The organism is Pseudomonas sp. CCC4.1 (assembly GCF_035019225.1).
In the GTDB taxonomy this organism is placed as follows: domain Bacteria; phylum Pseudomonadota; class Gammaproteobacteria; order Pseudomonadales; family Pseudomonadaceae; genus Aquipseudomonas; species Aquipseudomonas bubulae.
In genome coordinates this window covers 1-57,671 of the sequence record NZ_JASJWL010000017.1, presented here as the reverse complement: position 1 = coordinate 57,671, position 57,671 = coordinate 1, and the positions used below count along the sequence as shown (strand labels likewise).

The window sequence follows — 57,671 nt, the reverse complement described above, 5'->3', positions numbered from 1 at the left end:
CAGCGCGATGCTGGCCGAAATCGCCAGCGGGAACTCCTGAGCATAACGGCTGCCTAGGTATCCGGTCAGAATCATCACGCCCTTGGAGTGGATCGGCTGCCCCAGGTTAACTTCGCGCTCGATATCGACAATACCGCTGCCGCCCGGATACACCGTGGCGGAAATCCGCGCAGGCACACCAAAGGCCGAGTCGCCGACTTCCAGCACCGTCAGGCCGTTGCACTTGCCCACGGCCGCGCCATCGGTATCGATCAGGATGATCCCCGCCAGCATGTCATCCAGGATACGCGCCGAGACTCGCCCAGTACGGGTGGCCTTGGCCTTGAGCGCACGCTCGATATGGCCCGCGTCAGTCATTTCATCGCCCGCCAGGTGACGGATGAAATCCGCTTCGCTGACCAGTTGGAACAGATCGCCAATACGCGCCGACAGACGCCCCTGATGTTCGGCCAGACGCGCGCTGTAGGTCGCCAGCCGCGCCACCGCACCGGCGCTCAGCGGCGCCATGCCTTCTTCCGAAGTGCGTGTAGTGAGCAACTGGGCAAACTGCTCAAGGCTCTCATCAACCATCGGGATATCTTCGTCGAAGTCCACCAGAACCCGGAACATTTCCTGGAAGTCCGGATCCAGGTCCTGCAGCGTGTAATACAGCTGGCGGGCGCCGATGATGATGACCTTGACCTGCAGGGGGATGACCTGCGGGTTGAGCGTCACGGTGGCCAGGCGCCCCATTTCGCCCAGCGGCGACTCCATCTTCAGCTTGCGCGATTGCAGGGCACGCTTGAGCGCATCCCAGACAAAAGGCTCGCTGAGCATTTTCTCGGCTTCAAGAATCAAAAATCCGCCATTGGCACGGTGCAAGGCGCCCGGGCGCAACTGACGATAAGTGGTGTAGAGCGCGCCCTGGTCGGTGCTGTATTCGATACGGCCAAACAGGTTGTCGTAGGTCGGGTGCGGCTCGAACACTACCGGCGCACCGCCGCTTAGCGGCTGCCCTACCACCAGGCTCGGCAGGTACTGCTCTTCGAGCAGCTTGCGCGCCTGGGCGTCGGTCTTGCTGTCGTCGACCAGTTGCTCGACCACGGTTTTCAGCAAGTAAACCTGCATCGCCTGCAGATAACCGCAAACCGCGGCATTTTCGGCGTATTTTTGCGACAACGGCGACAGCAACGGCTGCAGGGCCAGGGTGATGGTTTCTTCGTTCAGTTGGCGCAGCTGATTGTTCGACTCACGCTTCCACTGCGGCAGGCTGGCAAGCTCTTCGTTCAGTCGCTCCTCCAACTCGGAAATATCTTCATGGAAGCGTTCGCGATCAGCCTCAGGCAATTGCGAAAACTCGGCCTCATCCAGCGCCTTGCCATCACTCATCGGCGTAAATGCCACATTGCTGCTGTCGCGATAAAGCGCCACGCCTTTTTCCAGGGCCAGACGCTCGATCACATCCAGCGCACGGTCGTAACGCTGATTGAAGCCGCGGTCGATCGCGCTTTTGCGTTGTTGATACGTCGGGTGTTCAAACACTGCCGGGAAGGTCGCCAGCAGGTTATCGATCAAGTGATTGATATCGCCAATAAAGGCACCAGCGCTACTGGACGGCAGCTCCAGGGCTCGCGGCTCACGGGGCTCATCGAAGTTGTTGACGTAGACCCAGTCGCTCGGCGACTTCAGGCGCTTGCCCTCGGCCTTGAGGTAGCGTTTGACGAACGAGAAACGACCGGTTCCCGGCTCGCCCATGACAAAAACGTTGTAACCCGGACGTGGCATGGCCACGCCGAACTGCAAGGCCTCGACCGCACGTTCCTGGCCGAGAATGCCGCGAAAAGGCTCCAGATCATTGGTGTTCGAGAAGCTGAACTGTTCAGCAGAAAAAGGACGGGTTAGCGCATCAGGCGCTAGACGCAAGCTGGTGGCAACAGAATCAGGCATCGGGCTTCCTTACATCGGGCGGGGCAGATGGCAGCATTCTGGCGCTGGCTGTACATCACTGGCAAGGCGAACAACACGGGAAAGCACGCCCCCCAATGTTTAGGGGCCAAAAATGTGCAGCAACAGCGATTGTTTTACAAAAAGCCACGGAACCCCCCGATCGTGCCTAGACTCCAAGCTGTTACGCGGCTGGACGGTATAACCGGCCCGTACTGGCGCTTCAGGGCCAGAAACCCTTGTCCATTGGTTGCATACCTATAGAGAACAAAGCTTATGAAACGGATTCTTCTTGGTACTCTCTTTACAGTTGTTTCCCTCAACGCCATGGCCCAGGCACCGGGCGGCCCTAACTGCGGTTGGGGCAACATGCTGTTTGAAGGCCAGCGCGGCACTCCTGCCCACTTCCTGGCATCGACCACAAACGGCACGTCCGGCAACGCCACCTTCGGCATGACCTCCGGCACCAACGGCTGTACCACCAAGGACGCCCTGACTTACGGCGGCAAATCGTGGATTGCCATGAATGGCATGATGAACGAGCTGTCCGAAGACATGGCCAAAGGCAATGGCGAAGCACTGACCACCTACGCGGTGGTACTGGGCGTTGCCCCTGAAGACCGCGAGCATTTCGCCGCCGTCACCCACGAGCACTTCCAGCAAATCTTCAGCAAAGCCGATGTCACGGCTGAAGACGTACACAGCAATACTCTGGCCATCCTCAAGGGCGATGCACGCCTGGCCAAATACGCCACCGCTGCGTAAGTAAATGAGACCCGCCCGCTCCTCTCGGAGCGGGTATTCTCCTGCTTCACTTCTCTTCGTCTGACAACAGTTGCCGAACATGCTCAAACGCCTTGCCTATCTGGCGCTCTGTGCCTGCGCCCCGCTGTATGCCGCACCCCATATCGACGATCAACGTGTGCAACAGTTGGCCAACGACCCTTTCTGGATTTCGCTGGGGCACTACGAAGCCGGCAAGCTGAGCGGCTGGCGAAGCTATGTCAGCGACGACAAATTCTTTCTCGCCGCCGAGGGTGCCCATCACCCTGACGCCGAACTGCGTGCCACGGTTGAGGCGTTGTATGCGCCCTTGAGCCTGGGCGACAAACACCCGCAGTGCGTGTACCCGGCCCGTACCCGCTGGCTCAAGGCCCAACTGAATCTGACCGACCTGCCCAAGGCCGAATGCGCAGAGTTCAGCCAATGGTTCAAGGACGTGGCACCCCACAGCACGGTGATGATTTTCCCGGCGGCCTACCTCAACAGCCCGTCCTCCATGTTCGGCCATACCCTGTTACGCATCGACCAGGCCGATGTGCAGGACAACAAGACCGCCCTGCTCAGCTACGCGATCAACTTCGGCGCCTATATCGAGGGTTCCGACAACAGCATCCTGTACGCCTGGAAGGGCCTGGCCGGTGGCTATCCGGGGCTGTTCGCCCTGGTGCCCTATCAGGAGAAACTCTCGGAGTACCGGAGCCTTGAAAACCGCGACCTGTGGGAATACCGCCTTAATCTGACACCCGAAGAAACCCAACGCATGGTTGAACATGTGTGGGAACTCAAACAGATCCAGTTCGACTATTTCTTCTTCGACGAAAACTGCTCCTACCGCCTGCTGGAGCTGCTGCAAGTGGCCCGCCCGGGCCTGCAACTGACCACCCAGTTTCCGCTGACCGCGATCCCCACCGACACCGTGAAAGCGGTCAAGGAAGCCGGACTGGTTGAAAGTATCGAGTACCGCCCGTCCCGCGAACGGGAGCTGCTGGACCGGGCCAAGGCCCTCGATCCAGAAGAGCAGCAATGGGTATTGCAGGTCAGCGCCGATCAGGCCCAATTGCAAACCCCGGCCTTCAAGGCGCTGCCCAAAGCGCGCCAGGCGTTGATTATCGACGCGGCTTACCGGCTTGAACGGTACCGGGCCAATGGCCTTGAGCGCGATCCTGCACGCTCGCAGCGCAGTTTCGAACTGCTACGGGCGATCAATCAGAACCCCGCGCCAGAACTGCAAGTCGACAAACCCGAACTGCCTGAAAACGGCCACGAGTCGCGCACCTGGCAGTTGGGCGCCGGTAGCCGTGACGACAAGGCCTTTGCCGAATATGGCCTGCGCATGGCTTACCACGACCTCAACGACAACGCACCGGGCTTTCCCCTGGGCGCGCAGATTGAAATTCTGCAACTGAAACTGCGCCAGTACGAAGGCAACAAGTGGCAAGTGCAGCAACTGGACCTGGCCAATATCCGCTCCCTGACCCCGCGCAATGACCTGCTGCAACCCTGGTCATGGCAAGTGGGCGGCGGGCTGGAACGGGTACTCGGCAAGCATGGCGACGAAAACCTGGTCAGTCATGTCAATGGCGGTGCAGGCGGCACCTGGCAATTGGCGGACAATATGCTCGGTTTCGCTCTCGGTACGGTACGCATCGAGCACAACAACGACTTCGCGGCGTTTGTGGCACCGGCAGCGGGCTTCAATACCGGGCTTCTTTGGCGTAACCCGGTGGGCAACCTGAGCCTGGAAGCCAAGGGCGACTACTTCACCAACGGTGAAGTCCGTCGTAGCCTGAGCCTTAATCAGCAATGGGAAGTTTCGCGAAATCTTGGTCTGCGCCTGAGCGCACAGCGTGAGTTCAGCAAACTGACCAGCCCTATCAACGAAGTGATGCTGGAGCTGAAGTGGTATCACTACTAAGGAGTTTTCAAGACATGGTTGTTAATTGTGATTCCCTCGAGCAGGTGCGCGAGAAAATCGACGGGCTGGATCGCCAGATTGTCGGCCTGATCGCCGAGCGCGGGGCTTACGTATCGCAGGCGGCGCGGTTTAAAAAAGACAGCGATGCGGTCAGGGCGCCACAGCGGGTTGAGCAGGTGATTGGCAAGGTGCGGACGTTGGCCGATGAGCTGGGCGCCAACCCGGACGTCACTGAAAGCGTCTACCGCGCCATGATCGCGGCCTTTATCGAACAGGAACTGGCTGAACACAAGACGCTTGCAAAATAGACAGCCCCAATGTGGGAGCGGGCTTGCCCGCTCCCACAGGATGGGGTTACACCACGCCTTGGGCCAGCATTGCGTCGGCAACTTTGACGAAACCGGCAATGTTCGCGCCTTTTACGTAGTTGATCCGCCCGTTTTCCTCGCCGTAGTGCACGCAAGCGTGGTGGATCGACTGCATGATGTTGTGCAACTTGCTGTCCACTTCGCCGGCCGTCCACAGCAGACGCATGGCGTTTTGCGACATTTCCAGCCCGCTCACCGCCACGCCACCGGCGTTGGATGCCTTGCCCGGTGCAAACAAAATACCGGCGTCGATAAACAGATCGACCGCTTCCAGGGTGGTCGGCATGTTCGCGCCTTCAGCCACGCACACGCAGCCATTGGCCAGCAACGTACGGGCCGCTTCAGCGTCCAGTTCATTCTGGGTAGCACATGGCAGCGCGATATCACACGCCAGGCTCCACGGGTGCTGCCCTGCCAGGAATTCAACCCCGAACTGCCCCGCCAACTCGCTGATACGGCCGCGCTTGACGTTTTTCAGTTCCATGAGCGCTTCCCACTGCTCTTCGCTCAAACCGGCTTCGCAATACAGCGTGCCTTCGGAATCCGACAGCGAAATAACCTTGCCGCCCAGGTCCATGACCTTGCGCGCGGCGTATTGCGCCACGTTACCCGAGCCCGAAATCGCCACGCGCTTGCCGTCGATGCGCTGGCCGCTGCGCTTGAGCATTTCCTGGGCGAAGTACACACAACCAAAGCCGGTAGCTTCAGGACGGATCAGGCTGCCACCGTAGCTCATGCCTTTGCCGGTCAACACGGAGGTGAACTGGTTGCTCAGGCGCTTGTACTGACCAAACATAAAGCCGATTTCGCGGGCGCCGACACCGATGTCGCCTGCTGGCACATCAACATCCGAACCGATATGGCGATACAGCTCGCTCATAAAGGCCTGGCAGAAACGCATGACTTCGGCGTCGCTCTTGCCCTTGGGATTGAAGTCCGAACCGCCCTTGCCGCCGCCCATGGGCAACGAGGTCAGGGAGTTCTTGAAGGTTTGCTCAAAGGCCAGAAACTTGAGGACGCCCAGATTCACCGACGGATGAAAACGCAGACCGCCCTTGTACGGACCAATGGCGCTGTTCATCTGGATACGGAAGCCGCGGTTGACCCGCACTTTGCCTTCGTCATCTACCCACGAAACGCGGAACACGATCGCACGCTCTGGTTCGCAAATGCGCTCAAGAATCCCTGAAGTCAGATAATGCGGATTGGCTTCAAGAAACGGCCACAGACTGCGAAGGACCTCTTCCACTGCCTGGTGGAATTCTGGTTGGTCCGGGTCACGTTTTTTCAGGCGGGCAAGGAACTGGTCGACGGATTCGATCATGGTAAGTCTCGGCAAATTTATTGTCGTTAAACGGAGATTGACCGGAACTTTATCAATTCATGTGGCACCGCGACAGCGCAAAATGTCGCAGTTATGAATTTAAATGGTGCATTTATATAAATAGCACCGATTTATCGGGCTTTTGCGCACCAAAAAAATACTTCTTGTACCCAGTTTCGCACCAACTTATAAACGCCAAAATCCCATTGTGGGAGGGGGAAAAGGTTTGTGATGCGCAAAAAAAACGGCGCCCGAAGGCGCCGTTCTGTTATGCAAACTGCCCTTACTGGGCCAGTTTTTTGTGACGCACACGGTGCGGCAGGGTAGCCGCTTCGCCGAGGCGCTTTTTACGGTCAGCTTCGTACTCGGTGTAGTTACCTTCGAAGAAGATCGCCTGCGAGTCGTCTTCGTAGGCCAGGATGTGAGTCGCGACGCGGTCAAGGAACCACCGATCGTGAGAGATCACAATGGCGGCGCCAGGGAAGTCCAGCAGTGCTTCTTCAAGCGAACGCAATGTCTCAACGTCAAGGTCGTTGGACGGTTCGTCGAGCAGCAGCACGTTGGCGCCCTCTTTCAAGGTCAGGGCCAGGTGCAGACGACCACGCTCACCACCGGACAGATCCTTGACGAACTTCTGCTGATCGCCACCTTTGAAGTTGAAACGACCTACATAGGTACGCGACGGGATTTCATAGTTACCAATACGGATCACATCGGAACCGTCAGAAATCGCCTGGAACACCGTCTTGCTGCCATCCAGGTCGTCACGGCTCTGGTCAACGCACGCCAGTTGCACGGTTTCACCGATTTCGATGCTGCCCGAATCCGGCTGCTCCTTGCCCATCAGCATGCGGAACAGGGTCGATTTACCGGCACCGTTACCACCGATCACGCCAACAATGGCGCCTTTGGGCATGGCGAACGACAGGTTGTCGATCAGCACGCGATCGCCGTAACCCTTGGAGACGTTTTTGAACTCGATAACCTTGTCACCCAGGCGCGGACCGGCCGGGATGTAGATTTCGTTGGTTTCGCTGCGCTTCTGGAATTCCTGCGACTGCAGTTCTTCGAAACGTTGCAGACGGGCCTTGGACTTGGACTGACGCGCCTTGGCACCTTTGCGAACCCATTCCAGCTCGTCTTTCATGGCCTTTTCATGGGCCGACTGCTGCTTGGATTCCTGGGCCAGACGATCGGACTTGGCTTCCAGCCAGCCCGAATAGTTGCCCTCGTAAGGAATGCCCGCACCGCGGTCAAGCTCCAGAATCCAGCCCGCTACGTTATCCAGGAAGTAACGGTCGTGCGTAATCGCAACCACGGTACCCGGGAAGTCGTGCAGGAAGTGCTCCAGCCAGGCGACCGAATCGGCATCCAGGTGGTTGGTCGGTTCATCGAGCAGCAGCATGTCCGGGGCCGACAGCAGCAGGCGACAAAGGGCAACACGGCGCTTCTCACCACCCGACAGGTGCTCTACCTTGGCATCCCAGGCCGGCAGGCGCAGCGCATCGGCTGCAACTTCCAGCTGGCGCTCAAGGTTGTGCCCGTCGCTTGCTTGCAGGATCGCTTCGAGCTTGGCCTGTTCTGCGGCCAGCTTGTCGAAGTCGGCATCAGGGTCGGCATATTCGGCATACACTTGATCAAGACGCGCCTGAGCGTCCTTGATCACGCTAACGGCTTCTTCAACCACTTCGCGTACGGTTTTGCTCGGATCCAGCTGCGGTTCCTGCGGCAGGTAACCGATGTTCAGGTCCGGCATCGGACGGGCTTCGCCGTCGAACTCGGTGTCAACGCCTGCCATGATTTTCAACAGGGTGGATTTACCCGAACCGTTCAAGCCGAGTACGCCGATTTTGGCCCCCGGGAAAAACGACAGGGAGATGTTTTTCAGGATTTCCCGCTTCGGCGGAACAACTTTGCTCAGCCGATGCATGGTGAAAACGTATTGAGCCATGGATAACCTAGGGTCAGTGACGGGTGAATAAGGCGCGAGCAATGCCCGGATCAGGCCATAGCAGAAAGTCAGGGACTGATCGAGATCAATGCCTGCTCGCAGAAAAAGCACAAATGTAGACCCCAGAATCTACCTGAATGCGTGATGCAGGGCAAACCAGCGCAGACCAGAGGACTGGCACTTTGCCACAACCCAAGGCATGCTTGGCGCCTTTAGGGGGCCTCGCGCCATTGCCGCCAAATCGCAGGATCACAAGTTGCCCAATGTCACCCCGCCCACTCGTGTCAAAGCGTCCAGCCAATTACTCGGGACACCTGTGCGCGGAACGTTGAAAAGTGCATTGGCGACCCTGGTTTTACTGCTGCTGGCGATGCTGTTCTGGCTGTTGGTCGAGCAGTTTCAGGAAACCCTGCAGCAAGAGCGCCAGACCAGCATCAACTACAGCGCCGACCTGGCCGACCATATCGGCCTGAGCATGGCCTTGCGGGCCGAAACCGCGCTCAATCTGCTGCCCGTAGACAAGTCGCCAAGAAACCAGCGCCAGCAACAGGCGCTGGTCAAGCAACTGGGCCAGTCCTTGCCATCCCTGCAAAGCCTGGCCCTGCTCAGTCCAGCCGGCGAAGTGTTGCTCGACAGTACCGGGACCAGCCCCGACGCTGCGTATCTGGCCGACTGGGTCAAACGCAGCCCGTCGCGCAACCGCACTGAAGGTTACTACTTCAGCAACAACAGTGATGCCAGCATCATCTACCTGTTGCTGCGCCAGCCCAGCGGCGCCATCGACGGCTACTGGCTGCTGCGCATGAGCCCGGACCTGCTGCAAAACCTCACGCATCAGAACGCCAACAGCAGCAACCGGCCGCAGTGGCTGGTGGAAAACAGCCAGACCCGCAAGGTACTCAGCCGCGCGGATAAAAACGTCTCGCCCCCCTCGGCCCTGAGCCAGCGCGATGAAGACGACACCGTACTGCTGGCAGCTATCAGCCACAGCGACTGGCAACTGCGCGGGCTGTTCAATGACCGCCAGGCAATCGAGCAGCTACTGCCCGGACTGATCGGCAAATGCCTGCTCGGCTTGGTGTTTTCGTTGCTGCCCATTATGGCGCTGTTGAACATGCGCCGCCGCCAGCGCCAGTTGCATGAAGGCCGCCGGCGTTACCACGATATTTTTGAAGGCACCGGGGTCGCCCTCTGCGTGCTCGACCTGTCCAGCCTGCCAGGGTTTCTTGAGCGCGAAAAACTCCATGACACTGATGCCCTCAAGCATTGGCTCAGCGATCATCCGGAACATCGTCGCCAGTTATTCGAGCAACTGCGCATCACCGAAGTCAACCAGGTAGCCATGCAGCTACTGGAGGTCGATTCAGGAGAAGGTGCCTGGCACAAGCTGATCAACGGCTGCCCGCTGAGCAGTTCAGCCATTGGCTATCAGGTCGTCGAGGCCGTGCTCGACCAGCAGCAACAGCTTGAGCTGGAAATAAAACTGACCGATGCCAGCGGTCGCGACCAGCACTTATGGCTGGTGCTGCGTCTGCCTGTGGATCAGCAGGACTACCATGCCGTCATTTTGAGCATCAGCGATATCACCAGCCGCAAGTTGATCGAACTGTCCCTGCAAGAGCGCGAAAGCTTCTGGTCCGATGTGGTGCGAACCGTTCCCGACCATCTATATGTACAAAATGTAATCAGCCAGCGGATCATTTTCAGCAACCATCACCTTGGCCAGACCCTGGGCTATAGCGCTGTTGAACTGCAGGAAATGGGCGCTTACTTCTGGGAGTTGCTGTTGCACCCTGAAGACGCCGAGCGCTATCACCAGTTGCGCAAAGAGCAGCAGGAAAACGGCTACAAGCAACTGATGCAATGCCAACTGCGGTTTCGCCATCAGCAGGGTACTTGGCGGCGCTTTGACATCCGTGAGCAAGCCTTTGCCCGTCATACCGGTGATCAAGTCTCGCGAATTGTAGGGGTGGCCAAGGACATCACCGACCAGATCGAAGCCAGCGAGTCATTGCGCGACAGCGAGCAACGCTACCGGATGCTGGCCGAAAGCATCAGCGACGTGATTTTCTCCACTGACAGCTCGCTGCGCATGAACTACCTCAGCCCCTCCATACAGACTGTACTGGGCTATGACGCACAATGGGTATTCGACAATGGCTGGCAGTCTATTATTGCCACGCCGCAACAGCTGGAGGGTATCTACAACCTGATCGAGCGTATCCGTGGCGCACTGCACAAGCCCCAGCAACTGTCGGCTTTGCGTGCCCAGGTACAAACCCAGCTGTTTCTGTTCGACTGCCTGCGCGCTGACGGGCACAAGGTGCCCATCGAACTGCGTCTGGTGCTGGTATGGGATGAAGACGACGGTTTTGAAGGCATTCTGGGTGTTGGTCGCGACATGAGCCAGCAACGCCGTGCCGAAAAAGACCTGCGCATGGCCGCCACGGTTTTTGAACACTCCACCTCGGCCATCCTTATTACCGACCCTGCAGGCTATATCGTGCAAGCCAACGAGGCTTTCAGCCGGGTCAGCGGTTACGCCGTCGCACAAGTCCTCGACCAGCTACCAAGCATGCTCACTGTCGATGACCAACAACGCGCACACCTCGCCTATGTGCTCAAGCAACTGCATTTGCACGGCACATGGGAGGGTGAAGTCTGGCTCAAGCGCCTGAACGGCGAACACTACCCGGCCTGGGTCGGCATCACGGCAGTGCTCGATGATGAAGGCGATCTGGCCAGCTATGTGTGCTTCTTCAGTGATATCAGCGAGCGCAAGGCCAGCGAACAGCGAATCCACCGCCTGGCCTACTACGACGCCCTGACTCACCTGCCCAATCGCACCCTGTTCCAGGACCGTCTGCACACCGCGCTGCAACAGGCCGAGCGCAACAAGTCGTGGGTGGTGCTGATGTTTCTTGACCTCGACCGCTTCAAACCGATCAACGACTCCCTGGGCCACGCAGCCGGCGACCGCATGCTCAAGGACATGGCCATCCGCCTGCTTGCCTGTGTGGGTGACGACGATACTGTGGCGCGCATGGGCGGTGACGAGTTCACCCTGCTTCTGCAGCCTCGCACCACCCGTCAGAAGGCCTTGAACCGCGCTATCAATGTGGCCGAACAGATCCTCGCCAGTCTGGTAAAGCCCTTTGTACTCGAAAGCCGCGAGTTCTTTGTAACCGCCAGTATTGGTATTGCCTTGAGCCCGCAAGACGGCAACGAACTCAGCCAGTTGATGAAAAACGCCGATACCGCGATGTATCACGCCAAGGAGCGCGGCAAAAACAACTTCCAGTTCTACCAGGCAGACATGAACGCCAGCGCCCTTGAGCGCCTTGAACTGGAAAGCGACCTGCGTCATGCCCTGGAGCAGCAGGAATTCATTCTTTATTACCAGCCGCAGTTCAGCGGCGACGGCAAACGTCTGACCGGCGTTGAGGCACTGTTGCGCTGGAATCACTCAAGGCGCGGGCTGGTGCCACCCGGCGACTTTATCCCGGTACTCGAAGAACTGGGGCTGGTGGTCGAAGTCGGCGACTGGGTGCTGGCCGAGGCCTGTCGCCAGCTCAAGCTCTGGCATCAGGCCAAGGTTCGCGTGCCCAAAGTCTCGGTCAACATATCGGCGCGCCAGTTCTCCGACGGCCAGTTGGGTACGCGCATTGCCAATATCCTCAAGGAAACCGGCCTGTCCCCGGCCTGCCTGGAGCTTGAGCTGACCGAAAGCATCCTCATGCGCGAGGTCAGCGAAGCGCTGCATATCCTGGCCAGCCTGAAAAACCTCGGCCTGAGCATTGCCGTGGACGACTTTGGCACCGGTTATTCGTCGCTCAACTACCTCAAGCAATTCCCCATCGACGTACTGAAAATCGACCGCACCTTTGTCGACGGCCTGCCCTCCGGCGAGCAGGACGCGCAAATCGCCAGGGCCATTATCGCCATGGCCCACAGCCTGAACCTTGCGGTAATCGCCGAAGGTGTAGAGACCCACGAGCAGCTGGATTTCTTGCGTGAACACGGTTGCGACGAAGTGCAAGGCTATCTGTTCGGGCGACCGATGCCGGCGGGCCAATTGGTGGAGCAACTGCAAGCGGCAAGCGCGGATCTACAAGCTTGAAGCTCATAGTTGCTCACCGTGAATCGCATTCATATGCCAGATAAAACCCATTGAGTTAGAATGCCCTCCTTTTCTGCCCCCGATCCTTGAGGACCGCCATGTTCAGCCGTGATTTGACACTTGCCAAGTTCGACGCCGACCTTTTTGCCGCCATGGAGCAAGAAGCTCAGCGCCAGGAAGAACATATTGAGCTGATCGCTTCGGAAAACTACACCAGCCCAGCGGTGATGGAAGCTCAAGGCTCGGTTCTGACCAACAAATACGCCGAAGGCTACCCTGGCAAGCGCTACTACGGCGGCTGCGAATACGTAGACGTGGTAGAGCAACTGGCTATCGACCGTGCAAAAGAACTGTTCGGCGCCGATTACGCCAACGTTCAACCGCACGCCGGTTCCCAGGCCAACAGCGCCGTTTACCTGGCCCTGCTGTCGGCTGGCGACACCATCCTGGGCATGAGCCTGGCTCACGGCGGTCACCTGACCCACGGTGCCAGCGTTTCGTCTTCGGGCAAGCTGTACAACGCCATCCAGTACGGCATCGACGCCAATGGCCTGATCGACTACGACGAAGTTGAGCGTCTGGCCGTTGAGCACAAGCCAAAAATGATCGTGGCTGGCTTCTCTGCCTACTCGCAGGTTCTGGACTTCCCACGTTTCCGCGCTATCGCGGACAAGGTTGGCGCCTACCTGTTCGTGGACATGGCACACGTAGCCGGTCTGGTGGCTGCTGGCGTTTACCCGAACCCGGTTCCATTCGCTGACGTAGTGACCACCACTACCCACAAGACCCTGCGCGGTCCACGTGGTGGCCTGATCCTGGCCAAGGCCAACGCCGACATCGAGAAAAAGCTGAACTCGGCTGTTTTCCCGGGTTCGCAAGGCGGCCCGCTGGAGCACGTTATCGCGGCCAAGGCCGTGTGCTTCAAAGAAGCTCTGCAACCAGAGTTCAAGGCTTACCAGCAACAAGTGGTAAAAAACGCTCAGGCCATGGCTTCGGTATTTATCGAACGCGGTTTTGACGTGGTTTCGGGCGGTACTGAAAACCACCTGTTCCTGCTGTCGCTGATCAAGCAGGAAATCTCCGGTAAAGACGCCGACGCGGCTCTGGGCAAAGCCTTTATCACCGTAAACAAAAACTCCGTACCAAACGATCCACGCTCCCCGTTCGTCACTTCGGGTCTGCGTTTCGGTACTCCAGCTGTCACCACTCGCGGCTTCAAAGTTGAAGAGTGCCGTGAGCTGGCTGGCTGGATCTGCGACATCCTGGCAGATATCAACAACGAAGCCGTTATCGACGCCGTTCGCGAGAAAGTCAAAGCCATCTGCGCCAAGCTGCCGGTATACGGCAACTGATCGCAAATAGCTGAATAAAAAGCCCGGCTTTCAAGCCGGGCTTTTTATTGCATCTGTTATTTTGAAACACTTGGCCGCTCCCCCCGAACAATAACAGCCTAGTCTGAATTTATGCATTCTTACCAACTGCAGAGTTCAGACAATGACTAACGATTCGCAACACTCCTTTATCGCCACCTTGCATATACCGAACCATAACCTTCATCTTTTAGGGGCTCTTCATGGCCAGTCGGTCATAGTAACTGACTTGCTGGGCAGTGGCGGTGTCTTCTCCGGCAAACCACAGTTGAGGGACGACTCCGCAGCCTTGGGCATTCAAGCCCACGCCACAGGCGGGATCAAGGCTACGCTCAAGCTTTATTTCCGGCATACCGCCAAGGGCTATGAAATACATATCAAACACCCTGGCCAGTATGACCGGCACCGGCTGGCCATGAACCATATGGATATACTCTATGCGAGAAGTCCGACACTAAAGCATCCACTTGCCTTCACACTACTCGATCAAAACAACCGAACAGTGACAGAGAGGAACTTGAGTGAACCCCATACCCTCATCACACTTAAAACCCATAACAACAAGTATATCGGCGTAAGAAAAGCCAAGGGCTCACCTCATTACTATCTTGGCGAAACAGCCGAACATAAAAAAATGGTATTTCTTTTAAATATTATTGAAAGAAATGTGTCCTATTGATTTTACAACCGTGAAGTTGTGCGAAATAGCTGTTATTGCAGTAAGACAAAAAAATCAAAAGCCCCTGACCCTCTCCCGGAGGGAGAGGGTCAGCTATCACTCAAACCCCAAGCCGGGCAAAACCCTCGCGAATCTTGGCCTCTGGCAAATCATCGGCAATAAACACCATCACACTTTCACGGGCTTCACCTTCGGCCCACTCGGTGTCCCAATCAAAGCCATACAACTTGAGCACCCCCTGAAACACCAGTCTGCGATCTTCACCGGCAATGCTCAGCACGCCTTTGTAGCGCAGCAATTGCTTGCCGTGCTCTTCCAGCAGCTCGTTCATGAAGGCGCTAAGGCTGTCGATATCCAGCGGCTTATCGGTGCGTAGCACCAGACTGGAGATACGGTCGATAGAGGCCGCAGGCTGTACCGGGCGCAAGCTCAGGCCACCCCCCAAGTCTGCGTTGAGGTTAAACCCGCGCACATCCAGTAATTCGGCCAGATCGATCTTGCCGTGCTCAACCACGCGGATCGGCGCCCGGCGGTTGATACGGGTCAAACGCTCGCTCAAGGCATCAAAGGTGGCGTCATCCACCAGATCGCGCTTGCTCACCAGTAAGCGGTCAGCAAAACCGATCTGCGCCTGGGCAATGGTCTGACTCAAATGCACATCGGCGTGGGCTGCATCCACCAGGGTAATAATGCCGTCCAGCAGATAACGCTCGCGCAGCTCTTCATCGATAAAAAAGGTTTGCGCCACCGGTGCCGGGTCGGCCAGGCCGGTGCACTCGATCACCAGGCGGTCGAAGGCAATTTCGCCATTGTCCAGACGCTCAAGCAGCAGGTACAGCGCCTTGGTCAGGTCGGTGTGGATGGTGCAGCACACACAGCCATTGGCCAGGGTCATGACTTGCACCGGCTCGTCCCCCAACAGTTGGGTGTCGATCCCGGCATCGCTGAATTCGTTTTCGATCACTGCGATTTTCAGGCCGTGTTCTGCCTTGAGCAAATAACGCAACAAGGTGGTTTTACCGGCCCCCAAGAAGCCGCTGAGAATGGTGACGGGGATTGGAGAGGTCATGCAGTGCCTCCTTAAACATAACGCAAAAACAAATGTGGGAGCGGCCTTGCTCGCGATTCAGGCGACACGGTGTCACTGACACACCGCGCCGCTCTTATCGCGAGCAAGCCCGCTCCCACAGTCAGATACAGCTCAGCCCTGACGGGTTAACAACACTTGGGCCCGCCCTTGCCGCCGTAACGCGCTTCCTGGCGTTCACGAAAGAACGCCTCGTAGCTCATCACCGGCTTGTCCGGGTGCTTGGTTTGCATATGCTCGACGTAGTTGTCGTAGTCGGGCATGCCGACCATCAGGCGTGCGGCCTGACCGAGGTATTTACCGAGGCGACTCAGGTCATTGAACATGGTTGCAACCCTCTATCAAGCATCTGGCATGGCTTGGTACGGCGACTCTTTATCCGTACGTTCTTTGCTGCCCCATGCAGCGACACCCACTTTGATCGCAAAGAACAGAATGCTGAACACCACGAACAGAAACAGCACGGTCAGACCGGCGTTGGTGTAGGCGTTGATGATCACATGTTGCATCTGGTCGATGTTTTTCGCCGGGGCAATCACTTGGCCGGCTTCCAGCGCAGTGCTGTATTTGTTGGCCAGGGACAGGAAGCCCACTGCCGGGTTGGCGTCGAACAGCTTGATAAAGCCTGCCACGGTGGTGCAGATCAGCAGCCAGACGGCTGGCAGCATGGTCACCCAAATGTAGCGCTGGCGCTTCATTTTGATCAGCACAACGGTTGCCAGCATCAGCGCGATACCCGCCAGCATCTGGTTGGAGATACCGAACAGCGGCCACAGGGTGTTGATGCCGCCCAGTGGATCGATCACGCCCTGATACAGCAGGTAGCCCCACATCGCCACACACAGGCCGGTGGCCAGCAAGTTGGCGCCCCAGGACTCGGTACGTTTGAGTGCAGGCACAAAGCTGCCCAGCAAGTCTTGCAGCATAAAGCGACCGGCACGGGTACCGGCGTCAACTGCGGTCAGGATAAACAGGGCTTCGAACAAAATGGCGAAGTGATACCAGAACGCCATAGTGTTTTCACCCGGCAACACGTTGTGCAGGATCTGCGCGATCCCCACCGCCAGGGTCGGTGCACCGCCGGCACGGGCCAGGACGGTGGTTTCACCGATGTCCTTGGCCAGCGCGGTCAACGCATCCGGGGTAATGGCAAAGCCCCAGTTGGTGATGTTTTGCGCAACGGTAACCACGTCACCGCCGACAATCGCTGCCGGGCTGTTCATGGCGAAGTACACACCCGGCTCGATCACCGAAGCAGCAACCATCGCCATAATGGCCACGAAGGACTCCATCAGCATGCCGCCGTAACCGATATAACGGGCGTTGCTTTCGTTATCCAGCAGTTTTGGCGTAGTACCCGAAGAAATCAGCGCATGGAAGCCCGATACCGCACCGCAGGCAATGGTGATGAACAGGAACGGGAACAGGCCGCCTTTCCAGACCGGGCCGGTGCCGTCGGTGAACTGGGTCAGCGCGGGCATTTTCAGCTCGGGCATGGTGACCAGGATGCCGATGGCCAGCGCAACGATAGTGCCGATCTTGAGGAAGGTCGACAGATAGTCACGAGGTGCCAGTACCAGCCATACCGGCAGGACCGCCGCAACAAAGCCGTAGCCGATGAGCATCCAGGTGATTTGCGTACCGGTAAAGGTGAACACCGGCGCCCACTCGGGGCTCGCCGCAATCTGGCCCCCCAGCCAGATGGAGCCAAGTAGCAGCAGCACACCGACGATGGAGATTTCACCGATGCGGCCCGGGCGGATGTAGCGCATGTAAATGCCCATGAACATCGCGATCGGGATGGTCGCCATCACCGTGAACATGCCCCACGGGCTCTCGGCCAGGGCCTTGACCACGATCAGCGCCAGCACCGCGAGGATGATGATCATGATCAGGAAGCAGCCAAACAGCGCGATGGTGCCCGGGATCTTGCCCATTTCCTCGCGCACCATGTCGCCCAGGGAGCGACCGTTGCGGCGGGTGGACATGAACAGGACCATGAAGTCCTGCACCGCACCGGCCAGTACCACGCCGGCGATCAGCCAGAGTGTGCCCGGCAGGTAACCCATTTGCGCGGCCAATACCGGCCCGACCAGAGGGCCAGCTCCAGCAATGGCGGCAAAGTGGTGACCAAAGAGAATGTGCTTGTTGGTCGGCACATAGTCCAGACCGTCGTTGTTGAGCACCGCAGGTGTTGCGCGGCTGGAGTCCAGTTGCATCACCTTGGTGGCGATAAACAGGCTGTAATAACGGTAAGCAACCAGATAAATGGCAACAGCTGCCACAACAATCCACAAGGCGTTGATCGCCTCGCCCCGGCGCAATGCCACTACGCCAAGGGCGCAGGCTCCTACAATTGCCAGCACCAGCCACGGGATGTGGCGGAGCAGGCTATTTTTATTATTCATTTTTTTAATTCCGGCCAGTTGGACAAGAAAGACTGCACCCGGAGTTTAGCGCTACTGGCTTTAAAGACCAGCCCCCAACATTGGTCTAGAGCCTTCTTTTGCGGTTTTTTGGCAGGCGGTGCTGCACATTTTTTCCGTGCAACGCCGCTGTCTGTCCCAGGCTGTCAGCCCGATACCGCGCCCAACCCTTGCAGATTTTTTACACCTTTGAACGCTTATTCGAACAACGCATCCAACGCCTGTTCCAGACGGGTAACGCCAATGACTTTCAGCCCCGGCGGCGACTCCTTGGGCGCATTGCCCTTGGGCACGATGGCGCGCTTGAAACCGTGCTTGGCCGCTTCCTTGAGCCGCTCCTGGCCGCTTGGCACAGGGCGCACCTCACCCGACAGGCCGACTTCACCGAACACCAGCAGATCATGGGGCAACGGACGATTACGCAGGCTGGACATCACGGCGGCCATCAGCGCCAGGTCCGATGCGGTTTCCAGCACCTTGACCCCGCCCACCACGTTCAGGAAAACATCCTGATCGTGGGTTGGAATACCGCCGTGTCGGTGCAATACGGCCAATAACATGGCCAGACGATTCTGGTCCAGGCCCAGGGTCACCCGCCGCGGGTTAGACATATGGCTGTCGTCCACCAGCGCCTGCACCTCCACCAGCATCGGGCGAGTCCCTTCCCAGGTGGCCATCACCACACTGCCAGGGACTTCTTCCTGGGCGCGGGTAAGGAAAATTGCGGAAGGGTTGGAAACTTCCTTCAGGCCTTTGTCGGTCATACCGAATACGCCCAGCTCGTTGACCGCGCCAAAACGGTTTTTCACTGCCCGCAGCAAGCGCAGCCGCCCGTCGGATTCACCCTCGAAATACAGTACGGTATCCACCATATGCTCCAGCACCCGCGGCCCGGCCAATGCGCCTTCTTTGGTCACATGGCCCACCAGGAAAATCGCCGTGCCGCTGGACTTGGCATAACGCACCAGCAAGGCCGCACTTTCACGCACTTGCGACACGCCGCCGGGGGCCGATTGCAGTTGCTCGGTAAAGATGGTCTGAATCGAGTCGATGACCATGACCTTGGGCTTTTCCAGCTTGGCAGTGGCGATGATGCTTTCAATGCAGGTTTCGGTCATCACCTTGAGCTGATCCTGCGGCAGCCCCAGGCGCCGGGCGCGCATGGCCACTTGCTGCTGGGACTCCTCGCCGGTGACGTACAACGCAGGCATGCGTGTAGCCATCTGACACAAGGTTTGCAGCAGAATGGTGGATTTGCCGATCCCCGGATCGCCACCAATCAACACCACCGAGCCATCCACCAGACCGCCGCCAAGCACCCGATCCAGCTCGCCAGAAGCGGTGGAGAAGCGCGGCAGTTCCTCGATGCTGACTTCAGCCAGGGTCTTGAGCTGGGCCTGTTGTCCGGTCCAGCCGGTACGGCCGCTGGGCGGCGCCGCAGCCCCGCTTTCAACGATGGTTTCCACCAGGGTGTTCCAGACGCCGCACTCGCCGCACTGCCCGGCCCACTTGGGGAAAGTTGCGCCGCACTCGGTGCAGCCGTAAATGCGCTTGGGCTTGGCCATCTGAACTCCACGGAAAAACCGCGATGATAGCCCACTAGGCTTTGGTCAGCGCGCTACGGGCATGCGGATTTCGCCATTGGCCAGCCGAGCGGCACTGTTGCCCGATGCATCTACGGCATTCAGGTCAGCCCCTTTGCGGGATAAATCCTTGAGCAACTCGACCCGCTGAAACAGGCCTGCATACATGGCCGCCGTCTGCCCTGCACCATTGCGCTGATCAGGGTTGCAGTCGGCTGCCATCAGGCGGTGGGCAATCTTGAGTTCACCCTTGAAAATCGCCCCCATCAGGGCCGTGTTACCGCGTTTGTCCTGCACGCAGGCATTGGCGCCTGCCTTGAGCAAATGCTCCACCGCCTTGGGCTGGCCGTTATAGGCAGCCAGAATCAGCGCGGTATAGCCTTTGCTGTCTTGAATATCGAGGGTGTAGCCGGATTCGATAAAGGTCTCGAGCATTGGCACATCGCCACGACGGGCGGCATCAAAAAAGTAATCCTGAAGCTGGCCCCGGGTGTCGGCCCCATCGGCCAGGCTCAGGCCGCTGAAAAACAGCAAGGCCAGGGAAATAAACGTTCGCATGCTTCTCTCCTGAATCAAAAGCCCTCACCCAGCCCCTTCCAAAGGGAGAGGGTCGGGGTGAGGGCTGCAGGTTAATCCGCCAGCTTGGCAGCCAGCGCCTTGACCCGACTCAGATCGCCCTTGGCCACTTTGGCTACGCCAGTGCCGTACTCAGGGTCGGCCTTGTAAAGGAACGACAGGATGATGTGCTTGCTTTCATCGTCTGTAGTCGCCAGCGAACCACCGAAGCTTTCAATCAAATCCTGACGCTCTTTCTGGCTGAATGAGCGGTAAAGGTCACCGGCCTGCTTGAAGTTCTGCTCACGCTGAATCTTCGCTTGCTGGGTAGTACCCGCCAATGGCATTTCGCTGTAGCGCGCAGCTTGCGGCTCTTCACGCGGCATCAAGCGGCTTGGCTGGTAGTTCACCCCCGACGTGGTGTGGCCCAGGTTCATCGCGCCGTCCTGGTTGCCATTGTTTACCGCGACCCGGGGGGCGTTGATCGGCAATTGCATGGCATTGGCACCCAGGCGGTACATCTGCGTATCGGCATAAGAAAACACCCGGCCCTGCAACAGACGGTCTTCGGAAGGCTCGATACCTGGCACCAGGTTGGCCGGGGCCATGGCGACCTGCTCGGTTTCCTGGAAGACATTGGCCGGGTTGCGGTTCAGGACCATTTGCCCGACTTTTCGCTCAGCCACGTTAGGCCAGATCTTGGTGGCATCCAGCGGGTCGAAATCAAAGGTTTTCAAGTCTTCAGGCTTGAGGACCTGCACATACAAGTCCCACTTGGGGAAGTCCCCCTTATTGATATGCGTAACCAGATCGTTGGTCATGTGGCTGTAGTCCTGGCCCTGAACCTGCGTCACTTGTTTCGGATCAAGGTTTTTCAACCCCTGCAGGCTCTTCCAGTGAAACTTCACATAGCGCACGTCTCCCTTGGCATTGACCAGTTTGTAGGCGTGTACACCGTTACCATCCATTTCCCGGTAACTGGCGGGGGTACCCGCGTTGGAGTACAGCTCGGTCAGGGTGCGTGTGGCTTCCGGTACGTGAGAGAAGAAGTCGAAACGGCGCGAGTCGTCATCCAGGTTGGTACGCGGGTCAGGCTTGAAGGCGTGAACCATGTCCGGGAACTTGATCGCATCACGGATAAAGAAGGTGGGGAAGTTGTTACCCACCAGGTCCCAGTTGCCGTCCGCGGTGTAGAACTTGGTGGCAAAACCCCGTGGGTCACGCAGGGTTTCTGGTGAGTGGGCGCTGTGTACCACGGCCGAGAAACGCACAAACACCGGGGTGGTTTCGCCTTTGGCAAATACTTTGGCCTTGGTCAGGTCGCTCAAGTCATTGGTCACTGTAAACGTGCCGTGGGCGCCTGTGCCACGAGCGTGAACAACTCGCTCCGGGATACGCTCGCGATCAAAACGCTGCAGCTTTTGCAGCAGCTGCACGTCTTGCAGCAGAACCGGACCATTGGCCCCTGCTGTCTGGGAGTTCTGGTTGTCACCGACAGCGGCACCGTTGTCACGGGTCAGTGTGGCGGCCTGGGCTGTAACCGACAGCAGGCTGGCGCTTAATACACACAGCAGGCGGCGCTGTGAAAGCGCGCCGAAGCCTAGGGGGGTGGTCATGCGTAAGTCCTCTGGTTATTGGTTGCGCAATGGAGCGCTGACCAAAGGCTAGAGGCATGCAACGCAAACTCTAAATAGAAAGGTCTCAAGCCGGCCATTGAGAAAAAGGTCTGGTATTGCGCCATTCAATCGCGTAGTGAAAGCCAATAGAAAACTTCTCACGGCCAAACGGGTCGATTGCTTACCCGCAAACAGCTGTACGGGCAAGATCAGCCATGCTGATTTACACTGCACCCACCAACCTCATCTGTAACAAGGAATAACCTATGGGCGTGATAAGTGAGTTCAAGGCCTTCGCGGTCAAAGGGAACGTGGTCGATATGGCCGTCGGTATCATTATCGGCGCGGCATTCGGCAAAATCGTTTCGTCCTTTGTGGGGGACGTGGTCATGCCACCACTGGGGTTGCTGATTGGCGGAGTCGACTTCAGTGACCTGGCCATTACGCTGAAAGCCGCCGTTGGCGATGCGCCAGCAGTGGTTGTGGCCTACGGCAAATTCATCCAGAGCGTGATCGACTTTATCATCGTCGCGTTCGCTATCTTTATGGGTGTAAAGGCAATCAACCGCCTGAAACGCGAAGAGGCGGTCGCTCCGAGCGTACCACCGCTGCCCTCTAAAGAAGAGGAACTACTGGGCGAAATTCGCGACTTGCTCAAAGTTCAAAATAACCGGCCATAAGTGCTCAATAAAAACAACGGCGCCCTCAGGGGCGCCTTTGTTTTTTCATGTCACACACAATACAAAACAACTACCAATAGTTCTCAACAGCAACTTGACCTGGCCGGCGGCTCAGACTCAACTGCATGTCCCGTGCCTTGAGCAACTTGCGCGTGTCATCGATCATTTGCGGGTTACCGCACAACATGGCCCGTGAGTGCTCACTGCTCAATTCAATACCTGCGGCGTGTTCAAGTTCGCCATTTTCGATCAATGCAGTAATGCGCCCGTTCAATGCACCGGGTACCTGCTCCCGGGTAACCACCGGTATGTAGATAAATTTGTGCGCATAGTCGGCCAGGTATTCACGGCTGCATAACCCGGCGATCAGTTCCTGATAGGCCATTTCGCAGGCATGGCGGGCGCTGTAAACCAGCACGATGCGCTCGAACTTTTCCCACACCTCAAAATCCTGCAGGATCGAGAGGAAAGGCGCGATGCCAGTGCCGGTTGCCAACAGCCACAGGTCACGACCGTCGACAAAGCGGTCCAGAGTCAGGAAGCCGTAGGCCTGACGCTCCACCAACAAGGTGTCACCCACTTCCAGGCGACTGAGCTCACTGGTAAATTCCCCGCCTGGCACCACGATCGAAAAGAACTCCAGAAACTCGTCATGGGGGGAAGAGACCATTGAATAGGCGCGCCACACCGTGCTGCCATCGGCCTTGGTCACCCCCAGCCTGGCGAATTGCCCTGCGCGAAAGCGAAAACCCGGATCACGTGTGGTACGCAACGTGAACAGGCTGGGCGTCAGCGGTGTGACGTCGAGAAGCGTCTGTTGGGTGAATTTTTCTGCAGTGGCAGTCATGGGGCACTCCAATGGCGAATGCCCTAGTGTCGCGCAAAGAGGGCCTGAGAAAAACCGATGGTTTGTGATGGCTTTACGGCATCCAGCCGCAACGCAAACACCGCCCGGACTGCAGCCGGAAAGATAGCTTTGCATTGAGCTTTTGGATCCGGTGCCGTTGAACCCACGCAACTGCTATATAGAAACACCCGAAAACGTATAAATAGATACTGTTATTACATGAGCACCCACATCTACAACTAACAAAGTTTTCACATACCAACCCCTACTTTCGAATAATTAGCATTATTCGAAACAGCACCTAAAATCTTCTTAACGGGCTATCTCACAACACCGCTTACTTACTGCCGGGCCGCAGGAGCGCCTTATGACCGCACATCATTCAATCAGTAAAAACCATTACCTTTCTTGCATAAGCGAGGCTGAACTTTGTTCAAACACACTCAAACGAATAGAAGAATACGGCTTTGACTTTTTCTTCTTTCGAATGATTCCTCGCCTTGGAAACATCACAACGAATAGCAAAGTAATTACAAACTATCCAAATGATTATGTCGATAGATATGAAAAAGGTCACCTCTCGCAAAAAAACCCTCTGCTGACCCACTGCCAGTTATCGATCCTGCCCATTATCTGGAGTTCTGATGTCTTTCGTGAGACGCCTGACCAGTGGAGAGCCACGCAAAACTGCGGGCTGACCTATGGCTGGTCGCAATCGGTACACGACCCCAATGGCGCTGTGAGCATGTTGAGCCTCGCCAGAAAAAGCACGCCAGTCACCGAGGACGAGTTTTCAGATAAGGCTGCCAATGTGTTGTGGCTCTGCAACCAACTGCACAGTGCCATGCTCGAGCGCTGCCACCTTCATCACCGGCTGGAGATTCATATCATCCGCCTGTCTTGTCGCGAGCTGGAGATATTGAAATGGACTGCCGAAGGTAAAATCGCTTCCGACATCGGCATGATTCTGGGCCTGAGCACCCGTACCGTGAACTTTCACATCAGCAGCGCCATGAAAAAACTGGGGGCCAACAACAAAACCTCCGCGGTGGTCATGGCGGCCAAGTCAGGCCTGTTGTAGGCCTGCCCTGCGCAGCAGCAATAAACCCATCAGGTAATCTTCGGTAAAAAAAAGTAAAATCACCGCCACCTGTAAAACCCACGGACGCTTCTGCTTGCCAGACGCCCTCAGGGGCAGGCCATGCAACAGTTGATTCCTCAGAGTTTGTATAAATGCCCGTGCTAGAAAGCCCTTTCGCCCAACTTCGCCTGATCCGCCAACCCGAGCAGCAGAACGAGCCCTTGCAGGCCTTTGATGCGGCGGATGAGTATTTGCTTAATCACTTGGCCGAACAGGCGCTGCCCGCAAACAGCCGGGTGCTGGTGCTCAATGACAGCTTTGGGGCCCTGGCGATCAGCCTGGTGGGCACAATGCAGGTCACCAGCAGCAGTGACTCCTTCCTGGCCATGCAAGCGCTGGAAAAAAACCTGGTGCGCAACGGCCATGCCTACGATGCGGTCTCGATCATTCCGGCCAGTGAACCACTGGCAGGGCCATTCGACTGCGTGCTGGTACGCGTGCCGAAGACCCTGGCCTTGCTTGAAGAACAACTGATCCGCCTGCAAGGTCAGCTGGCACCGGGTGCCCAAGTGATCGCGGGCGCGATGGTCAAGCACCTGCCGCGGGCTGCTGGCGATTTGCTGGAGCGTTATATCGGCCCGATGCATGCCTCGCTGGCGGTCAAGAAGGCCCGGCTGCTGATCGCCACAGCACAGGGCCTGGGACCATTTACCTCGCCCTACCCTACCCGCTATCGACTGGACAAGCCGGCCATCGAGCTGCTCAACCATGCCAACGTGTTCTGCCGCGAAGACCTGGATATCGGTACCCGGGCGTTTCTGCCCCACCTGCCGAAAAACCTGGGCTCGGCCCGGGTTGCCGACCTGGGCTGCGGTAACGGCGTGCTCGCCATTGCCAGCGCACTGGCCAACCCGCAGGCGCAGTACACGCTGGTCGACGAGTCGTTTATGGCCGTGCAGTCCGCCCGGGAAAACTGGCAAGCGGCCCTGGGTGATCGCGAAGTGACAGTGCGGGCCGATGACGGGCTGGCGAGCCAGGCACCGGACTCACTGGACGTGGTGCTGTGCAACCCGCCGTTTCACCAGCAACAGGTGGTGGGGGATTTTCTGGCCTGGCGCATGTTCCAGCAGGCGCGTGAAGCGCTGGTGGTGGGCGGAGCGCTGTATATCGTCGGCAATCGCCACCTGGGCTATCACAGCAAGCTGGCCAAGCTGTTCCGTGGCGTCGAGCAAGTGGCCGCCACGCCCAAGTTCGTGATCCTCAAGGCGCGCAAGTAAACCTGATCCTTGCAAGCCCCTTGTGGGATCGGGCGTGCCCGCGAAAGCGCCGACTCGATTGAACCGACAAGCGCGCAGCGCCTGTATCGCGAGCAGGCTCGCTCCCACAGAAGACAGTACAAAAAAAAACCCGCCGAAGCGGGTCATAAAACCGTAGCCGCAAGGCAACGGGATGGGAAGTCAGTGGCTTTTCATGCCTGCCGCCGTCATGAACATGCGGATCAGCCAGGCAAATACTGCCAGGGTGGCCACACTGCCGGTCCAGATCACCAGCAGCCAGCCTATGCGTTGCCATAAAGGCTTCTTTTCGCATTCTTGCACGTCGTGTAGATAATCCTTGCCAGCCATGTGGGGCCTCCTCTTGGGGAAAAGGCTGTGGCCCTCAGGCCACAGCGGCACTTGCTACTAGTGATAACCGTCTTCGTGAGTCACCTTGCCGCGGAACACGTAGTAGCTCCAGAAGGTGTAGCCCAGAATGAACGGGATGATAAACAGGGTGCCCACCAGCATGAAGCCCTGGCTTTGCGGCGGTGCCGCCGCGTCCCAGATCGAGATCGAAGGCGGAATGATATTCGGCCACAGGCTGATGCCCAGGCCGCTGTAACCCAGGAATATCAGCACCAGGGTCAGCAGGAACGGCGTGTAGTGGGCCTTGCGCGCGATTGCTTTGAGCAGACCGTACATGGTCACCAGCACCAGGATCGGCACCGGCAGGAACCAGAACAGGTTAGGCAGGGTAAACCAGCGGGCCGCGATGTCTGTGTGGGCCAGCGGCGTCCACAGGCTGACAATGCCCATCAGCACCAGTACGGCCAGTGCCAGCGGGCGACCCAGTTTGTGCATGCGCTCTTGCAGTTCGCCTTCGGTCTTCATGATCAGCCAGGTGCAACCCAGCAGGGCGTACGCCACGATCAGGGCAATACCGCAGAACACCGTGAACGGTGACAGCCAGTCCAGCCCGCCACCGGCGTACTGGCGGTTGACTACCGGCAGGCCATCAATAAAGGCCCCCAATGCCACGCCCTGAAAGAACGTCGCCACCAGCGAACCGCCAATAAAGGACTTGTCCCAGATATGGCGTTTTTCCGGGCGTGCCTTGAAGCGGAACTCAAAGGCCACGCCGCGGAAGATCAGGCCCATCAGCATCAGGATCAGTGGCAGGTACAACGCCGACAGCACGACCGAGTAGGCCAGCGGGAAGGCACCGAACAGCGCCGCGCCGCCCAGTACCAGCCAGGTTTCGTTACCGTCCCAGACAGGGGCGACCGTGTTCATCATCACATCGCGATCTTTCTCGCCCTTGATAAAGGGAAAGAGGATGCCGATCCCCAGATCGAAACCATCCATGACCACATACATCATGATCCCGAAGATGATGATGATTGCCCAGATAAGTGGCAGATCAATACCCATGACTCAATTCCCCTTCGTCAGGCTGTCGCTGTGGCCTTCATCTGTACCCTCATGGGCTGCAGACAGAGGACGGGCAGGCGTGCGTTGCTGGCCTGGGCCACCGTGGGTTTCGTCATCGCCTTCGTGGGTGATCGGGCCCTTGCGTACCAGACGCATCATGTAGCCCAGACCTACACCGAACAGCGAGAAATACACCACGACAAACATGACCAGCGTGATGCTCATTTGCGTGACGCTGTGGTTGGACGAAGCATCAGCCGTGCGCATCAGCCCGTAGACCACCCACGGTTGACGACCAATCTCGGTAGTAAACCAGCCCGCGAGGATCGCGATCAGGCCCGATGGCCCCATCCACAGCACCAGGCGCAAGAACCAGCGGTTCTCGTAGAGGGTGCCGCGTTTCCGCAGCCACACGCTCCACAGGCCGATAAAGATCATCAACATGCCCAACGCAACCATGATGCGGAAGGTGAAGAACACGATGGTCGAGTTCGGACGATCCGCTGCCGGATAGTCCTTCATGGCCGGGATCTGCTTGTCCAGACTATGGGTCAGGATCAGGCTGCCCAAGTATGGCACCTCGATCTTGTAGTCCGTGGTCTCGGTTTTCATGTTGGGAATGCCGAACAGAATCAGCGGCGTCGGTTCACCCGGCTTGTTTTCCCAGTGACCTTCGATCGCGGCGATTTTCACCGGCTGATACTCAAGGGTATTCAGGCCGTGGGCGTCACCAATAAAGGCCTGCACCGGCGCAACCACCAGGGCCATCCACATCGCCATCGAGAACATGCGACGAATGGCCGGTGTATTGCGACCGCGCAACAGGTGCCAGGCGGCCGAGGCACCGACGAAAAATGCCGTGGCAACAAAGGCGGCCGTGGCCATGTGCGCCAGACGGTAAGGGAACGACGGGTTGAAAATCACCGCCAGCCAGTCCACCGGAATGACTCGGCCATCGATGATTTCAAAACCTTGCGGGGTCTGCATCCAGCTGTTGGAGGCCAGGATCCAGAAGGTCGAGATCAGTGTGCCGATGGCCACCATGACGGTCGAGAAAAAGTGCATCCCGCGACCGACGCGGTTCCAGCCAAACAGCATGACCCCCAGAAAACCTGCTTCAAGGAAGAATGCGGTGAGTACTTCATAGGTCAGTAGCGGCCCGGTAACAGCACCGGCGAAGTCCGAGAACCTCGACCAGTTGGTACCGAACTGATAGGCCATGACCAGGCCCGACACCACGCCCATCCCAAAGTTGACGGCGAATATCTTCGACCAAAAGTGGTACAGGTCGCGGTAGGTGTCGTCACGGGTTTTCAGCCACATGCCTTCGAGCACCATGAGATAACTGGCGAGACCGATGGTAATGGCGGGAAAAAGAATGTGGAACGACACGGTAAACGCGAACTGAATTCGGGCGAGATCGAGAGCCTCCAAACCGAACATAAGTCTTCCTCTATCAGGTATCAGGTCGTTGAGGACCCGAGCGTCGCGCCCGGATCCAACTTCCCCGCAAGCCATGGCCGCTGCGAATCGCTGCTCGCTTTTTAACCACAACAAAAAGGGATCTGGCCGACTGGCCACTCAGACAAAACCGGAGAGGTTTTGATCTGGATCAAGCATGGTGGAAAGAGTAGTCCATTCCTGACACACGGCTAATGTGGTTTGTTGTCGCGTGACACGATGCCTCAGCCCTTGATATAGACCGTTGCAAGAAGTGCAGGGAATCGCAGAAATCCCTTATCAGGCTCCCGGAGATCATGATGTTTTGAGTCATTATTTGTTACAAAACAGTGATAATCTCGGCCTCCCCCACCCCTTCAGCACGATCCTCCCACATGACCAGCCAGCCCCTTCTGCTACGCCATCACCGACCCTTTGTGGCCTTCTGGTTTGCCCGCATCTTCACCGCCAGTGCATTTCAGATGCTGACAGTGGCCATCGGCTGGAACCTCTATCAGCTCACCGGCAACGTGATGGACCTGGGTTGGGTGGGCTTGATCGAGTTCGCTCCACGCCTGCTGTTCATGCTGCACACCGGGCATGTGGCCGACCGCTATGACCGCCGCAGGGTGGCCGCCGTGTGCCAGTCACTGCAGGCGATGATTGCCCTGACACTGGCCATTAGCAGTGCCAGCGACCATATCACCCGGGAAATGATCTTTATCCTCGCGTTTTTGCTCGGCGCGGCCCGCTCCTTCGAAATGCCTGCCACCCAGGCGCTGCTGCCTTCCATCGTGCCAGTTGAGCTGTTTCCCCGGGCCGTGGCGGCGGCACAAGCGGCACAACAATCGGCAACCATCGTCGCACCGGCGTTTGGCGGCCTGTTGTATGCCTTTGGCAGCGTGTGGGTGTATGGCCCGAGCGTGGCGCTGTACCTGATTGCGGCACTGCTGATGAGCAACCTGCCAGCCCGTCAGTTGCCGTTGAACAAGGCCAAGGCCACGCTGGACTCATTGCTGGCGGGCATTCGTTTTATTCGCAGTCGCCCGGACGTGCTGGGCGCTATCTCCCTGGACCTGTTTGCCGTGCTGCTGGGCGGGGCCACGGCGCTGCTGCCGGTGTTTGCCAAGGATATTCTGCTGACCGGCCCCTGGGGTCTGGGCATGTTGCGTTCGGCACCGGCGATCGGCGCCTTGCTGATGTCACTGTGGTTGGCCAGATTCCCGGTGGAGCGCAAGGTGGGGCGCGTGATGTTCACCGCTGTGGGGGTCTTCGGCGTTGCCACCATCGCCTTCGGCCTGTCGACCTCGTTCTGGTTTTCATTGGCGGTACTGGTGGTACTCGGCGCGGCGGACATGATCAGCATGGTGATTCGCGCTTCGTTTGTGCAACTGGAGACTCCGGACGAGATGCGTGGCCGGGTGAGCGCGGTTAACGGTCTGTTTATCGGCGCGTCCAACCAGTTGGGGGAGTTTGAATCCGGGGCCACGGCTCACTGGCTGGGCACAGTGCCTGCTGTCGTGCTGGGCGGCGTCGGTACGCTGGTTGTTACCGGGCTGTGGATAAAACTGTTCCCGGGGCTGGCCAATCGGGACCGGATGGTGGAAGAGCGCAATACCCTCTAGATATTCTGTTCCCGATCAAGCCCTTCCGTGGGAGCGAGCCTGCTCGCGAAAAGCGTTCGCGAGCAGACTCGCTCCCACGGCGGAGGTTTTCTGTAGCCGCTGCTACCTTATATATAGCTTCACACCCAGCCGATTGTGCGGCGGTACCAGCGAACTGTTACTGAACTCGAACCAGCCACCGTTCTTGTTACCCAGATCAAAGGTGTACAAGTGCCCCACGGTGGTGCCTGAACCGTTACAGGCCACCAGCCCCTCGCCCTGATTGCATACCGGCGCCCGTACGCCATCCACTTCCTGGCCGTCCAGAGTCACATTGGGCTGGCCGCCATAACCGCGTTCCAGCACATAGACCTTGATATGGGGGCCGTTATGGTCGCAGCGGGTCTGCTCGCGACCATCGGACACATCCTCCACCGCACAGGAAACAGACGCTACCTTGAGGATCTCGACAGTGCTCAAAGGCATGGCAGGCGCAGCGCTGACAGCGGCACTTATAAAGAGGCCAAAACAGGCTGAAACAGGTTTGATGAAGTGCTTCATGGGTCCCTCCGAAAACTGGCACGCAGTATGCCTGCCACATCAAGGTTATAAAACATGGCCTCGCAAGGTAACCAAAGCAGCCATATCCACGAGCTGCTGGTATGATGCGCGGCTTTTTCCGACAGACAGAAAATCTTCAGGCGGTCCGCGTCTGTGCTTTGCTGTTGAAAACGATTTAATCACGGCGCATTTGGCGCCACGGGGACTGGCATGCTGGAAAGGCTGTTTCAACTCAAAGCACACAACACCAATGTGCGTACCGAGATACTTGCGGGTATCACCACCTTCCTGGCGATGGCCTATATCCTGTTCGTAAACCCGAGCATCCTCGGTGAAACGGGCATGGACAAGGGCGCCGTGTTTGTTGCCACCTGTCTGGCGGCCGCCATCGGTTCAGCCACCATGGGCATTATCGCCAACTACCCGATTGCACTGGCACCGGGCATGGGCCTGAACGCCTTTTTCACCTACACCGTGGTGCTGCACCTTGGCCATACCTGGCAGGTCGCGCTGGGCGCAGTGTTTATCTCGGCAGTGCTGTTCTTCCTGCTGTCGATCTTTCGCATCCGCGAATGGATCATCAACAGCATCCCGCTACCGCTGCGCTCGGCCATTGCCGCCGGTATCGGCCTGTTCCTGGCGCTGATCGCCCTGGGCAACGCCGGTATCGTGGTTGCCAACAAGGCTACCCTGGTAGGTATGGGCGATCTGGCTCAGCCAAAAGTGATCCTCGCCTCCCTGGGCTTTGCCCTGATCGTGGCCCTTGAAGCGATGAAAGTGCGCGGGGCGGTGCTGATTGGCATCCTGGCCGTGACCATTGCCTCGATTGCCATGGGCGTGACCGATTTCGGTGGTGTCGTGTCGATGCCGCCCTCCCTGGCTCCGACCTTCCTGCAGCTGGATATCAAAGGCGCGCTGGATATCGGCCTGATCAGCGTGATCTTTGCCTTCCTGTTTGTTGACCTGTTCGACAACTCCGGCACCCTGATCGGCGTTGCCAAGCGCGCCGGGCTGATGGGCAAGGACGGCCACATGCCGAAAATGGGCCGCGCCCTGATCGCCGACAGCACCGCGGCCATGGCCGGTTCGCTGCTGGGCACTTCGACCACCACCAGCTACATCGAGTCGGCAGCGGGCGTGAGCGCCGGTGGCCGTACCGGCCTGACCGCCATTGTGGTTGGCATCATGTTCCTGCTGGCGCTGTTCTTCTCGCCATTGGCGGCCAGCGTTCCAGCTTTCGCCACCGCGCCTGCGCTGATGTTCGTGGCCGTACTGATGATGAGCGGCCTGGCAGAAATCGAATGGGACGACGTAACTGTCGCCGCCCCGGTGGTAATCACCGCCCTGGCCATGCCGTTCACCTACTCCATCGCCAACGGCATCGCCTTCGGCTTTATTTCCTGGACCGTGATCAAGCTGCTGTCGGGCCGCGCCCGCGAGTTGAATGCACCGCTGATCATTTTGTCGGTTCTGTTTGTGGTCAAGCTGGGTTGGTTTAACGCATGAGTGCCTTGCCGTTTGATTCTGCTACCTACGCCGTTGAGCTTGAAGCCAAGGCCAACCGTCTGCGTGAGCTGCTGGCGCCCTTCGATGCGCCTGAGCCGCAGGTGTTCGACTCGCCGCTCAAGCACTTTCGCCTGCGGGCCGAGTTCCGTCTGTGGCGCGAGGGTGGTGAGCGTCACTACGCCATGTTTGCCCAGGACGACAAGCGCACACCGATCCTGATCGAAGACTTCCCGATCGCCAGCCTGCGCATCAACCAACTGATGCCCCAGCTCAAGGCTGCCTGGCAAGCCAGTTCGGCCCTGAGCCACAAGTTGTTCCAGGTGGAGTTCCAGACCACCCTGGCAGGCGATGCAATGGTCACCTTGTGCTATCACCGCCCGCTGGACGAGCACTGGCAAACCGCCGCCGAGCAGTTGGCCAAAGACCTGGATATCAGCGTGATCGGTCGCTCCAAGGGCAAACGTGTTGTGATTGGCCGCGATCATGTAGTCGAGAAGCTGGAAGTGGCAGGCCGCACCTTCACGTATCAACAGCCTGAAGGCGCGTTCACCCAGCCAAACGGTACGGTCAACCAGAAGATGCTCAATTGGGCATACGACGCACTGGGCGAGCGTTCGGATGATCTGCTGGAGCTGTATTGCGGCAACGGCAACTTCACCCTGCCGCTGGCTACCCGTGTGCGTAAGGTACTTGCCACCGAAATCAGCAAGACGTCGGTATACGCCGCGCTGAACAACCTGCGCGACAACGCTGTGGATAACGTCACGCTGGTACGCTTGTCGGCCGAAGAGCTGACCGAAGCCCTGAACGAAGTACGTCCGTTCCGTCGCTTGCAGGGCATCGACCTGAAAAGCTACGAGTTCGGCAGCGTCTTCGTCGACCCGCCTCGCGCGGGCATGGACCCGGACACCTGTGAGCTGACCCGCCGTTTCGACAACATCCTGTATATCTCGTGCAACCCGGCGACATTGGCCGAGAATATCGCCCAACTGCACGATACTCACCGTATCCAGCGCTGCGCGGTATTTGACCAGTTTCCGTGGACGCACCATATGGAATCGGGTGTGTTGCTGGTTCGTCGGTAAACACAGGTTCTGATACACCGTGTCGACCGAATCGCGAGCAAGCCCGCTCCCACAGGATCAGCGCAATACCTGTGGGGGCGGGCTTGCCCGCGATGGTAAGGCCGCAATATGGCCATGTTTAATGGGCCCGAAAATACCCCGCCACCTGCCGCAAATCCCCCTCGTTTAATACCCCCGCGTAATACCTGAGCTGTACCCGTGCCAATAAATACGCATAGCGTGCCTCGGCCAGATCCCGCTTGGCACTGAACAACTGCTGCTCGGCATCCAGCACATCCAGATTGACCCGCTCGCCGCCACTCACGCTTTTCTGCGTCGCCTGCACCAGGGCACCGGCGGACTCCACCGCCATTTCATAGGCCCGCACCTTGGCCGCAGCACTGCTATTGAGGTTGTACTGCTTGCGCAGGTCCACCAGCGTGCTGGCTGTTTGCGCGTCCAGTTCATACTGGGCCTGGGACAATTGCCGCGCGGCCTGGCGGGTCGATGCCGACACCGATCCCCCCGCAAACAACGGCACGGTGAGCTGAATGCCGACACTGTTGGTGTCGTATTTCTGGTTATAGGTACTTTCGGAGTCAGAACTGGTCTGACGGCTGCTGGCATACAAGCTGAGTTTGGGCAGATGCCCGGCGCGCTTGCGCTCCACCTCGTACTCGGCCGAGGTCAGCGCATGCTGCTGCGAGGCCAGTTCCGGGTTATTGGCCAGGGCCAGCTCGCGCCAGCTTTCAAAGCGCTGCGGCTCCAGCGGCGCAATCGCAAAGTGCGCCGCCAGCGGGGCCAGTTGCCCGATCTGCAACGGCTCGCCAAGCATCGCCTCCAGCTCCCGCAGGGCTGCGTCCTGATTGTCTTGCGCCTCGATTTCTTCGGCCACCGCCATGCTCAGGCGCGCCTGGGTTTCCAGCACATCTGTGCGGGTGCCCTCGCCGCCCTTGAGCAATCGCTGGTTAAGCTGCAAACGCTCGGCAAAAGCACGCTTTTGCGCACGGCTCAGTTCAATGCGCTCCTGTGCCAGCAAGGCCTGGCTATAGGCATTAAGCAGCCGCACCGCCAGATACTGGCTTTTGCTGCGAAAGCGTTCATCAGAAAACAACGCCTGCGCCGCGCCCTGGCGGAATCGTGCGTAGGCTTCGTAGTCCAGCAGTGGTTGCTGCAAGGTCAAGGTTGCCGCATAACTGCGGTAGTCGCGATCGGTCCGGGTGCTGGCCTGGGTGACTTCAGACTCGTTGCGTGAGTTGTTGTAGTTCCACGACAGGGTCGGCAGCAACGCGGAGCGGCCAAGGGCGCGGTTCTCCTCACCGGCGGCACGCTCTTCGATGGCGGCCTGGAAGGTCGGGTCATTGCGCACGGCCAGATCGTAGGCGTCCAGCAACCCCAATGCCTGCACCGGCCCCGTGCACACCATCAATAATCCACATACAAACTGGCGCACGGTCATTCTTCCACCAATGCCATGTGAGTACGGTCGAGCAGCGGTTTGAACAGGTAATTGAGCATCGAGCGCTCGCCCGTGCGCACAAATGCCTCAACCGGCATGCCCGGGCGAATCTGCAACCCTGCCAACTGGGCCATGCCTGCTTCAGTGACCTGGGCACGCAGTGTGTAAAACGGCTCGTCCGTGCGTTCATCGACCTGGCGATCCGCCGACACCAGCATCACTTCCCCCGCCACCCGCGGCGTGGTGCTCTGGCTAAAGGCCGAAAACATCAGCTCCACCGGCAACCCGGCGTGCACCTTGTCGGCCAGCTCGACCGGCACCCGGGCCTCGACCAGCAGGGGCTCGCCCTGGGGCACGATTTCCATCAGCGCCTGACCGGGCTTGATCACCCCACCTTCGGTAAACACATCCAGGCCCACCACAATCCCGGCCACCGGCGCACGCAGCTGGCTGTTGGCCAGTTCAAACTCGGCCGACGCCAGCCGATTGCGCAGGTCTTCAGTGCGAACCCGGGTATCGGCCAGTTGCGTACGCACTTCCTTTTGATACTCCTCGGCCAGTTGCCGAATTTTCAGACGCATCTCCAGCACTTGCCGCTGCAATTGGCCGATGCGACCGTAGTCTTCACTGATCGAACCCAGCACCTGGGCGTACACCCGCTCGCTGTCCAACAGGCGATTGCGCGGGATATAGCCTTCACGGGCCAGCTCACGCAAACCTTGTAACTGCTCGGCCAGGGCCGTGCGCTGCAGCACCTTGCTAGCCTGGGAGTCACGCACCCCACGTAACTGCGCCTCGGCGCCCGCGATGCTTTCATCGATGCCTTGCTGATCCAGCAGCAACGCCTGACGCCGGCTATCGAACAATTGCCGTTGCAAAGCCAGATTGGACGCCACCTCCGGCTCGCTCGCCAATGCCGTCAACTCGGTGGGAAAGCTCACACTGGCCACACCGTCGCGCTCGGCATTAAGCCGCGCTTCACTGGCCAGCGAGCCATAAAACTGGCTGCGCAAGGATTGGGCCTGACCCAGCAGCGGGGTTTCCTTCAAGCGAATCAGTACCTGGCCTGCGACCACCTTGTCGCCGTCGCGCACATCGATGCGCTCAACAATCCCGCCGCTGGGGTGTTGCACCACTTTGCGATGGCCCGAAACCATCACCTTGCCCGACACCGCAACGCCCTTATCCAGCGGTGCCAATGCGGCCCAGCCGAGAAATCCGAGAAAGCCGCCGAGCATCAACAACCAGCCCAGGCGCGCATATCGGGTGTCATCCAGTTGCAGCACATTGCTGTCGCCAACGGCCTTGGCATTTAACTGCGTCATGCTTTGTTCGCCTCTGCCGTGCCGAGCCGGTAGCTCACGTTCATCGCCGGCTTGGGCGCCGCAGGTTTAACTGCAGCGGGCGCGCCGAGCACCTTGGCCGTGGGGCCAAAGGCTTGTAGCTGGCCTTCGCGCAGGATCAACAGTTGGTCGGTGAGGGTCAGCACATTGGGTTTGTGGGTGATCAAAATCAGGGTTCGCTTGTGCTGTTTGAGCTGGGTAATGGCCTGCAACAAGGCCTGCTCCCCGGCTTCATCGAGGTTGGAGTTGGGTTCGTCGAGCACGATCACCGCAGGCAGACCGTACAGCGCGCGGGCCAGGCCGATGCGCTGCTTCTGCCCGCCGGACAAACCAGCGCCACCCTCGCCCAGGCGCGTTTCATAACCGTCGGGCAATTGCAGAATCAGCTGATGCACACCCGCCAGTTGCGCGGCGGCCAGTACCTTGTCGGCATCCACCTCGGCAAAGCGTGCGATGTTTTGCGCGATGGTGCCGGCAAACAGCTGAATGTCCTGGGGCAAATAACCCAAGTGCGGGCCAAGCTGGTGTTTGTCCCACTGCGACAGCTCGGCACCGTCCAGCCGCACCTTGCCCGCCAGCGGCTGCCATACGCCGATCAGCAGCCGGGCCAGGGTTGACTTGCCGCAACCAGAAGGCCCGATCACCCCCAGCACCTGCCCGGCCGGCAGGGTAAAACTCAGGTTGGCCAGGGTGGCGCGACGGGTGCCGGGCGCACTGGCGCTCAATTGCTCCATCGCCAGCTCGCCCCGTGGCGCGGGCAAAGCCATGCGTTGCGCCCGAGCCGGATAGCTGTGCAGCAAGGCTTCGAGACGCTGATAGGCCAGCCGCGCCGAACTCCACTGTTTCCACACGCCGATCAACTGATCGATGGGGCTCAACACCCGGCCCATCAGAATGGAGCCGGCAATCATCATCCCGGCCGTGATCTGCCCCTGCACCGCCAGCAAGGCACCGAGGCCAAGCACCAGGGATTGCAGGGCCAGACGCACGCCCTTGGACCAGGCACTGACGGTGGCGGTTTTTTCGCTGGCCAGATTCTGCTGCGCCAAAAAGGCCGTGTGCTGCGCCAGCCAACGCCCGCGCAAGGTGTCGAGCATGCCCATGGCTTCAATGGCCTCGGCATTGCGCAGATGCGCGCTGGCCTGCTGGGTGGCCTGCACCGACAACTCGCTGGCGGCCTTGAGCGGCGCTTGGGAAACGTGTTGATTGACCCACGCCAGAATCATCAACAGCACCGCGCCGCCCAGGGCCAACAGCCCCAGCCAGGGGCTGAACATAAAGATCACAAACAGATACACCGGAAACCACGGCGCGTCGAAAAACGCGAACAGCGCATTGCCCGTCGCGAACTGGCGCAGGCTGGTGAGGTCATTCAACGCCTGCGCTGCTGCCGGACTGCCGGTGCGCAATTGTGCTTCGAAAGCGGCGTCGTAGACGCGCTGATTCAAGCGCATGTCCATCTGCGTGCCGAGGCGGATCACCACCTGGCTACGCACCCACTCCAACGCCCCCATCAGGCCAAACAGGCCGAGGATCATCAGCGTCAGCATCAACAGGGTCATTTGATTGCCCGATGCCAACACCCGGTCATATACCTGCAGCATGTACAGGGCCGGGGCCAGCATCAGTAAATTGATCACGGCCGAGAACAGGCCGATATTGAAAAAAGCACGTTTGTAGGCCGTCAAGGCAGCCAGCATCTCGTTGGCTTTGGGCCGGGTCATGGAAAGGTTCCGAGGATATGGGCCGAAAACCCTGTGGGAGCTGGCTTGCCTGCGATGCAAGCGGCGCGGTCTGACTGCCAGACCATGCCGATGCCATCGCGGGCAAGCCCGGCTCCCACAGGATTAGAGTTCACTGAGGTGGGCGGGAGTTACGCCGCCAGTGCCCAGTCCTGAGCCACATCCAGCACGCCCACCAGGCTGATATCAGCCGCCAGTGGTGCATCGGCGTGAGCCAGGCCAGCTGCCGCCAGTTGGTCGAAGGTTGAATCGGTGCTCAGGCCGAACCCGCTCAGCAGGTTGTTGAGCACGCCTTCCAGACCCGATACGTCGCCTTTCATCAGGCCGTAGATCACGTCCTGAACAGCGTTGCCCGCACGGCCGGCATCGCTGGCGGCAGACAGGTCGAGGCCGTTGAAGGAGGCGGTGTAGTCGCCCAAGGTAAAGTCGCTGCCCTTACCACCGCCAAGCACTTCACCCAACTGCACGTTATCCAGGTTGCCCCACAGGTAGTGGTTCATGTTGTCGCCCGCAGACAGTTTCGGGTTAAACACGTAGTTCAAACCATTATCCGTATTGCTCTCAGCCACAAAGGCGTATTTCGAACCATTGGCACCCTGAGTTGCATACTGCTCGCCTGTCATTGCACGACCACCGGTGTTGAAACCACCGGTATTCACTGTGCCATGATCGGCAGTGCGGAAACCGGTCGACCATTCGCTTAACACATCCTTAACCGAAATATCGCCGTACAGAGAGTTGTAAGTTACTGAGATAGTCATATTTACTTTCTTCCATTGATAGATTTAGTGACAACCTGCACACGTCTCCGTGCTTTTGCTCAATACGAGCAAAATCTTTAACAACGACAGAATCGCTGTTTTTTAAAATTTGTATTCGAGCATTCCGCTCAATGTACGACCCCGAGCCAAACTCAAGTTATTGGCATCGCCCATGGCAACGAAATATGCCTCATCAGTGGCGTTCTCCAGCACTAACGTGAGGTTCACATCATTAGTGGGCCAGTAACTGGCATACAGGTCATACACACTGTACTTAGGCCAGGTCGCTTGCTCGATACTGTAATAGTTATGGGCATTCATATCGGCACCGTTACCGCGGCTATAGCGCAAACGAATACCCGTGTCCAGGCGTCGCTCCAGAAAGCGTGCACCAACGGTTAAAGATCCCCGGTCTGCGGGCATATGCGCCGCGCTGCCCATGATCCCGCCGCACGCGACGTAGCTGTTGCTTTTATCATCATCCAGGTACTCATACTCGCTCACTTTTCTAAAGCCCATTGTCCCATCCGGCTTTACATAACGCTCCAAATAACTCTTCAGGATTTTTCCGGCTTTTTTGGCGCCCCCAAGATAGTGATCATTTGCACAAAAATCGTTAGCACCAATCATATGGGTGTAGCTTAAATTGGTATACGCACGCCCCATATCATAGTTGAGCTGATACTCAAGCCCCCTAAAACGGGTATCATTCAAGTTATTAACGTATGCCAGATCACCAAAATTATTTGATGCTTCAGGCAGCGCGATACCGTACTGCATAAACGTAAAGTTCTTGATTCGGTTATCAAAATAAGAAACCTTCATACCCAGACGGTCATTATTAAAAAATAACGACTCTTTAAATATATTGAAGCCGACTTCCCAGTCTCTGGATTCCTCTGCCTTGAGAAAGGGGTTTGGGAACACCCGTTCAGGGGCATTGCCGCCATGAGGCCGCCCCGTCATCAATACTTCGGTCACCGCCGGTGGGCGCCATCCCTTGCCCCAACGTGCATACAACTGAAGCCAGTCCACACCCGGCTTGATCGCAAGACCGAACGTCGGTGAAAACTGGCCGCTCTCTTCGTCCAGGTCGTAGGTATCTTCGACACGCTTTGCCGGATCCAGATTAACCACCGGCACACCATTCTCATACCGAATGATTTCTTGACGATACAGCGTCATCCCCGTCTTGCCTTCAAGACGATAACGGTCATAGCGCAAGCCACCATTGAGGGTCAGCCAGTCGTTGTAGTTGTACTCCAGATTGCTGAACAGGCTGGCCATAGTGCGTTTGCCAGAAGGGTCGGCACCATCAACATAAGGTTTTACCGCTTCACTCAAGGCCGCAACTTTATTGCTCTTTGGCTTGAAGTTGTCCTGGTACATCTCCAGGCCATAATTCCAGGTCAAAAGACCGTAGGAATCGAAGTTGAAGCGTGATGTATTCTCGCCTTGCAGCCCCCAGGTATCGGTACGGAAATAGTCCTTGTACGGGTCGTAGTTGTTCCTTACTTCGCTCGTCTGGTGCCCGGCGTTGGAACGCACCAGTTCAGTGGTGACGTAATACAGCTTGGCCTTGAAATCGATCAGTTCGTTGTCGGGATTAAAACTGTAGTCCAGCCCGAAGTTGGCGGTGCCCAGATTGTTCTTGCTGTGGCGGACGTACTCATAGTCCGTCTCGTTGTTGATCGCGTAGGTCCATGAATCATTGCTGTCGCTGTCGGTATTCAGATAGCTCAGTTGCACACGCTGATCATTGGGCAAGTTGAGGCCGAACTTGACCATCTGCGATCGCGTCACGCTGCCTGCATCCCCCACCTCATTGTTCAGCCAGTTGTTCCAGGCTTCGCGGCGAGTTTTTTTGACGCGGATTTCATCCCCCAGGTTGTCAGCGTTTTGCCGGCCACTACGGTAGTTGCCGAAGTGTCGTTCACTGTAGGCAAACAAGGCATCGCCAATGTCGTTTCCAATGGCGAACACTCCACCACCGTTGAAATAAGTACCGTTACCCAATTCACCGATACCGCTACCTGCCCGGATACGTCCGCCGAACTCTTTGCCATCTTTCAAAAAATCACTGGCTTCGATGGTTTTAAAGGTGGCGATCCCCCCGAGTACTGCAGCACCGCCCATGCCCGACTGAGTGCCTTTATCAATTTCAATACTTGAGATCATCTGCGGATCGATCAGCATCACGCCGTTGCGATGCTGGTGACCATTGACGCTGAAGTCCTGGCGCATGCCATCAACGTTCATGTTGACCCGGCCATAGTCCTGAAGACCTCGGATATTGACCGACAAGCCTGGGTCGCGTTGGTCTACTGCGGTGTAGACACCGGGGGTTTCTTCGAGCATGTCGGCTGTGTGGCGGGGGGCGCGCTTGTTGATTTGCTCGCTGGTAATCACGGACACCCCTTCAGGCGTCTGATAAACCCAATCCGCCGTATTACCCTCACTGGCCGTCACCGAGGTGGTGCCCAGGGCCAGGGCGCCGTTGTGTTCGCCGCTGACGCGGGTCAGGGTGATCTGGCGCTCGCCGGTAAAGCGATATTCCACCGGGTTGTTGCCCAGCAAGCGCGCCAGGCCTTCCTGCACGCCAAGGTCGCCATTCAGCGCCACGGAGCTCAGGCCGCGCAGCATCTGGCTGTCAAACAGCACTTGCAGGCCCGCCTGTTCGGCGAAGATCAGCACGGCCTTGTCCAGCGGCTGGGCCGGAATATGGAAAGCAATAAATTCTTGCTGAACGGCGCTGCTGATCTTATTTGCGGCCTGCACCGGCATTTGCGCCGCCAACAGGGCGAAAATCCCGACATGAACTGCAAAGGCTAACCGACTTGCGGATTGCACCCCTTTGCGCTGACTACCCATCATTTTTATTTTCCCCAGGCTTACGAGCTGCTTTGCGAATGAATCTCAATAGCAAGACGTAAGATGGGGGAAAAGTCAGTAAAGGTTTTTGCGATTAATTTTCAAAAAGCGCTGCAGAGCTTTGTGGTGGCTCAATACACCAGGCTCACGCCCGCCAGTTCGACGCGCTGCACCTGCAACTCCTGGGTAAGGGTGTGCAGGGCGCTGTCGAGCATTTCGAGGCGGAATACGCCGCTGACCTGTCGACTGGCCAGGGCCGGGTTGGCCAAGATGATCTGGCCGGGGCGATAGCGGTTGAGCTGCTCGATCACATGGCCCAATGGCTGGCGGTCAAATACCAGCACACCACGGCGCCAGCTGGTGGCTGCGCTCAAGTCGAAACCGGGCAGTTTTTCTACACCCTGCGCTGCGCTGTAGCGGGCGCTCTGGCCCTCCTCAAGGGTTTGCTGCGCTGCGCCTTGGGCCGGCGGCGTTTGCAGGCTCACGGCAACGCTGTGTTGCAGCACGCCGACCCAGGCCTGATCGCGGCTTTCGCGGCCCACCACAAATTGCGTGCCCAGCGCTCGGGTGCGCCCGCCCGCACTTTGCACCACAAAAGGCCGGGTTTCGGCTTCGCCCATGGGCGCCACGTCAAACACCGCCGAACCCGCCAGCAGGCTGATACGCCGCTCGCCAGTGTCGTAGTCGATGCTGATGGCACTGGAGGCATCCAGCTGTACCGAGCTGCCGTCGTCGAGCTGAACCGTGCGGATTTCTCCCGCACCTGTGCGGTAGTCGGCCTGCATCTGTACCAGTATCGTCGGGCCGCTAAACCAGCCAACTGCGACTACCAACGACAGCACTGCCGCACGTCCGGCCCAGCGCAACGGCCGTCGACGTCGGCTCACCGGCGCAGGTCGGGCTTCTGCTGGTCGCTGGCGATGGGCAACAGGTCGCGGCTCCAGCGCCAAATCTCCCAGCGCTGCCCAGGTCTGCTCGGCAAAGCGCAAGGCCTCTGGATGGCGCTTATCGGCCGCCAGCCACTGCTCCAGCTGCGCCTGCGCCTCCTCGCTCAACGCACCCGCGTGCAGACGCACCGCCCACTCGGCGGCCGCTTCAGTAATGCTCTGCTGTTCGGGGCCTTGGCTCATCAGGTGTGAATCTCTATTTCTCGTTATATATAAGCAGTGACGTCTCGCCGGCTAAAACTCAGTAAGCCGTTCATCCACATATTTGAAAGTTATTTCTCGGGCTCTTGTAGACGCTGCATGACGTAAGCCAAGGCTTTCGACAGATGCTTTTGCACCGAGCTGTCGGAAATTTCAAGATGGCGCGCAACTTGAGCATGGGTCATGCCCTCGATGCGGTTGAGACGGAAGATTTCCTGGGTGCGTTCGGGCAATTCGGACAATGCCTGCTTTAGAGCCATGCGCTGTTGTTCAGCCATCGCCTGGGCCTCCAGCCCTGCCATTTCGTCTTCGATTTCGGCCAGTGCTTCATGGGGGACCGTATCGGTCTTGCGCCGGGTTTCCTGACGAATGTGATCGACCAGCAGGTTGCCAGCAATGCGATAGAGGTAACCGGGGGAGTTGTCGATGTGCTCTTTGCGGTCACGCTCGGCCATGCGCAGAAAACTTTCCTGCACCAGGTCCGCGGCCAGCTGTGGGTCTCGTACCTTGCGCGCCAGATACCCGCGCAGGGTACTGGCATGCTTGAGGAACAAGCCCTTGAGATCCGTATCCAACAAACCGACTCCCTGAGCATGAAGGAAAGGGGCCGCTATCTTACTTTTTGTCGAGAATGATTTTCAATTGGTATTGTGTTTCATTAGTACAAAGTGTGCCGCCTGTTCACGCCTGCAAATAGCGCAATACGGCATCACACATCATGTCGCGCTGACGCTGCTTGACCTGCAGATCAGAGAAGTCGACCTGGAAAATTTCACCCAGGGTGTAGCGATTTGATACGCGGTAAAAACAGAATGAGCTGACCAGCAAATGCACATCCAGCGGGTTGAGCCCGGCGCGGAACACTTTTTGCTCCACACCACGCTGCAGGATGTTTTCAAGTGCCTGCACGATCGTGTCGTTCATGGCCTTGATGCCTTCGGAGCGCTTGATGTACTCGCCCTTGTGGATATTTTCGATGCTGACGATACGCACAAAATCCGCATTCATGTCGTGGTGGTCGAAGGTGAATTCCACCAGTCGTTGAATCGCCAGAACCGGCTCAAGCTGATCCAGATTCAAGCAGCTTTCGATGCTGCGGATTTCGCCGTACAACTTCTCCAGCACCTCGACGTAGAGTTGCTCCTTGCTGGTGAAGTAGTAATAGATCATGCGCTTGGAGGTTTTAGTGCGCTCGGCAATCGCATCCACCCGCGCCCCCGCCAGGCCTTGTTCGACGAACTCGACAATGGCTTCTTGCAGGATATTTTCCCGGGTCTTTTCAGGGTTGTTCTTACGGCTTTTGCGCGGTTCGACTAGCGGTGCCGTGGCGCCGGTATCGACTTCTGGAGTATTGGTCATTTAAGGCTCACGGCCAGGTTGGAGTGCCCGGGATTATGGGGCGCCCCGCCCCATGAAGGAAGTCGCCCTACAACTTTGCCTGACGCACCGCACCACTGCGTGACTTGGCCATCGCCGCCAGGCGCACCGCAACGTTCGCCGCGCCATACCCGGCATAGCCATTTTTGCGTTGCAGCAGCTCGAAGAAAAACCGCCCTTCAAACGCCTCGGTGTACACATGAAACAGCTCGCCACCCTGGGCATCGCGGTCATACAGCACGTTGAAATAGGCCAGTTTGCTCAGGAATTCGTCATTGAAATCGAAGCGTGCAGCCAGGTCGTCGTAATAATTGAGCGGGATATCCAGCAGCGGCACGCCTGCGGCTTTGGCGCGGCTGACTTCGGCGAACAGGTCGTCACACTCAAAGGCGATATGGTGCACACCCGAGCCGCGATAACTCGACAGAGCATGTGAGATGGCGGTGTTTCTGTTCTCGGAGATATTCAGCGGCAAGCGAATCGAGCTGCAACGACTACGCAGCGCGCGGCTCTTTACCAGACCATAGGGGTCGGGGAGCACCACTTCGTCATCGGCTTCGAAATCCAGCAGGCTCTTATAGAACAGTACCCAGCTGTCGAGGCTGTCGGCGGGTAATGCCATCGCCATATGATCGATGCGTTTAAGGCCGCCCTGGGGTGATGGGGCTGACGTGAGGTTGAAGTCAGATTCATACAACGGCTTGCCGGTAGCGTCTTTGTCCACCAGATAAATCAGGCTGCCATCGGGCGCACGCACTGCCGCCAGCTCCAGTTCGTTAGGGCCGACCAGCCCGCGATAAGGCTGCCCCTTGTAGGCCACGGCACGGGCCAGTGCGCTGGCACTGTCTTGCACCCGAATGGCAGTGGCACATAAAGACGGACCGTGGGCCTCAAAAAAGTTATGGGCAAAAGAATAGGGTTCGGCGTTGAGGATCAGGTTGATATCACCCTGGCGCAGCAAGCTCACATTTTTTGAGCGGTGCTGCCCGGCCTTGCTGAAACCCAGGCGCTCAAGCCAGTGGGTCAGTTGCGCGCCCTGGCTTTCATCCACGGCAAATTCGAGAAACTCGATGCCATCGTACGAACTGGCAGCGGGCGGGGCGAACAGTGGCTCCAAGGTAGCGACCGGGGCATTTTGCAGGGCAAGCCGCTCGCGGGTTTTCTCTTCCAGATACAGCAACGAACGCAAGCCATCGGCCGCATTGGCGCGGGGCGGAGCGGCGCGAAAACCGTCGTTGAAGATCTCCAGCGACAGCGGCCCGGTGTAGCCACTTTGTATGATCGGTGCCAGGAAGCCTGGCAGATCGAACTCGCCCTGCCCCGGGAAACAGCGGAAGTGACGGCTCCACTCCAGCACATCCATCGCCAGAATCGGGGCGTCTGCCATCTGTACAAAGAAGATTTTGTCACCCGGAATCTGCGCAATGCCACTCGGGTCACCCTTGAGGGACAGGGTGTGGAAGCTGTCGAGCAATACGCCGAGGTTGGGGTGATCGACCTCGCGCACCAGGTCCCAGACCTGTTGCCAGGTGTTGACATGACGGCCCCAGGCCAGGGCTTCGTAACCAATACGCAGATTGCGCGCCCCGGCGCGCTCGGCGAGCAGGCTCAGGTCATCGAGCAGAATCTGCCGGTCACCCACCGAATCCGTTGCGGCATTGCTGCACACCAGCACCAGATCGGTGCCCAGTTCCTGCATCAGGTCAAACTTGCGTTCGGCGCGGTCGAGGTTGCGGGCCAAACGGTCGCGGCGGCAGCCTTCAAAATCACGAAACGGCTGAAACAGGCTTATTTCCAACCCCAGATCGGTACATATCTGACGCACCTCTCGGGGGCTGCCGTCATAATACAGCAGGTCGTTTTCAAAAATTTCGACCCCGTCAAAACCTGCCGCCGCAATGGCATCGAGCTTCTCCGGCAGGGTGCCGCTCAAGGAAACCGTGGCGATCGAACGCTTCATTTATAACTCCCAGGATTGGCGCAGCCTGCAGGCGACGGCATTTCTTAATGGCTTGATTATTAAGGGCGCCCTATTATTGAGCAACCAATCTGTACCAACCGGTTAGTTTTTCGTGCGATTATCGAACAATATGGCCTATCTTGAATTGACGACTTTTTGTCCACTCGCCACCATCAAGCCCGTACTCCCTGCGTCACTTGTTGTGCAACACCACATAAAAATTCCAAGAAACGGGTAAACATCCATGGTCCCTTCTCCGACTGCACGCACCACTTCTGCCCATGCTCCAAACGCAGGAATCGGTGACAAGATTCGCGGCACCCTGGCGACTGGCAAAACCCGTTGGGGCATGCTCGCACTGGTGTTTTTCGCCACCACCCTCAACTTTATCGACCGTGCTGCCCTGGGCGTAATGCAACCGATCCTGGCCAAGGAGATGAGCTGGACGGCGATGGATTACGCCAACATCAACTTCTGGTTTCAGGTGGGCTACGCCATCGGCTTCGTGCTGCAAGGCCGACTGATCGACCGTGTCGGGGTCAAGCGCGTGTTCTTCTGCGCCGTGTTGCTGTGGAGCCTGGCCACCGGCGCCCATGGCCTGGCCACTTCGGCGGTGGGCTTTATGATCTGCCGCTTTATCCTAGGCATCACTGAAGCCGCCAATTACCCGGCCTGCGTAAAAACCACGCGCCTGTGGTTCCCGGCCAGCGAGCGCGCCGTGGCCAGCGGCATCTTCAACGCCGGCACCAACGTAGGCGCCATGTTCACGCCGATGATGTTGCCGCTGGTACTGCATGTGTGGGGCTGGCAGGCGGCCTTTTTGTGCATGGCAGCCTTGGGCGGTATCTGGCTGATCTTCTGGGGTTTGAAGTACTACAACCCGGAAGAGCACCCGACCGTCACCAAGGCCGAGCTGGACTACATCCAACAAGAGAAAGAGCCTGAGCAAACCACCGTCTCGTTCGGCACCATCCTCAAGATGCGCGGTACCTGGGCCTTCGCCTTGTCCTACGCCATGACGGCACCGGTGTTCTGGTTCTACCTGTACTGGCTGCCGCCGTTCCTGAACCAGCAATACAACCTGGGCATCAGCGTGACGCAAATGGGCATCCCGCTGATCATCATCTACATCACTGCCGATTTCGGCAGTGTGGGCGGCGGGATCCTGTCATCGGTTCTGATCAAACGCGGCATGGCGGCAGTCAAGGCGCGCCTGGTGTCGATGCTGTTGTGTGCCATCAGCATCATCGGCGTGGTGATGGCCGCAGGCTCCAGCCAGCTGTGGGTCGCAGTGGGCGCCATTGCCCTGGCCCTGGGTGCGCACCAGGCCTGGACGGCCAACGTGTGGAGCATGGTGATGGACTACACACCTAAGCACATGATGGGCACCGTGTTCGGCTTTGGCGGCATGTGCGCTGCGATCGGCGGGATGTTTATGACCCAGTTCGTGGGCTATGTGCTGACGGTCACCAACAATAATTACACCTTGCTGTTCACCATGATTCCAGCGATGTACTTCATTGCGTTAGTGTGGATGTACTTCATGGCACCGCGAAAAATCCCGCAGGTTTAGCGCATAGAACACCGAGGTATTCGATGACATTACCCACACCCCTTTCGGGGGTGAACCAACCCTTGAAGGGCATCTTGCTGATTGTGACGGCCACAGCGCTGTTCTCCAGCCATGATGCGCTGTCCAAGTACCTCAGTGGTTTTTACCCGGTGGTGATGGTGGTGTGGGCACGTTACCTGGTGCATACCGTATTGATGGCAGGGATCTTTCTGCCGCAGTCGGGGTTGCGTGTACTGCGCAGCAAACGGCCTTTGCTTCAGGTGTTGCGGGCTATCTGCCTGCTGGGTTCGGGCCTGTTCTTCACCTATGGCTTGCTGTTTATCCCGCTGGCTGAAAATACCGCGGTCAACTTTCTGGCACCGCTGCTGGTGGCGGCCTTGTCCGGGCCGCTGCTGGGCGAGACGGTCACGCGGGGGCAATGGTTGGCGGTGGTGTGCGGCTTTATCGGCGTGGTCATCATCATCCACCCGGGTGGCGAACTGTTTACCCCAGCGGTGTTACTGCCGATGGCGGCGGCGTTGTGCTTTAGCTGCTATCAAATCCTCACGCGCAAACTCAGCGCGTACGACAGCCCTACCACCAGCAACTTTTTTGCCGGGCTGTTCAATGTGCTGGTGATGAGTGCGCTGGTGCCTTTTTTCTGGCAAACGCCAACCCTGACCCACGGCCTGCAAATGCTGGCTTTGGGCAGCCTGGGCATGACTGCGCACTTGCTGCTGACCCAATCGTTTCGCGTTGCTGCACCGGCATTGCTGGCGCCATTCAGTTACTGCCAGATCGTATTCTCGGGGATATTGGGCTGGTTGCTATTTGACCACACACCAGATCTGGCCAGCCGGGTCGGTATTGCGATTATCTGTGCCAGCGGGTTGGCGGCGGCGTGGCAGCAGCGGCGCAGCCGCACATAATTCCCGTAGCAGCTGCCGAAGGAACGAGGCAGCTGCTACAGATTTTGCATTTGCCTCATATCCTTTTAAAAGTCGAAGAACACCGTCTCGCCTTCGCCCTGAATGCGGATGTCAAACCGATAGGCCGTTTTGCCATTTACTTCGCAACGCTGGGCGATCAGGGTTTCACGCCGTTGCGGCTGTTCGATCAGGTTAAGCACCGGGCACTTGGCATTGGCTTCTGGCTCATCGCTAAAGTACAGCCGCGTCTGCAAATGGATGTTGATACCCCGGGCAAACAGCGACACGTTGATATGCGGCGCCATCGGCACGCCAGCTGCGTTGTTCACCACGCCCGGCTTGATGGTATTGAGTGTCCACTCACCCGCATCGAAGGTGGTGGCGGTGCGACCAAAGCTGTTGAAGGCTTTTTCCGAGTCGAAGTTTTCGTCATAGACCCCTTTATGGTCGGCTTGCCAAAGCTCCAGAAAAGAGTCGCGCACCAGGTGGCCATTACCGTCATAAACGTTGCCAAACAGCACAATATGCTCGCCCGCAGCATCGGGTCTGGCCATTTCGCTCCAGATTTCCTCTGGACGCGACGGGTTGCCGGCCGCAGCCAGCGCCAGGCCGATATGCACGTAGGGGCCAGCAGTTTGCGATGGGGTTTCCGGTAGCAGTTCGATAGGCATGACGGGGCTCCTCAGCAGTTTTCGAAGTGAGTCTGGCGCTGACCGCGCAGCACAATGTCAAAACGATAGGCCAGACAATCCATCGGATTGGCCGCGCCCATGTCCAACCGGGCAATCAGGCTCTGCACGGCATCGGCGTTGGTAATCGATTTGACGATCGGGCACATGGGGATCATCGGATCACCTTCGAAGTACAGCTGGGTAATCAGGCGCGTGGCAATCGAGGGGCCACTGATGGAAACGTGGATATGCGCCGGGCGCCAGTCATTAGGCCCGTTACGCCACGGGTAAGGCCCTGGCTTGACAGTGCGAAAGCTGTAATAACCTTCACTGTCGGTCAAGGTGCGGCCCACGCCGCCGAAGTTTGGGTCCAGCGGCGCCAGGTAGCGGTCGTTCTTGTGACGATACCGACCGCCAGCGTTGGCCTGCCAGATTTCCACCAAGGTATGAGGAATCGGCTTGCCATATTGATCGCGCACGCGACCTGCCAGGATGATCCGCTCGCCTATCGGCAAACCGCCATTATTGAAATTCAGCAGCAAGTCGTTGTCGAACTTGCCGAACTTAAGGTGGGAAAAGTCAGGCCCGCTGGTCTCACTCACCGATTGCGGGATGCTCACCAGCGCCTGACGCGGGGAACGGGCAATGGAAGTCTTGTAGTCAGGGGTCAGAGCTTTGGGGTGCCAGTTGCGGTCACGGATGATAAAGCGCCGGCTGTCTGCATCAGACATGTCGATCTCCTGTTGTTTTTATAAAGGCTGGGCGCCAGTTTTAACCAACAGGGGCGTAACGACTATTGAAAAGGCCAGGCCTATCCATAACCAAATGGTTATGGATAAATGCCTTCGCCGTAAGCTTGGCCCAATTCACGCAAAACCTCGACACACCCTTGCGCTGCCACCGACATCGGCACATGGGCGTTGCTGCAAATACCGATCGAACCGCCCGGCTCACGCTGGCCCAGGTCGATTTCTTGCAGCTCGCCACTGGCCAGGTCCAGGCGCACGGCATCCAGCGGGGCGATCCACACCGCATCGTTGCGCAGCACATAACGCCGGCTGAGGGTGATCGACAGGGTTTCCAGGCGCTGGCGGGACTGGCTGATGCCGCACTGCACAAACAGGCTGTCGGCAAAGGTGCGAATGGTGGTGTTGGCCAATGGCAAAACCAGCGGGTAATTTTCCAGCTGGCTGCGGTCCAGCGGTCCCCGGATCAAGGGGTGATCTGCGCGCACCACCAGGGTCATGGATTCGCTGTAGAGATGCTCAAAATTCATACCCTGAATTTCCGGGCTATCGGTCATGCGCCCCACTACCAAATCGACATCGCCTACCCGTAACTGCGATAACAGATAGGCGCTGGGCCCGGTCACGACGCTCACCACCAGCGACGAATGCCTGGCGTGCAGGCGCTGCACCAACTCGGGTATCAGCAGGCTTTCTACCGTCGACAACACCCCCAGACGCACCGTACCGCCCACGTATTCGCCACCCCGCAGAGCATTCACACCTTCCCGCAAGGCCTGCACCGAAGGTGTCGCATAACGCAGAAAGGCCACCCCGGCCTCGGTCAGGGTGACCCCGCTTTTACTGCGTACAAACAGGCTGACCGTCAGTAACTCCTCAAGCTCCTTGAGGGTTTTTGACATCGCTGGCTGGCTTACCGCCAGCACATCCGCCGCCCGCGCCAGGCTGCCCTGGCGCGCCATCTCCAAAAAGCATACGAGGTGGCGGTACTTGATACGGGTATCGATATTCACAGGGCTAACAACTCCGGGGCGGGGATTGGCGTGGCGTATTCAACCACTTCAGCCCGATGCCCGGAACTGTATTAAGGCGTTCAGGTCTTTTTAGCGCAATGCCATACTCGCCCCCCCCACCCAAGAAACGTCTGACAGCCGGGCTGGCATTGTCCCGACTCAGCAACAACACTTGAACACACGATTTATCAGAGGACTCCCCCATGCTTTGGAAAAAAGGTCGACGTAGCGATAATGTCGAAGACGTACGCGATCAAGGCACCGGTGGTGGTGGCGGGATGCGGTTAGGCGGCGGCAAAGGTCTGAGTTTGATGGCCGTGGTGGTGATTGTTGGCATCGGTTTGTTGACCGGGCAGGACCCCATGCAGATCCTCGGACAGTTAAGCGGCCAGCTCACCGAACAGTCTTCGCCTCAGGTCACCCAGCCAGCCGGTCGCGCACCGGCGGCCAATGACGAGCAGGCCGATTTTGTACGGGCGATTCTGGGTGACACAGAGGACACCTGGCGCCAAGTGTTTCAGCAAGCCGGACGCAGCTATAAAGACCCGACCCTGGTGCTGTTTCGCGGCCAGATCAATTCGGCCTGCGGCTTTGCAACAGCTGCCAGCGGGCCGTTTTATTGCCCGGCCGACCAGAAGGTCTATCTGGATATGAGTTTCTTCCAGGAAATGGCCCAACGCTTCAAGGCTGCTGGCGATTTTGCCCAGGCTTATGTGATCGCTCACGAAGTTGGCCATCATGTGCAGACCTTGCTGGGCGTGTCGTCGAAAATGCAGATGGCCCGTCAACAAGGCAAACGTATGGAAGGCGATGGTGGCTTGCTGGTGCGCCAGGAATTGCAGGCCGACTGTCTGGCCGGGGTGTGGGCCAACCTTGCGCAAAAACGTCACAATTGGCTGGAAGCAGGCGATATAGAATCGGCCTTGAACGCCGCCAATGCCATTGGCGATGATCGCTTGCAGCAGCAAAGCCAGGGCCGTGTGATGCCGGACTCTTTTACCCACGGCACATCGGCACAACGGGTGAAGTGGTTCAAGACCGGTTTTGCCCAAGGCAATATCAACCAGTGCGATACCTTCTCGGCAGCGAGGCTTTAAATGGGAATACGCTCTATCGCTTCATTAATGGGCCTGATGCTGGCCTGCTCTGTGGTTCAAGCAGCCGAGCACGGAGTTAAAGAACTCAGCCCCGAACATCTCAAGATCGGCCCCGGCGAGTTGAGTGTCGGGGTGAGTCAGGACTGGAAACAGCCACTGCCTCAGGTGCAACGCGCACTGATCGTGATTCATGGTCGTCTGCGCAACGCCGAGACGTATTTACACAGCGCCGAGCAAGCCGCGACGCAGGCCGGGCAGCTGCCCACAACCCTGGTCATTGCACCGCAGTTTCTCAATGAAAGCGATGGCTCGCGCCATACCTTGCCCGACAATGTGCTGCGCTGGCATGCCAATGACTGGATGGCCGGTGCCCCTGCTGTGAGCCCACAGGCACTGAGTTCCTACGCGGCACTGGATCAGATCCTTGAGCGTCTTGATGACCGCAAGCGCTTCCCGGCCTTGCGCGAGGTGGTGATTGCCGGGCACTCCGGCGGCGCCCAAGTGGTGCAGCGCTATGCCCTGACCACCCAGGCCGACAAGGCCTTGCAGGCAGACGGGATCAAGGTGCGCTATGTAGTGGCCAACCCGTCTTCTTATGCCTACTTCAATGCACAGCGACCGATTCCGACCTTTGATGCTGCAAACTGCCCGGGCTTCAATACCTGGAAATACGGGCTCAAGGATCTGCCAGCCTACGCAGATGGGCAAAAACACCGACAGTTGGAACAGGCCTATATAGAGCGCGACATTACCTATCTGCTAGGCGCCAAGGACATCGACCCCAACCACCCGGCGCTTGATAAAGGCTGCGAAGCCGAGGCCCAGGGGGCGTTCAGGCTGGTAAGGGGCAAGAACTACTTTGAGTATTTGACCCAGCGCCATCCACAAGGGCTCAATCAACGGTTGATTGAAGTGCCCGGGGTGGGGCACAACGGCGATCAGATGTTTACCTCGCCTGAAGGTCAGAAGGCGTTGTTTGGCGAGTAAGAGCACCCTGTGTAGCAGTTGCCGAAGGAACGAGGCTGCGTTCGATTGCAAAGCGATCGTGAAGTCTGAGTGCACGGTTTAACTGACTCTCCGCGGTGCCTGGATTTACGACGGCGTCGCCGTCGAACGCAGCCTCGTTCCTTCGGCAGCTGCTACGCGTATTTCGTTAACCGAGCAACCGGCGCAGCGCGTAGCAGTCTTTGGCATGCCAGTCGGTCAGTTCCGGCCACGGGTTTTCAGGAACATTGACCAGTACGGTTTTGCTGCCTGCCGCGCGACCACACGCCAGGTCAAAGTAGTAATCCCCCACCATTACCATGTTCGCCGCTGCTACATCCCATGCCCGCGCCAGTTGCAGCAGGCCGTCCGGGTCGGGTTTGTGCGCCGCGTTGTCCCGGCCCAGTACATCCTCGGGCGCAAAGCATTCGCCCAGGCCAATGGCCTTGAGGGTGATATGCGCCAGCTCCTGGGCATTTCGGGTCAGTATCCCCAGACGACAGCCACGAGCCGCCAGGTCGCGCACCAGCTCAACCGCGCCCGGCGCGGCAGTGGAGGCCTGTGCCAGCTCGCGTTCATGCTCCAGCAGCCAGGCGTGTTTGGCCGCCGCCACCTCGGTGGGCAGGCCGTTGAGATGAGTGAGGATATCGGCATCCGCCGGGATCTCCAGCTCACGGCGGATCAGGGCAAAGTCATGCACGGCAACAGTCAGGGTGCCGTCCATGTCGAAAACCCAGTGTTTGACGTCCTTGAGTGTCATACCCAGTCCTTGCGATGGCGGATCAACCCTTCCTGCGTGACCGAAGCCACCAGTTGGCCAGCGCGGTTGTAGACACTGCCACGGGAGAATCCACGGGAATTGCCCGCCCATGGACTGTCCATGGCGTAGAGCAACCAGTCATCGGCACGCAGGTCGGCATGGAACCACAGTGCGTGATCAAGGCTGGCGACCTGCATATCGTTTTGCCATACCCCTTTGCCATGGGGCAGCAAGGACGTGGTCAACAAGCCGAAGTCCGAGGCGTAGGCCAGCAGGTACTTATGCAGCGCCGGGGTATCGGGCAAGGTGCCGTCGGCGCGAAACCACACGTACTTGATCGGATCAGTAACCTTGGGGTTGAACGGGTCTTCTCCTACCACCGGGCGGAACTCGATAGGCTTGGCGCACAGCAGTTTTTCCCGCATCGACTCGGGGATCAGGTGCGCACGCAGGCGCATCATGTCCAGTTCCGAGGGCAGATTCTCAGGGCCCACAACGTCAGGCATAGTCGTCTGGTGTTCAAAACCGCCTTCGTCGTACTGAAACGAGGCGCTGCTGGTAAAAATCGGCTGGCCCTTCTGGATCGCGGTCACCCGGCGCGTGCTGAAGCTGCCGCCGTCCCGCACGCGATCAACCTGATACACCACGGGCAAACCGGCATCACCAGGGCGCAGGAAATAGCCGTGCATGGAGTGCACATGGCGGGCGTCTTCAACCGTCTGGCTCATGGCCGACAGCGATTGACCGAGCACCTGACCACCGAACAACTGGCGAAAGCCCAAGTCCTGACTGCTGCCGCGAAAGAGGTTCTCTTCGATCGGTTCCAGGGTCAGCAAATTGACCAGATCATCCAACACTTGGCTCATTCAGATTCTCCTCACACAGAGCATTACCGTCGTAATCTTCGTTACGCAGGTCAAAATTTTCGGCTTGCGCCGCTAAACACACCGCCTAGCCGTGCAGGGTTTCCAGCCACTGTGCCCGCGTGATCCGGTACAGCACATGGGGTCTGAGCGGGTCGCCTGCGGGCAGCAAGGGGTGTTCAAAATCACCGTCGACATCGTGCTGCATGCCAATCGCCTGCATGACTTTTTGCGAGGGCAGGTTCAGCTCGCTGGTAAACGACACCACCTGGTCCAGGGCCAGACGATCAAAGGCGCAGCGCAACACGGCCCAGGCAGCCTCACTGGCGTAACCCAGGCCCCAGTGTTCGGGAGCCAGACGCCAGGCGATTTCTACGGCAGGGGTAAACGGCGCCTCGAACGACACATTCATCAGCCCGGTAAAGCCGATAAAGGCACCAGTATCCTTGCGCTCCAATGCCCATACCCCGTAGCCATATTCGGCAAAGTGACCACGAACCCGGCCAATCAGCGCGGCGCTTTCAAGGCGGCTCAGGGGCGCCGGAAAATAGCGCATCACCTGAGGGTCGGCGCACATGGCAGCGAACTCGGGCAAGTCTGTGTCACGCCAGGGGCGCAAGTGCAAACGGGCACTTTCGAGCTCTTTGATCTGCTCCATCCGTCCTCTCCGATTTGTTACCGGGCTTTACATATGATGAGAGTGTACAGCGCTGGTAATATCCAGCGCTCGTTACGACGCGAAAATCCCTATGCCAGTGCCGCTGATTTACCACGATGACTACAGCCCGCAGTTCCCAGCGGAGCATCGTTTTCCTATGGATAAGTTCCGCCTGTTACGCGATCACCTGGTCGACTCCGGGCTGACCCTTGATGCAGAGCTGCTGCGTCCCGAATTATGCCCTGTGGATATCCTCGCCCTGGCCCATGACCGCAGCTATATCGAGCGCTATATGGCAGGCGAGCTGGCCCGCGAAGATCAACGCCGCCTGGGCCTGCCCTGGAGCGAGGCACTGGCGCGACGTACCGTTCGCGCCGTGGGCGGATCTCTGCTGGCCGCCGAGCAGGCGCTTGAGCACGGCCTGGCCTGCCATCTGGCGGGCGGCACTCATCACGCGCACTACGATCACCCGGCGGGTTTTTGCATCTTCAACGATCTGGCGATCATCAGCCGCTATATGCTGGAAAGCGGCCGGGTAAACCGCGTACTGATTTTTGACTGCGATGTGCATCAGGGCGACGGTACTGCGCGAATTCTTGAACATACGCCGGATGCCATTACCGTTTCCCTGCACTGCGAAAAAAACTTTCCGGCACGCAAGGCGCAAAGCGACTGGGACATCGGCCTGCCTATGGGTATGGGCGATGCTGAATATTTGCAAGTGGTGGACGAGGCGCTCAATTACCTGCTGCCGTTGTATCAACCGGATCTGGTGCTGTATGACGCCGGGGTCGATGTGCATAAAGACGACGCCCTGGGCTATTTGAAGCTCACCGATGAAGGTGTGGCGGCCCGTGACGAGAGCGTGATGCGCCATTGTCTGGGTCGCGACATACCGGTGGTCGGGGTGATTGGCGGCGGATACAGCAAGGATCGCAAGGCCCTGGCGCGCCGCCACGGAATATTGCATCACAGTGCACAGAAGGTCTGGCTGTCATCAGGTTGTCACTGAGGTGTGATTTTACCCACAATGCCTGTGGAACTGCCTGTGGATAACCTGAGTGAAAGCGCCTGCAGGGCACAGAGAACATGGCCTCCAGAAGGCTGTATGTTTTTCGTACAGCCATCGCTATCTCTGTAACAGCTGCCGAGGGACGAAGGCTGCTGCTACAGGGGATCTGCTCCGCCCAGTCAGGTAGAATGCCCGGCCTATTTCGCCGATTTGCAGCCCTGCCATGACTGAACCCTCCACACTCCCTTCCCGTCACGTCGCCATTATTGGCGGTGGCCCCGCCGGTTTGATGGCCGCCGAAGTGTTGAGTCAGGCTGGGGTGAAGGTCGATCTCTACGATGGCATGCCGTCGGTGGGCCGCAAGTTTCTGCTGGCCGGGGTCGGCGGCATGAATATCACCCATTCCGAAGCCTACCCGGCCTTCCTGTCGCGCTACGCCGAACGCGCACCGCAGATGGCACCGTTGCTGCGCGCCTTCGATGCCGATGCGTTGTGCCAGTGGATTCATGAGTTGGGGATCGAAACCTTTGTCGGCAGTTCCGGCCGGGTGTTCCCCACCGATATGAAAGCCGCGCCGCTGCTGCGCGCATGGCTCAAGCGCCTGCGCGAGTCCGGTGTAGTTATCCACACCCGCCACCGCTGGCTGGGTTGGCAGGCCGATGGCCAGTTGCTGGTGGACAGTCCCGAAGGCCAAAAGCAGCTCAACCCCGACGCGGTGCTGCTGGCCCTGGGCGGTGGCAGTTGGGCGCGACTGGGCTCGGACGGTGCCTGGATGCCCTTGCTGGCTGAGCGCGGCGTTGACCTGGCCCCCTTGCAGCCGAGCAATTGCGGGTTTGATGTGGCGGGCTGGAGCGAGGTGCTGCGCAGCAAGTTCGCCGGCGCCCCGCTGAAAAACATCGCCATTGCCCTGGAACACAGCACGCCGCGCCTGGGCGAATGCGTGATTACCGCCACAGGCATTGAAGGCAGCTTGATTTACGCCTGGTCGGCGCCGATTCGTGAAGCGATCAATCAACAGGGTGAAGCGACGATCCTGATCGACCTGCTGCCGGGCAAGCCTGTGGATAAAATCCAGGTAGCCTTGGCCAAACCCCGCGGCTCACGCTCGATGAGCAAGCATTTGCACAGCCAGCTGGGGATTGATGGGGTAAAAGCGGCGCTGTTGCGCGAGCTGGCGCCTGCAGAATGCTTCAATGACCCGGCGCAACTGGCTCAGGCCATCAAGGCGCTACCGTTGAAGCTGATAAAAGCCCGCCCCTTGGACGAAGCCATCAGCAGCGCCGGTGGCGTGCGGTTCGAGGCTGTGGATGAAAATCTGATGCTCAGGCAATTACCCGGCGTGTTTTGTGCAGGCGAGATGCTGGATTGGGAAGCACCCACCGGCGGCTACCTGCTCACGGGCTGTTTTGCCAGTGGTCGTGCGGCAGGGTTAGGGGTATTAAGCTGGTTGAAGGCTAAACGTTGACCGTCCCTGTGGGAGCGGGGCAGCGGGCGGGGGCCCGTTGCCGGGAGGGGGGGGGCCCCACGTGGTGGTTTTTTGCGAGGCCCGGGG

At 58.4% G+C, this 57,671-nt stretch carries 47 protein-coding genes (1 of these 47 running past the window's edge); 18 read left to right on the top strand and 29 right to left on the bottom strand.

Annotated elements, in window-relative coordinates:
- Positions 1-1,926, bottom strand: partial view of a Lon protease family protein gene (locus QN377_RS09575; protein ID WP_095018380.1) — the 5' portion only. Its footprint begins 513 nt before the window's first position; only the first 1,926 of its 2,439 coding nucleotides appear in the window; its start codon is at positions 1,924-1,926; its stop codon lies beyond the left edge, outside the window.
- Positions 1,927-2,199: 273 nt separating this feature from the next.
- Here QN377_RS09575 and QN377_RS09570 point away from each other — a divergent pair, with 273 nt between their 5' ends.
- From QN377_RS09570 to QN377_RS09560, 3 genes are all read left to right on the top strand, one after another.
- Positions 2,200-2,688, top strand: a complete 489-nt coding sequence (locus tag QN377_RS09570) for a DUF3015 domain-containing protein (protein WP_029611228.1) — start codon at positions 2,200-2,202, stop codon at positions 2,686-2,688.
- A gap of 79 nt (positions 2,689-2,767) precedes the next feature.
- Positions 2,768-4,621 (top strand): DUF4105 domain-containing protein, encoded by a 1,854-nt coding sequence (locus tag QN377_RS09565; protein ID WP_095018381.1) that lies wholly within the window; start codon positions 2,768-2,770, stop codon positions 4,619-4,621.
- A 14-nt stretch (positions 4,622-4,635) separates the two neighbouring features.
- A complete protein-coding gene (locus tag QN377_RS09560; RefSeq protein ID WP_095018382.1) occupies positions 4,636-4,929 on the top strand; it encodes a chorismate mutase in 294 nt (97 codons plus the stop codon).
- A gap of 46 nt (positions 4,930-4,975) precedes the next feature.
- On the opposite strand, the gene gdhA is transcribed toward QN377_RS09560, so the two are convergent.
- On the bottom strand, positions 4,976-6,313 hold the full coding sequence (gene gdhA / locus QN377_RS09555) for an NADP-specific glutamate dehydrogenase (RefSeq protein WP_095018383.1): 1,338 nt from the start codon (positions 6,311-6,313) through the stop codon (positions 4,976-4,978).
- 283 nt (positions 6,314-6,596) lie between these two features.
- Entirely contained in the window at positions 6,597-8,264 is a 1,668-nt protein-coding gene (gene ettA, locus QN377_RS09550; RefSeq protein ID WP_094999360.1) for an energy-dependent translational throttle protein EttA, read from the bottom strand.
- A gap of 256 nt (positions 8,265-8,520) precedes the next feature.
- On the opposite strand from ettA, the gene QN377_RS09545 reads away from it, so the two are divergent.
- The 3 genes from QN377_RS09545 to QN377_RS09535 all read left to right on the top strand — a co-directional run bounded on the left by QN377_RS09545 (position 8,521) and on the right by QN377_RS09535 (position 14,433).
- Positions 8,521-12,384, top strand: a complete 3,864-nt coding sequence (locus QN377_RS09545; RefSeq protein ID WP_094999966.1) for an EAL and GGDEF domain-containing protein — start codon at positions 8,521-8,523, stop codon at positions 12,382-12,384.
- Between the two features lie 98 nt (positions 12,385-12,482).
- The gene (gene glyA / locus QN377_RS09540) at positions 12,483-13,736 is read left to right on the top strand and encodes a serine hydroxymethyltransferase (RefSeq protein ID WP_088378929.1); all 1,254 of its coding nucleotides are present in this window, start codon (positions 12,483-12,485) and stop codon (positions 13,734-13,736) included.
- Positions 13,737-13,878: 142 nt separating this feature from the next.
- Positions 13,879-14,433: a hypothetical protein gene (locus QN377_RS09535; RefSeq protein ID WP_095018384.1), complete on the top strand. Its 555-nt coding sequence runs from the start codon at positions 13,879-13,881 to the stop codon at positions 14,431-14,433.
- A gap of 100 nt (positions 14,434-14,533) precedes the next feature.
- Here the strand turns inward: QN377_RS09535 and yjiA are convergent, their stop codons facing one another.
- From yjiA to katB, 6 genes are all read right to left on the bottom strand, one after another.
- Entirely contained in the window at positions 14,534-15,502 is a 969-nt protein-coding gene (gene yjiA / locus QN377_RS09530) for a GTPase (protein WP_094999362.1), read from the bottom strand.
- A gap of 146 nt (positions 15,503-15,648) precedes the next feature.
- Positions 15,649-15,846: a YbdD/YjiX family protein gene (locus QN377_RS09525; RefSeq protein WP_007937254.1), complete on the bottom strand. Its 198-nt coding sequence runs from the start codon at positions 15,844-15,846 to the stop codon at positions 15,649-15,651.
- A gap of 15 nt (positions 15,847-15,861) precedes the next feature.
- Positions 15,862-17,928, bottom strand: coding sequence for a carbon starvation CstA family protein (locus tag QN377_RS09520; protein ID WP_094999363.1), 2,067 nt, complete (start codon positions 17,926-17,928; stop codon positions 15,862-15,864).
- Positions 17,929-18,143: 215 nt separating this feature from the next.
- The gene (radA, locus tag QN377_RS09515) at positions 18,144-19,511 is read right to left on the bottom strand and encodes a DNA repair protein RadA (RefSeq protein WP_083369766.1); all 1,368 of its coding nucleotides are present in this window, start codon (positions 19,509-19,511) and stop codon (positions 18,144-18,146) included.
- 45 nt (positions 19,512-19,556) lie between these two features.
- Positions 19,557-20,087 carry an ankyrin repeat domain-containing protein gene (locus tag QN377_RS09510; protein WP_095018386.1) on the bottom strand — a complete coding sequence of 177 codons (531 nt, stop codon included), beginning with the start codon at positions 20,085-20,087 and terminating at the stop codon, positions 19,557-19,559.
- A gap of 71 nt (positions 20,088-20,158) precedes the next feature.
- On the bottom strand, positions 20,159-21,700 hold the full coding sequence (katB, locus tag QN377_RS09505; RefSeq protein ID WP_095018387.1) for a catalase KatB: 1,542 nt from the start codon (positions 21,698-21,700) through the stop codon (positions 20,159-20,161).
- A 266-nt stretch (positions 21,701-21,966) separates the two neighbouring features.
- Between katB and mscL the strand changes: the two genes are divergently transcribed.
- A complete protein-coding gene (mscL, locus tag QN377_RS09500; RefSeq protein ID WP_094999366.1) occupies positions 21,967-22,380 on the top strand; it encodes a large-conductance mechanosensitive channel protein MscL in 414 nt (137 codons plus the stop codon).
- Positions 22,381-22,450: 70 nt separating this feature from the next.
- On the opposite strand, the gene QN377_RS09495 is transcribed toward mscL, so the two are convergent.
- On the bottom strand, positions 22,451-23,227 hold the full coding sequence (locus QN377_RS09495) for a ferredoxin--NADP reductase (protein ID WP_094999367.1): 777 nt from the start codon (positions 23,225-23,227) through the stop codon (positions 22,451-22,453).
- Positions 23,228-23,594: 367 nt separating this feature from the next.
- On the opposite strand from QN377_RS09495, the gene QN377_RS09490 reads away from it, so the two are divergent.
- Both QN377_RS09490 and QN377_RS09485 read left to right on the top strand, forming a co-directional pair.
- Positions 23,595-24,308, top strand: a complete 714-nt coding sequence (locus tag QN377_RS09490) for an autoinducer binding domain-containing protein (protein ID WP_094999368.1) — start codon at positions 23,595-23,597, stop codon at positions 24,306-24,308.
- Between the two features lie 152 nt (positions 24,309-24,460).
- Positions 24,461-25,585 carry a methyltransferase gene (locus tag QN377_RS09485; protein WP_094999369.1) on the top strand — a complete coding sequence of 375 codons (1,125 nt, stop codon included), beginning with the start codon at positions 24,461-24,463 and terminating at the stop codon, positions 25,583-25,585.
- Between the two features lie 180 nt (positions 25,586-25,765).
- Here the strand turns inward: QN377_RS09485 and QN377_RS09480 are convergent, their stop codons facing one another.
- The 3 genes from QN377_RS09480 to QN377_RS09470 are packed head-to-tail and all read right to left on the bottom strand — an operon-like array spanning position 25,766 to position 28,441.
- Positions 25,766-25,933 carry a DUF2474 domain-containing protein gene (locus QN377_RS09480; protein ID WP_016779358.1) on the bottom strand — a complete coding sequence of 56 codons (168 nt, stop codon included), beginning with the start codon at positions 25,931-25,933 and terminating at the stop codon, positions 25,766-25,768.
- A gap of 57 nt (positions 25,934-25,990) precedes the next feature.
- The gene (cydB, locus tag QN377_RS09475; protein ID WP_095018389.1) at positions 25,991-26,998 is read right to left on the bottom strand and encodes a cytochrome d ubiquinol oxidase subunit II; all 1,008 of its coding nucleotides are present in this window, start codon (positions 26,996-26,998) and stop codon (positions 25,991-25,993) included.
- A gap of 3 nt (positions 26,999-27,001) precedes the next feature.
- Positions 27,002-28,441, bottom strand: coding sequence for a cytochrome ubiquinol oxidase subunit I (locus QN377_RS09470; protein WP_094999371.1), 1,440 nt, complete (start codon positions 28,439-28,441; stop codon positions 27,002-27,004).
- Between the two features lie 392 nt (positions 28,442-28,833).
- Here QN377_RS09470 and QN377_RS09465 point away from each other — a divergent pair, with 392 nt between their 5' ends.
- Positions 28,834-30,063: an MFS transporter gene (locus QN377_RS09465; protein WP_094999372.1), complete on the top strand. Its 1,230-nt coding sequence runs from the start codon at positions 28,834-28,836 to the stop codon at positions 30,061-30,063.
- Between the two features lie 102 nt (positions 30,064-30,165).
- On the opposite strand, the gene QN377_RS09460 is transcribed toward QN377_RS09465, so the two are convergent.
- Positions 30,166-30,603 (bottom strand): DUF4879 domain-containing protein, encoded by a 438-nt coding sequence (locus QN377_RS09460; protein WP_094999373.1) that lies wholly within the window; start codon positions 30,601-30,603, stop codon positions 30,166-30,168.
- A gap of 210 nt (positions 30,604-30,813) precedes the next feature.
- Here QN377_RS09460 and QN377_RS09455 point away from each other — a divergent pair, with 210 nt between their 5' ends.
- Both QN377_RS09455 and trmA read left to right on the top strand, forming a co-directional pair.
- Positions 30,814-32,109: an NCS2 family permease gene (locus QN377_RS09455; protein WP_094999374.1), complete on the top strand. Its 1,296-nt coding sequence runs from the start codon at positions 30,814-30,816 to the stop codon at positions 32,107-32,109.
- Entirely contained in the window at positions 32,106-33,194 is a 1,089-nt protein-coding gene (trmA, locus tag QN377_RS09450) for a tRNA (uridine(54)-C5)-methyltransferase TrmA (RefSeq protein ID WP_095018391.1), read from the top strand. Before QN377_RS09455 ends, trmA begins: the two co-directional genes overlap by 4 nt.
- Positions 33,195-33,312: 118 nt before the next feature.
- Here the strand turns inward: trmA and QN377_RS09445 are convergent, their stop codons facing one another.
- The 9 genes from QN377_RS09445 to quiC all read right to left on the bottom strand — a co-directional run bounded on the left by QN377_RS09445 (position 33,313) and on the right by quiC (position 45,834).
- Complete coding sequence (locus QN377_RS09445) at positions 33,313-34,599, bottom strand: TolC family outer membrane protein (RefSeq protein ID WP_095018392.1); 1,287 nt, start codon at positions 34,597-34,599, stop codon at positions 33,313-33,315.
- Between the two features lie 29 nt (positions 34,600-34,628).
- Complete coding sequence (locus QN377_RS09440; protein WP_095018393.1) at positions 34,629-35,957, bottom strand: HlyD family type I secretion periplasmic adaptor subunit; 1,329 nt, start codon at positions 35,955-35,957, stop codon at positions 34,629-34,631.
- Positions 35,954-37,699, bottom strand: coding sequence for a type I secretion system permease/ATPase (locus QN377_RS09435; RefSeq protein ID WP_095018420.1), 1,746 nt, complete (start codon positions 37,697-37,699; stop codon positions 35,954-35,956). Before QN377_RS09435 ends, QN377_RS09440 begins: the two co-directional genes overlap by 4 nt.
- Positions 37,700-37,848: 149 nt before the next feature.
- Positions 37,849-38,478: a heme acquisition protein HasA gene (locus QN377_RS09430; protein ID WP_095018395.1), complete on the bottom strand. Its 630-nt coding sequence runs from the start codon at positions 38,476-38,478 to the stop codon at positions 37,849-37,851.
- Positions 38,479-38,580: 102 nt separating this feature from the next.
- Positions 38,581-41,352 (bottom strand): TonB-dependent receptor, encoded by a 2,772-nt coding sequence (locus tag QN377_RS09425; protein ID WP_095018396.1) that lies wholly within the window; start codon positions 41,350-41,352, stop codon positions 38,581-38,583.
- A gap of 128 nt (positions 41,353-41,480) precedes the next feature.
- The gene (locus QN377_RS09420) at positions 41,481-42,482 is read right to left on the bottom strand and encodes a FecR family protein (RefSeq protein ID WP_254925879.1); all 1,002 of its coding nucleotides are present in this window, start codon (positions 42,480-42,482) and stop codon (positions 41,481-41,483) included.
- An 86-nt stretch (positions 42,483-42,568) separates the two neighbouring features.
- Positions 42,569-43,075, bottom strand: a complete 507-nt coding sequence (locus tag QN377_RS09415; RefSeq protein WP_095018398.1) for an RNA polymerase sigma factor — start codon at positions 43,073-43,075, stop codon at positions 42,569-42,571.
- A 103-nt stretch (positions 43,076-43,178) separates the two neighbouring features.
- Entirely contained in the window at positions 43,179-43,856 is a 678-nt protein-coding gene (locus QN377_RS09410) for a TetR/AcrR family transcriptional regulator (protein ID WP_095018399.1), read from the bottom strand.
- 67 nt (positions 43,857-43,923) lie between these two features.
- Positions 43,924-45,834: a 3-dehydroshikimate dehydratase QuiC gene (gene quiC / locus QN377_RS09405; protein WP_095018400.1), complete on the bottom strand. Its 1,911-nt coding sequence runs from the start codon at positions 45,832-45,834 to the stop codon at positions 43,924-43,926.
- Between the two features lie 244 nt (positions 45,835-46,078).
- Here quiC and QN377_RS09400 point away from each other — a divergent pair, with 244 nt between their 5' ends.
- Together QN377_RS09400 and QN377_RS09395 are read left to right on the top strand one after the other, a co-directional pair.
- Positions 46,079-47,407 carry an MFS transporter gene (locus QN377_RS09400; RefSeq protein WP_094999385.1) on the top strand — a complete coding sequence of 443 codons (1,329 nt, stop codon included), beginning with the start codon at positions 46,079-46,081 and terminating at the stop codon, positions 47,405-47,407.
- Between the two features lie 23 nt (positions 47,408-47,430).
- Positions 47,431-48,315: a DMT family transporter gene (locus QN377_RS09395; protein ID WP_094999386.1), complete on the top strand. Its 885-nt coding sequence runs from the start codon at positions 47,431-47,433 to the stop codon at positions 48,313-48,315.
- A gap of 65 nt (positions 48,316-48,380) precedes the next feature.
- Here QN377_RS09395 and pcaG read toward each other — a convergent pair whose 3' ends face one another.
- The 3 genes from pcaG to pcaQ form a co-directional block, all read right to left on the bottom strand.
- Positions 48,381-48,986 (bottom strand): protocatechuate 3,4-dioxygenase subunit alpha, encoded by a 606-nt coding sequence (gene pcaG, locus QN377_RS09390; RefSeq protein WP_094999387.1) that lies wholly within the window; start codon positions 48,984-48,986, stop codon positions 48,381-48,383.
- Positions 48,987-48,997: 11 nt separating this feature from the next.
- On the bottom strand, positions 48,998-49,717 hold the full coding sequence (gene pcaH / locus QN377_RS09385) for a protocatechuate 3,4-dioxygenase subunit beta (RefSeq protein WP_016779340.1): 720 nt from the start codon (positions 49,715-49,717) through the stop codon (positions 48,998-49,000).
- Between the two features lie 98 nt (positions 49,718-49,815).
- Positions 49,816-50,745, bottom strand: coding sequence for a pca operon transcription factor PcaQ (gene pcaQ / locus QN377_RS09380; protein WP_094999389.1), 930 nt, complete (start codon positions 50,743-50,745; stop codon positions 49,816-49,818).
- Positions 50,746-50,948: 203 nt separating this feature from the next.
- Here pcaQ and QN377_RS09375 point away from each other — a divergent pair, with 203 nt between their 5' ends.
- On the top strand, positions 50,949-51,842 hold the full coding sequence (locus tag QN377_RS09375; protein ID WP_095018401.1) for a neutral zinc metallopeptidase: 894 nt from the start codon (positions 50,949-50,951) through the stop codon (positions 51,840-51,842).
- The gene (locus tag QN377_RS09370; protein ID WP_095018418.1) at positions 51,843-52,829 is read left to right on the top strand and encodes a hypothetical protein; all 987 of its coding nucleotides are present in this window, start codon (positions 51,843-51,845) and stop codon (positions 52,827-52,829) included. It begins immediately after the preceding gene.
- A 166-nt stretch (positions 52,830-52,995) separates the two neighbouring features.
- On the opposite strand, the gene QN377_RS09365 is transcribed toward QN377_RS09370, so the two are convergent.
- The 3 genes from QN377_RS09365 to QN377_RS09355 all read right to left on the bottom strand — a co-directional run bounded on the left by QN377_RS09365 (position 52,996) and on the right by QN377_RS09355 (position 55,107).
- A complete protein-coding gene (locus QN377_RS09365) occupies positions 52,996-53,586 on the bottom strand; it encodes an HAD family hydrolase (protein ID WP_095018403.1) in 591 nt (196 codons plus the stop codon).
- On the bottom strand, positions 53,583-54,452 hold the full coding sequence (gene tesB / locus QN377_RS09360; RefSeq protein WP_095018404.1) for an acyl-CoA thioesterase II: 870 nt from the start codon (positions 54,450-54,452) through the stop codon (positions 53,583-53,585). The genes QN377_RS09365 and tesB overlap by 4 nt, the downstream gene beginning before the upstream one ends.
- 85 nt (positions 54,453-54,537) lie before the next feature.
- The gene (locus tag QN377_RS09355; protein WP_095018405.1) at positions 54,538-55,107 is read right to left on the bottom strand and encodes a GNAT family N-acetyltransferase; all 570 of its coding nucleotides are present in this window, start codon (positions 55,105-55,107) and stop codon (positions 54,538-54,540) included.
- Positions 55,108-55,198: 91 nt separating this feature from the next.
- Between QN377_RS09355 and QN377_RS09350 the strand changes: the two genes are divergently transcribed.
- Both QN377_RS09350 and QN377_RS09345 read left to right on the top strand, forming a co-directional pair.
- Positions 55,199-56,119, top strand: coding sequence for a histone deacetylase (locus QN377_RS09350; protein WP_095018406.1), 921 nt, complete (start codon positions 55,199-55,201; stop codon positions 56,117-56,119).
- Positions 56,120-56,342: 223 nt separating this feature from the next.
- A complete protein-coding gene (locus tag QN377_RS09345; protein ID WP_095018407.1) occupies positions 56,343-57,584 on the top strand; it encodes a TIGR03862 family flavoprotein in 1,242 nt (413 codons plus the stop codon).
- Positions 57,585-57,671: the final 87 nt, after the last annotated feature.

Coding starts and splice junctions, on each gene's coding strand:
- radA (WP_083369766.1), bottom strand. CDS start 19,511: ATGGCCAAGCCCAAGCGCATTTACGGCTGCACCGAGTGCGGCGCAACT.
- mscL (WP_094999366.1), top strand. CDS start 21,967: ATGGGCGTGATAAGTGAGTTCAAGGCCTTCGCGGTCAAAGGGAACGTG.
- QN377_RS09565 (WP_095018381.1), top strand. CDS start 2,768: ATGCTCAAACGCCTTGCCTATCTGGCGCTCTGTGCCTGCGCCCCGCTG.
- ettA (WP_094999360.1), bottom strand. CDS start 8,264: ATGGCTCAATACGTTTTCACCATGCATCGGCTGAGCAAAGTTGTTCCG.
- QN377_RS09525 (WP_007937254.1), bottom strand. CDS start 15,846: ATGTTCAATGACCTGAGTCGCCTCGGTAAATACCTCGGTCAGGCCGCA.
- QN377_RS09365 (WP_095018403.1), bottom strand. CDS start 53,586: ATGACACTCAAGGACGTCAAACACTGGGTTTTCGACATGGACGGCACC.
- QN377_RS09355 (WP_095018405.1), bottom strand. CDS start 55,107: ATGGAGCAGATCAAAGAGCTCGAAAGTGCCCGTTTGCACTTGCGCCCC.
- pcaH (WP_016779340.1), bottom strand. CDS start 49,717: ATGTCTGATGCAGACAGCCGGCGCTTTATCATCCGTGACCGCAACTGG.
- QN377_RS09440 (WP_095018393.1), bottom strand. CDS start 35,957: ATGACGCAGTTAAATGCCAAGGCCGTTGGCGACAGCAATGTGCTGCAA.
- QN377_RS09430 (WP_095018395.1), bottom strand. CDS start 38,478: ATGACTATCTCAGTAACTTACAACTCTCTGTACGGCGATATTTCGGTT.
- QN377_RS09400 (WP_094999385.1), top strand. CDS start 46,079: ATGGTCCCTTCTCCGACTGCACGCACCACTTCTGCCCATGCTCCAAAC.
- pcaG (WP_094999387.1), bottom strand. CDS start 48,986: ATGCCTATCGAACTGCTACCGGAAACCCCATCGCAAACTGCTGGCCCC.
- quiC (WP_095018400.1), bottom strand. CDS start 45,834: ATGAAGCGTTCGATCGCCACGGTTTCCTTGAGCGGCACCCTGCCGGAG.
- QN377_RS09485 (WP_094999369.1), top strand. CDS start 24,461: ATGCCCGTGCTAGAAAGCCCTTTCGCCCAACTTCGCCTGATCCGCCAA.
- QN377_RS09490 (WP_094999368.1), top strand. CDS start 23,595: ATGACCGCACATCATTCAATCAGTAAAAACCATTACCTTTCTTGCATA.
- QN377_RS09375 (WP_095018401.1), top strand. CDS start 50,949: ATGCTTTGGAAAAAAGGTCGACGTAGCGATAATGTCGAAGACGTACGC.
- QN377_RS09470 (WP_094999371.1), bottom strand. CDS start 28,441: ATGTTCGGTTTGGAGGCTCTCGATCTCGCCCGAATTCAGTTCGCGTTT.
- glyA (WP_088378929.1), top strand. CDS start 12,483: ATGTTCAGCCGTGATTTGACACTTGCCAAGTTCGACGCCGACCTTTTT.
- QN377_RS09495 (WP_094999367.1), bottom strand. CDS start 23,227: ATGACTGCCACTGCAGAAAAATTCACCCAACAGACGCTTCTCGACGTC.
- tesB (WP_095018404.1), bottom strand. CDS start 54,452: ATGAGCCAAGTGTTGGATGATCTGGTCAATTTGCTGACCCTGGAACCG.
- QN377_RS09445 (WP_095018392.1), bottom strand. CDS start 34,599: ATGGTGTGCACGGGGCCGGTGCAGGCATTGGGGTTGCTGGACGCCTAC.
- QN377_RS09345 (WP_095018407.1), top strand. CDS start 56,343: ATGACTGAACCCTCCACACTCCCTTCCCGTCACGTCGCCATTATTGGC.
- gdhA (WP_095018383.1), bottom strand. CDS start 6,313: ATGATCGAATCCGTCGACCAGTTCCTTGCCCGCCTGAAAAAACGTGAC.
- QN377_RS09465 (WP_094999372.1), top strand. CDS start 28,834: ATGACCAGCCAGCCCCTTCTGCTACGCCATCACCGACCCTTTGTGGCC.
- QN377_RS09410 (WP_095018399.1), bottom strand. CDS start 43,856: ATGACCAATACTCCAGAAGTCGATACCGGCGCCACGGCACCGCTAGTC.
- QN377_RS09520 (WP_094999363.1), bottom strand. CDS start 17,928: ATGAATAATAAAAATAGCCTGCTCCGCCACATCCCGTGGCTGGTGCTG.
- QN377_RS09510 (WP_095018386.1), bottom strand. CDS start 20,087: ATGCGAACGTTTATTTCCCTGGCCTTGCTGTTTTTCAGCGGCCTGAGC.
- trmA (WP_095018391.1), top strand. CDS start 32,106: ATGAGTGCCTTGCCGTTTGATTCTGCTACCTACGCCGTTGAGCTTGAA.
- QN377_RS09370 (WP_095018418.1), top strand. CDS start 51,843: ATGGGAATACGCTCTATCGCTTCATTAATGGGCCTGATGCTGGCCTGC.
- QN377_RS09460 (WP_094999373.1), bottom strand. CDS start 30,603: ATGAAGCACTTCATCAAACCTGTTTCAGCCTGTTTTGGCCTCTTTATA.
- QN377_RS09560 (WP_095018382.1), top strand. CDS start 4,636: ATGGTTGTTAATTGTGATTCCCTCGAGCAGGTGCGCGAGAAAATCGAC.
- QN377_RS09535 (WP_095018384.1), top strand. CDS start 13,879: ATGACTAACGATTCGCAACACTCCTTTATCGCCACCTTGCATATACCG.
- QN377_RS09455 (WP_094999374.1), top strand. CDS start 30,814: ATGCTGGAAAGGCTGTTTCAACTCAAAGCACACAACACCAATGTGCGT.
- QN377_RS09395 (WP_094999386.1), top strand. CDS start 47,431: ATGACATTACCCACACCCCTTTCGGGGGTGAACCAACCCTTGAAGGGC.
- QN377_RS09425 (WP_095018396.1), bottom strand. CDS start 41,352: ATGATGGGTAGTCAGCGCAAAGGGGTGCAATCCGCAAGTCGGTTAGCC.
- QN377_RS09570 (WP_029611228.1), top strand. CDS start 2,200: ATGAAACGGATTCTTCTTGGTACTCTCTTTACAGTTGTTTCCCTCAAC.
- cydB (WP_095018389.1), bottom strand. CDS start 26,998: ATGGGTATTGATCTGCCACTTATCTGGGCAATCATCATCATCTTCGGG.
- katB (WP_095018387.1), bottom strand. CDS start 21,700: ATGACCACCCCCCTAGGCTTCGGCGCGCTTTCACAGCGCCGCCTGCTG.
- yjiA (WP_094999362.1), bottom strand. CDS start 15,502: ATGACCTCTCCAATCCCCGTCACCATTCTCAGCGGCTTCTTGGGGGCC.
- QN377_RS09435 (WP_095018420.1), bottom strand. CDS start 37,699: ATGACCCGGCCCAAAGCCAACGAGATGCTGGCTGCCTTGACGGCCTAC.
- QN377_RS09350 (WP_095018406.1), top strand. CDS start 55,199: ATGCCAGTGCCGCTGATTTACCACGATGACTACAGCCCGCAGTTCCCA.
- QN377_RS09480 (WP_016779358.1), bottom strand. CDS start 25,933: ATGGCTGGCAAGGATTATCTACACGACGTGCAAGAATGCGAAAAGAAG.